Source organism: Kitasatospora sp. NPDC018058, assembly GCF_044327205.1.
Taxonomy (GTDB): Bacteria; Actinomycetota; Actinomycetes; order Streptomycetales; family Streptomycetaceae; genus Kitasatospora.
Genome location: NZ_JBIRFA010000037.1, coordinates 1 through 57,671, shown reverse-complemented (window position 1 = coordinate 57,671; position 57,671 = coordinate 1). Strand labels below are relative to the sequence as shown.

The following is a 57,671-nucleotide window of genomic DNA, read 5'->3' as shown; positions in this document are numbered from 1 at the left end:
GGCGTGGTGGAGCTCGCAGCCGGTGGCCAGCAGCTGTTCGGCCAGCGGTACGGGCAGCGGCTCGGCGCCGATGACCACCCGCCGGCCGTCGAGCTGGTCGGCCACGTGGTCCAGGACCAGCCGCCAGGTGGTCGGGGTGGCCTGGATGATGCCCGGCTGGTGACGCTTGACCAGCTCCAGCAGCACCCGGCCGTCCACCCGGGCCTCGTCCGGCGCGATCACGATCCGGCCGCCCGAGTAGAGCGGGACGTAGTGCTCCAGGTTGGCCATGTCGAACGCGAACGTGGTCATCCAGAGGGTGGCGTCCCCCGGCGTGGCGCCCAGCCGCACGGTGTAGTCGGCGGCGATGTTCGAGACGGCGCGGTGGGGGAGCAGCGCCCCCTTGGGGCGGCCGCTGGAGCCGGAGGTGTAGATGAGGTAGGCGGGCGCCTCGGGATCGATCACGGGCGCCGCGCCGATCGCGTCGGCTGCGGCCTCGGCCTCTGGGACCGCCGCCAGCGGCAGTTCGGTCATGGCGCGGTCCGCCGGCAGGGTCAGCTCCCGGTCGGTGACGATGACCTTCGCGCCGGAGTCCTCCAGCAGGTAGGCCACCCGCTGCGCCGGGTGCTCCGGGTCGACCGGCAGGTAGGCGGCGCCGGCCAGCCAGATACCCAGGACGGTGGCGGTCAGCTCGGGTGACCGGGCCGCGGCGAGGGCGACGATGTCGCCGGCCGCGACGCCGGCCGCGACCAGCCGGTCCCGGGTGTCGAGCGCGGCCGCCCAGAGCCGGCCGTAGCTGACGGTGCGGTCGCCCTGCTCGACCGCGACCGCGTGCGGGTCGGCGCGGACGTTGGCGTGGACGGCGGTCGGTACGTCGGGCGGGTCGAAGCGCATCACGGTGTCGTTGGCGGCCCCGATCACGGCCCGGTCCTGCTCGTTCCAGACCTCCAGCCGGCCGACCGGCCGGGCCGGGTCCTCGGCGCAGGTGACCAGCAGCTCGTCGTAGCGCGCCAGCAGCGCCTCGACGTCCGCCCGGCCCAGCTTGTCGGTGCCGTACCGGGCGATGATCGTGATCTCCGACTCGGCGGAGGCCAGGAAGAACTCCAGGTCGAACTTGCTGTAGCCGTTCTCCAGCACCAGCGGGCGGCCGCGCCGGCCGTTCACCGTCAGTTCGTCGCCCAGGCCCAGTTGCGGGAAGTAGTTGAACAGGTGCCGGCACAGCCGGTTGCGCCAGGACGAACCGGCACGGGGGACCAGGTCCGAGATGCTGTCCACCGGGACGTCGGCGTGGCCCAGCGCGGCGAAGTAGGTGTCGCGGGCGCGGCGGACGAGGTCCCGGAAGCCCTCGGCCGGGTCGACCGCGACCCGCAGCGGGAGCACGTTGGTGTGGTGGCCGACCGTCCCCGGGGCCTCCTTGGGGCGCACGCTCACCGGGGAGCCGACGGTGATGTCGGGACCGGCGCCGTGCGCGGCGAGCAGTACGTAGTAGGCGGTCAGCAGGATCACCGCCTCCGGGGCGCGCGCCTCGCGCTGGAGGGTGGTGACGGCGGCCCGGGCCCGGTCCGAGAGCCGGTGGCCGACCTGGTCGCCGAGCAGGGTCGGCTGGGCCCCGTCCGGTGCGCCGCAGGCGAGGTCGAGCGCCTCCGGGTCGAAGTCCTCCAACTGCTCGCGCCAGAACGCCAGGCTGCGCTCGCTCGGCTCGGGCTCCACGAACGTCGGTACCACGGTGAGCAGTTCGGCGGGCACGGACTGCCCCTGGACGAGGTGCTGGTAGGCGGCCACCAGCTCGTGGAGCAGTGTGGTGCCCGAGATGATGTCGTAGACCAGGTGATGGAAGGCCAGGCAGACCACGCTGCCGTCGGGGTGGTGGAAGAGCCCCGCGCGCACCAGTGGCCGGCCGTCGAAGGCGAACCGCCGGGTGACCCACGGTCGGAGCGCGAGCTCGATGTCCTCGGCGGCCGGGGAGAACTCCTCCACCTCCTCGATCCGGACGTCGAACTCCTGCTCCGGGACGACCGCCTTCATCAGCTCGGCGCCCGAGGTGAAGTAGACGGTCCGGAGCACCTCATGGCGGTTCAGCAGGACGTCCAGGCTCTCCTGCAACGCGACGGGGTCGAGCTCACCCTCGACCTGGAACGCGAGCGAGAGGTTGTTGGCCGCTGACTCCGGAACGAGACGCTCCAGCAGCCACATCGCCTCTTCCTTGCGGGTGGCCGTCGACAGTTCACGTGTGGATCGGCCTGCGGGTGCTGCGCCGGCTTTCGCTGCGGGTCCCATGGGATCCTCCCCTTGACGGACGGCTGTGATCCTGTTGGCATGGGTTGCCATATTTCCAGCGACGATACAAGGGCGGGTGCCGCCGGGTAACCCCTAGCCGGAAATGCCGGGATCGGCAGTGTGCGAATCCCCGGACAGGGGTCGGATAGGGGTGCTAGGGGCTACCGGGGGAATTCCCGGGAATTTAGGGTTCGGGCAGGATCATCGGCATGTGACCGCGGAGACCAAAGGAGTGGTGATGGCGGAGTCCGGCTCGTGGAAGACCCTGGTGGACGGTGACGGATCCGAGGGGATCGTCCTCGCGGTGGATTTCGACACCACCGGCCGCCCGGAGGCGCGTTTCTCGGACCTGGTGGCGAACCTGGGCACCGGCCTGACGGTCTGGGAGACCGTGCCGCCGGCCCACGGCACCGAGCACGCGAGGAGCGGCAAGGGCTACATCGACTACTGGGCCGCGCGCCTGGAGGAGGAGCGGCCGCCGGTGCGGGCGCTGCTCGGCTTCTGCGCCGGCGCGGTCTACGCGGCGGCGCTGGCCGAGCGGATCGCCGGCTGGCAGGAGGGCGAGCCGCGGCTGATCGTCTTCGACCCGGAGATCTCCGTGTCCCAGACGCTGATGTGGCAGTACCACAAGGTCGTGGGCTTCATGTCCTCGGTGATCTCCGAGGCGGACGTCGCCGCGGCCCGCGAGGCCGGGCTGAAGGTCCTGGAGGCCTGCCCGGAGATCGGCGCGCTGCGGGACGGGCTGATCCGGCTGATCCGGGAGATCGGCGAGCCGGCCTTCACCCGGGTGGGCCTGGACGCCGCACGGCGGGAGGAGCTCTTCACCGTCTTCGAGTCCTTCCTGAGCTACCTGGCGGCGGCCAGCGAGCTCGACCCGGTGGACCGCTGGCGGCGGGCGGTGGCGTTCAGCTCGGCGAGCCCGCTCAGCGGGCTGCGCGCGATGCGTTCCTCCGGGGTCGGCGAGGGGGTCACCGTCGCCCGGGAGGTCGAGATGGACGTCGAGCACGGCTCGATGCTGGCCCACCGGGAGCTCGCCGTGGCGGTCGAGGGCCTGCTGCGCGGCTAAGGACCCGCCCGACGGAACGGGCCCCGGCCGGAACTCCGGCCGGGGCCTCTTTTCGTGTCCGGCGGAAACGGGCAGCGGAAAACCGCCGACGGGCCGTGGGATTCGGCTCGCCGACGGTTCTGGAAAATCCGGGAAGGCCCGTCACTCCGCAATTGCGGTACGTGCTGTCCATTCGAAGACTGCGGCCTGGTCACCGTTCAAGGAAACGAACTCTCCGGCGTGCCGGAAATGCTCGTAACCGCCGTAGCTGCTGTATTTGATGGCTTCGGTGAGCGAATCGGTGAGCTGAATCCGGTCCTCGTCGCGGATGGCCTGGGGGCCGCCGACCAGCAACGCCTTGATCTTGCCCATGAGGAACCTCCTGTCAGGGGGAATGGGTTTCCGGCGAAGCCGTCACCGGCCGGCGAAATCGGTCAGCAGCGAGGCCACCAGGGTCGCCTCGACGTTGCCGCCGGAGAGCAGCACGCCGACGTCGAGCCCGCGCCAGCGGGGGGCGACCACGAGCCGCAGCGCGGCGGCCAGCGCGGTCGCGGCGGCCGGTTCCACCAGCAGCCGGGTGTGGGTGAGGGCCACGGCCATCGACTCGGCGATCTCGGCCTCGTCCACGGTGAGCACCTCGGCCAGCGACGCGTGGCAGGTGTCGAAGGGGAGCCGGCCGATCCGGTCGGGGCGCAGGCCGTCCGCGATGGTCGGCCGTACCGGGACGTTCACCGGCCCGCCGTGGCGCAGCGCCTCGGTGAGCGCGGGCACCGACGAGGGCTCGGCCGCGACGACGGCGATGTGCTCGCCCGCGGTGGCGAGGCAGGCGCCGGCCACCGCGCTGCCGCCGCCGACCGGCAGGACCACGGCGTCCAGCCGGCTCCCGGCGGCGCGGACCTGGTCGAGGAGTTCGGCGGTGGCGGTGCCCTGACCCGTCACCACGTCGGGGTCCTGGTACGGGTCGACGACGTCGTAGCCGTGCACCGCCCGGTGCTCCTCCACCACGGCGATCCGGTCGGCCAGGACGGTGCCGGCCTGGATCACCTGGGCGCCGCTCTCCTGGATCCGCCGCACCTTGGTCGGCGCGGCGTCGCACGGCAGGACCAGGGTGGCGGGAAGTCCGCACTCGCGCGCCGCGAGTGCGACGGCGATCGCGTGGTTGCCGGTGCTCTGCGCCACCACGCCCCGGCTGCCCGCAGCGGCCAGGCGCCCGACGGCCAGGAGGGCTCCGCGCAGCTTGAACGAGCCACCGCGCTGGAGGTTTTCGGCCTTGAGCCAGAGTCTGGCGCCGGCTCGGCGGTCGAGGTCGTCGCTGCGGACGACCGGGGTCCGCACCACCCGGCCGGCCAGTCGCCGCTGGGCATCGTGTACGTCACTGCGGGTCAGCGGCCGCTCGGCGACCGCGACTCTCGCGTTGGTCTGGGGCATCGCACCTCACTTACGCTCGCGGGGCGGGGCGCCACGGTGCGCCCTCCGGGAGTCCGGGCACGTCCGGAATGCTGTACTTGCGGAGATGCCGGCGGTACGGCATGAGTATGGGGAGAGGCTCTAAAGTCGGCCCAAGTCGGGCGCGGGGGCGCCCGGAGGGGCCCGCGCGGTTCGCCCGGGCGGCAAAAGGTCGCAGGCGACGCGGCGGTCTTGGGAAAGATTTGACAGTTGACCTTTTTTCAGTATCGGTCATACATTCATGCCGTCGTATCCACCCGCCGAGGAGGCGTGATGCAGTGCGATGGCCACCGGGTCGGCCGTTCCGCCCGGAAGACGGCAAGTGAGCGGGGCGCCAACAGCGCGAGCACACTTCGGGGTTCCAAGGGCCGGGCGACCGGATCGGGTGTTCACTGCTGCCGGGTGTGAGCGGCCATGGTCGTGGGGCCGGCCCGGTACGGCCCGGAGCGCGGAGCTGAAAGCAGAAGTCCGGTACGACGAGGCGGCGTCGATCGATCTGCGGCACAGGGGGAATGATGACGATCGAGCTTGTCGAACGACGCAGAGAACTCGACTCCCTGGAGGAGTTGCTCCGGGCCACCGCGCTCGGCAGATGTCAGGTGGCCCTGGTCGGCGGACCGGTCGGCAGCGGGAAGACCGAGCTGCTGCACGCCCTCGCGGAGAGCGCGATGCGTCAGGACGCGGTGGTGTTCACCGCCCTCGCCGCCTGCTCCGAGCAGGTCGCGCCGATGGCCGTGATCTCCCAACTGCTCTCCCCGTCGACGGCCTCGGAGACCTCCCCGTCGCTGTTGCGGGCGCTCGCCGAGGCCGCCGCGGAGGTGCTCACCCTGTCGCCCGAGGCCCTGCTCGCGGGGGACGGCGTGCTGTCCACGCCCGCCCTGGACGCCCTGTGCGCCGCGCTGGTGGCCGCGGCGGCCGACCGGCCGGTGGTGATCTGCGTCGACGACGTCCAGTTCGCGGACGCGGGATCACTGGACTGCCTGCTGCACCTGATGCACCGGCTGCGCTACGCCCGGGTGCTGTTCGTCCTGAACGAGTCGGACCACCACCACCGCTACAACCCGCTCTTCCGGGTCGAGTTGCTCCGCCAGCCCGGCTTCCGTCGGATCCGGGTGGGCCCACTGTCGCCGGCCGGTGTCGAGCAGATGGCCGGCGCCGAACTGGGCCGTGACTGGGCCGTCGCGCACGGCGCCCGCTGCCACGCCGTCACGGGCGGGAACCCGCTTCTCGTCCGGGCGCTCCTGGACGACCACCGGACCGCCGCGGCCCTGGCCTGCTCCGAACGGCCGGACGACGCCCTGGAGATGGGCGACTCCTACGGCCAGGCGGTGCTGGCCTGCCTGCACCGGGGCAGCGAGCCGATGCTGATGGTCGCCCGTGCCCTCGCCGTGCTGGACGCCTCCGGGGCGCCCGAGTTGGTCGACCGGCTGGTCGGCCTCGCCCCCCAGGAGGTGGGCCAGGCCGTCGAGGAGCTCGCGGTGGCCGGGGTGCTCGCGGACGGCGGCTTCCGCCACCCGGCGGCGCGGGCCGCGGTGCTGGACGACCTGAGCCCCGACCACAAGGTGCGGCTGCACCGCTCGGCGGCCCGGCTGCTGCACAGCACCGGCGCGTCGGCCTTCGAGGTGGCCCACCACCTGCTGGCCGCCGACGAGCCGGACGAGCCGTGGGCGTCGCAGATCCTGCGCGCGGCGGCCGACCTCGCCCTGCACGACGACGAGGCCGAACTGGCCATCCGGCTGCTGAAACTGGCGACCCGCGCGGCCGTCTGCGAGGACGAGCGGCTGGCCGTCACGATCGACCTGGTCCGCGCCGAGTGGCGGGTCAACCCGGCGCTCTCCGCCAGCCGCCTGGACTCGCTGGCCGCAGCCCTGCGGGACGGCCGACTGCTCCCCTTCGAGGCGATCGGCGTGGCCAAGACGATGCTCTGGCACGGCCGGGTCGCCGATGCGGTGGAGGCGCTCTCCCTGCTCGGCCGGCTCGGTGAGCACAGCCGCGAGCTCGCCGCCGAACTCGGCGCGCTGGCCAAGTGGTTGCGCACCTGCTACCCCGAACTCCTGGAGCACCTGCCGACCGTGCCGACCGCCGGCAAGGCCCGTACCCTGCTGATCGGCTTCGAGTCCCGGGCGGCCGGCCTGCTGTCCACCGTGCTGACCGGGGACGCGGACGATGCCACGCTCAGTTCCGCGGAGCAGATCCTGCGGGCCTCCGAGCTGGACGACACCATGCTCGAACCGATCGAGCACGCCCTGCTCACACTCGTCTACGCGGACCAGCCGGCCCGGGCCGCCAGCTGGTGCGACCCGCTGCTCGACGAGGCCGTCAGCCGCAACGTCCCGGCCTGGGTGGCCCGGCTCTCGTCCATCCGGGCCCTGGCCGCGGTCCGCCAGGGCGACATGGCGGCCGCCGAGCGGCACGGCGAGACCGCGCTCGCCCAGCTCACCCCGCGCAGCTGGGGGATGGCGGTCGGTATGCCGCTGGCCGGACTGATCCTGGCCAAGAGCGCGCTGGGCGACCACGACGGCGCGGCGGCCCTGGTGAACAACCCGGTGCCGAAGAGCATGCTGACCACCCGCTACGGCCTGCACTACCTGCACGCGCGCGGAATCCACCACCTGGCCACCGAGCGCCTCGGCGCGGCCCTGTCCGACTTCGTCACCTGCGGCGACCTGATGGACCGCTGGGACATCGACCGGCCGGCCCTCGTCCCCTGGCGGTCCGCCGCCGCGAGCGCGCTGCTGCGCCTCGGGGAGCGGGAGCAGGCGGTCATGCTGGCGGAGGAGCAGCTGGAGAAGACCGGCCCCGGACACTCCCGCAGCCGCGGCATCACCCTGCGCACGCTCGCGCGGGCCGGTGAGGCGGGCCGCCGCCCGATCCTGTTGCGGGAGGCCGTCGCCAATCTGGAGCAGGCCGGGGACCGCTTCGAACTCAACCTGGCCATGGCCGAGTTGGAGGAGTCGCAGGCTGCGCTCGACCGGCCGGACCCGCCCCGGGGGCTGCTGGAACAGACCCTGTGCCTGGCCCCGGAGAGCCGGCCCGAGCCGGCCGAGGACCCAGCGTCCGACGAGCCGGAGGCCTGGGTCCCCGCCCAGCGCGCGCCCGGGCAGGCCGACGTCGCCGCGCTCAGCGACGCCGAGCTGCGGGTGGCCGCGCTGGCCTCGCTGGGCTGCACCAACCGGGAGATCGCGAGGAAGCTCTTCATCACCGTCAGCACCGTGGAGCAGCACCTGACCCGGGTGTACCGCAAGCTGAAGGTCGGCCGCCGCGCCGACCTCCCCGCCGACCTCCAGGTGCCGCTGCCGGAGACGGCCGTGGCGCAGTCCGCGCGCATGCTCGTGGTCGCCTACCGGCGCAAGGTCGCCCTGAACAACCGGCGGGCGGCCGAGGCCGGGTGACGCGTCAGTAAGCCCGCTGGAGCTGTTCGCGGTGGCCGTCGGCCATCACCCGGAAAAGGTCGCTGACCCGGGCGTTGAGCTTGGCGAGGGCGGCGGGGTCGGGCGGGGTGTCGCTCTCCAGCGAGCGCCGCAGCACGTGCGCCAGGAGGTCGGCGCGTGCCTCCAGCGGCAGCCCGTCGTCCTCGCCGAGCTCGTGCGCCGTGTAGAAGCCGCGGCTGACGTTGGCCAGGACGTGGACGGCCTCGGCCGACGACAGTTCGGGGCGCAGGATGCCCTCGTCGGCCAGCATCTGCAGGTAGTCGGGGTTCTCGGCGAGGTCCTGCTGGGCGGCGCGGACGCTCTCGTCCCGGGCGAGGTTGCCGAGGACGGCGGCGTCGGCCAGCAGCAGGGCGCGGACCAGGGGGCGGCGGACGCCCTCAAGGAAGATGACCCGCATCAGCCGGTGCGGCAGGGCGAGGGTCGGTTCCTTGCCGAGTTCGTCCACCAGGTGGTCGAAGAGCCGGAGGGCCTCGCGCTGCAGGACGGCCCAGAAGAGGGCTTCGCGGGTCTTCCAGTGCAGGTAGACGGTGCCCTTGCCGATGCCGGCGCGGGAGGCGACGTCGTCGATGGTGACCCGGCGGTAGCCGTGCTGTTCCAGCAGTTCGGCGGTGATGTCGAGGATCCGCTCGGCCCGTTCCTGGCGAGCGCCGGACCCACTGGGAAGGCGGCTGGAGTGATTCACGGTTCTCATCGTAGAACGATCTTTCAAAGTTCGTCGACTGTCCGGTACGGCTGAAGGAGCGCCACGCACAGGGCCGTCAGCACCAGCAGGAAGCAGCTCAGCCCGGCGGCGCAGCGGATCCCCGAGCAGTACGCGGCCGCGTCGACGGGGAGCCGCAGCGCCCCGTCGACGCCGCCCGACCTGGCCCGGTAGACGAGGTCCAGCGCGCTGCCCGGCAGGGCGGCGCCGAGTGCGCCGCCCAGGTTCTGGAACCAGCGCGAGAGGCGGCTGCCGGCCCGGGCGCGGGCGGTGGGCAGCGTGTCGAGCACGGTGTCGGTGGCGATCGGCGAGGCGACGCCGAGCCCGATGCCGAGCAGTCCCAGTGCCGAGCCGACCGGTTCGTAGCCGCTGGTGGGGCCCAGCCCGGCCAGCGAGGCCTGCCCGGCGGCGGCCAGCAACAGCCCCAGGGTCAGCGCGGACCGCTCGCTCGACCAGGTGGTCAGCCGTTCGCTGACGGCGCCGCCGACGGCCACCCCGACGGCCAGCGGCAGCAGCTTCACCCCCGTGGCCAGCGGGCTCTGGTGCTGGACGAACAGCAGGAACGGCGCGACGACGAGCAGTGTGCCGGTGATGGCGAGGGTGCCCGTCAGTCCGGCGAGGAGGGCCGGGACGATCCGGCGGTCGGTGAGCAGTCGCAGTTCGACCAGGGGTGCCGCCGTGGTCAGTTCGTGCCGGGCGAAGGCCGCCAGCAGGAGGGCGGCGGCGGTGAGGGAGGCCCGTACGCCGGGGGAGGTCCACCCGACGGTGGGTCCGGCGATGACCCCGTAGGTGAGGGCGGTGACGCCGGCGGCGGAGAGGGCCAGACCCGGCCAGTCCATGGGTGGTGCACCGGCCCGGCGGTGGTCGGGCACCGCGAGGGCCGCCGCGACCATGGCGGCGGCGGTGATCGGCAGGTTGAGCAGGAAGATCGAGCTCCAGGAGAAGTGGGTGAGCAGGACCCCGGTGGCGAGCGGTCCCAGCGGCAGGCCGAGCATCGCCGCGACCGAGGCGGCCGCGACCGCCCGTGACCGGTTCTCCCCGGGAGAGGCGGTGGCCAGTGAGGCGAGCGTCTGCGACATGATCACGGCCGCGCTGGCGCCCATCACGGCGCGCAGCCCGATCAGCGGTCCGACGGTGGTGACCAGGGCGGCCGCCAGCGAGGCCGAGCCGAAGAGCGCCAGCCCGGCGAGCAGCAGTCTGCGGTGGCCCAGCAGGTCGCCGAGCCGTTCGGCCGGCAGCAGCGAGCAGAGCCAGGCCAGTGAGTAGGCGGCGATGACCCAGCGCAGGCTCGCGGTGTCGGTTCTGAGGCGGGCGGAGAGTGCGGGCAGGGCGTTCACCAGGACGTAGTTGTCGAGTCCGACCAGCAGGACGCCGAGTGCCACGGTGACGGGTCGGCGCCAAGGGCGGGCGTAAGCGCTTGTGATCACTCTCCACCTCCTCAAAACAACGTATGACTAGATTTGAAAACTAGTCAACAGTGCAGACAGTGGGGGGCGTTCCGTGGTTGACTGATATCGAAAGCTGGTCACGCAAGGGAGGTATCGGTGATCGAGGTTCGTGGACTCAGCAAGCGTTTCGGTGAGGTCGTCGCGGTCGACGACCTCACCTTCACCGTCCGCCCCGGCGAGGTCACCGGCTTCCTCGGGCCCAACGGCGCCGGCAAGACGACCACCCTGCGGATGATCCTGGGGCTCGACTCCCCGACCGCCGGAACGGTCTCCTTCGACGGGCGACGGTTCGCCGACCTGCCCGCGCCACTGCGCCAGGTCGGGGCCCTGCTGGACGCCCGGGCGGTGCACCCGAGCCGCACGGCCTCCCAGCACCTGCTCGTCCTCGCCCACAGCAACGGGATCGACCCGGCGCGGGTGCCCGCGGTCCTGGAGACGGTCGGGCTCGAACGGGCCGCCCACCGCCCCACCTCGGGCTACTCGCTCGGCATGCTCCAGCGCCTCGGCCTGGCCGCCGCCCTGCTCGGCGACCCGCCCGTGCTGATCCTCGACGAGCCGTTGAACGGCCTCGACCCGGAGGGCATCGTCTGGTTCCGCGGTCTCATGCGGGAGCTGGCGGCCGAGGGGCGCACCGTCCTGGTCTCCAGCCACCTGATGGCCGAGATGGCGCTCACCGCGGACCACCTGCTGGTGGTCGGCGGCGGACGGCTGCTCGCCGACATGAGCGTCGAGGCGTTCACGGACGCCAACGCGGCCATCGAGGCCCTGGTGCGCACGCCGAACGCGACGGCCTTCGGCGGCGAACTGGCCGCCGCGGGCGCCGAGGTACGGCCGGTGGACCACGAAACGCTCAAGGTGACCGGCCTGGACAGCGCCAAGATCGGCGCCCTGGCCGCCGGATCCGGCGTCGTCCTGCACGAACTCTCCACCAGCCGAAGGTCGTTGGAGGAGGCGTTCATGGCGCTGACCGGCGCCACCGCCCAGTACAGCGCCACCCCCGCCGCCGTCCCCGAGGAGGACGGCGCGCCCGTCCGCCCCACCCGACGCGAGGCCCCCGAGCCCACGTCGGTCACCCGACGCCCGCCGACCTTCGGGGACCTCGTCCGGTCGGAATGGGTGAAGCTGCGCACCACCAAGTCCGGCCAGTACCTCACCCTCGGCACGGTGGTGGCGGGCGTCGGACTCGCCGTGCTCACCAGCAACTCCGCCGGCGAGCAGTACGCGTCGATCCCCGCGAGCGAGCGGCAGGGCTTCGACCCGACCGAGATCAGCTTGCGCGGCCACCTGCTCGCCCAGCTCACGATCAGCCTGCTGGGCGCCCAGGCGATGACCGCGGAGTACAACACCGGCACCATCACCAGCAGCCTCACCGCCGTGCCGCACCGCGGGCGGCTGCTGGCCGCCAAGGCGGTGGTGGTCGGTGCGGCCGCCCTGCCAGTCGGCCTCGCCGCCACCGTCGGCGGCTTCCTCGGCGGCCAGCGCATGCTCGCCCGCCACGGCGCCCCGCACGCCCGGCTCTCCGACCCGAAGTCGCTGCGCGCCGTGCTCGGCGGCGGCCTCTACCTCGCCAGCGCCGGGCTGCTCGGCCTGGGCGTCGGCGGGCTGCTGCGCAGCACCTCCGGCTCGGCCACCAGTCTGTTCGGGGTGACGCTGATCCTGCCGGCCTTCTCGCCGACGCTGCCGGGCAAGCTCGCCAAGTGGGTGGCCACCTACTGGCCGACCCGGGCCGGCGCGCAGATCATGACGGTCCACCAGGACCCCCGGCTGATGCGCCCGTGGCCGGGACTCGGCGTCATGTGCGCCGTCACCGGCGGTGTCCTCGGCAGCGCCTACCTGGTGTTCCGGCACCGGGATGCCTAGCCGGGACGCCTGGCCGCAATGCCACTGACGTTGCGGCCTTTCAGAACAGGAAGTCGACCGGATAGGGCGGGGCCGTGGACACCACGGCCCCGCCCTCAGGCGTATCGCGCTCACGCCCTTACGCCGAGCGACGTGGGCGCGCACTCGCACCAGACCACCTTGCCGACCCCACCCGGGTGCGGGAAGTGCGGAACATTTTCCGATCTCGGTTTTCAAGTAATTTGGCATCAGTTCCGCCTCGCTCATGTGGAGTTGATCACATGGGCCAACCGCGCCCCTCGGTTCGCCGTCGCCGCGTAGCGAGCTTGCTCATCCGGCACCGTGAGGCGGCGGACAAGACGCCGGATGAGGCCGCGACCCGCATCGACTGTTATCGCTCCAAGATCAGTCGGATGGAGAATGCCTGGCTGCCGATCTCCAGCAGCGAGTTGCGGGACCTGCTCACGTTCTACGGCGTGGACGATCCGGGTTACGTGGAGGAAGTGGCCGCGCTCAACCGGAAGGGTTCAGAGCGCGGTTGGGCCCAGCAGTTCGACATCTCGCCGCCGTCGTACGTCGACTACATCGACTACGAGGAGAGCGCCAGCCACATCCGCTCGTTCCAGCCGATGATGGTCGCGGGCTTGTTGCAGACAGCGGACTACGCACGTGCCGTCTACCGGGCATCGCCGTTCGACATCCCGCCGGAGCGAATCGACGAGCTCGTGGCAGTTCGCCTGCAGCGGCAGAAGGTTCTGGATCGCGCTGAGCCACCGCAGCTCAGCGTGATCCTGGGAGAAGCCGCCCTTCGAGGGCATGTAGGCGGGCTGGACGTCCTGCGGAAGCAGTTGGATCACCTGCGGCAGTTGGGTAACCGGCCGAACATCGAGCTACAGGTGCTGCCCTTCAGCGCGGGAGCCCATGCCGGAATCATGGGCTCATTCGTGCTCTTCAGCTTCTCCACGACGGCCTTCTCCGATGTGGCGTGCGTGGAGCACCAAGCCGGCATGCTCTATATGGAGAAGCCCGAGGAGACGTCTGCCTTTACGCTCACGTTCGACTCGTTGCGTTCGAGTGCGTTGAGTGCATCCCAGAGCCGCGACCTACTCACCCGGGTCATACGAGAGTTGTAGCGGTATCGACCGGAGGTGCTGAAGGTGTCTGCTCCCGATCTCAGCGGTGCGAACTGGCGGAAGAGCTCGTTCAGTGGAGAGACCGGGGCCTGCATCGAGGTCGCGAACGGGTTCCCAGGGGTGCTTCCCGTCCGTGACTCCAAGGATCCGCAAGGGCCTGCTCTCCTCTTCACCGCCGACGCCTGGAACGCTTTCATCGCCGCTGTTCGCGCGGGTGACTTCCCCAGGTAGCGCCGAGTTCGGCCAGTCAGTTGCTGTTTCTCCGCCCCTCCGGATCGGTCCGGAGGGGCGGAGAGACGAAGCTGCATCAGGTGTAGGAAGTCGGCCTGGCCGACTTCCTGCACAGAGGGCCCAGATAGTGCCGCCGCTTCGGCCATGCCGAAGCGGCGACGGGGCGACAGGACGAGGCGGGGAGTGCTGCTCGACTCTGCTTTCGCCAGCACTGTCGACCACGCCCGGGAGCCCCTGGCTGAAGTCACTCCGGGGCACCAAGTACTCGTCTCGCTGAGCCCACCTACGTGGGCTCAGCGCTTGCCCTGAGTCCCTGTGAGAATGTCAGAGAAGCCTGTTCTCGGCCCGCACTCACGAACCCTTCGGAGCTGCCCCAGTGACGAGCAATACCGCACAGCAGGATGCCGCAGTTGCCGACAGGGCGATTCTTGCGAACAACGCGTACGCCGACGGACGCCACCTTGCCGCTCGCCAATCGATCTACCGGTGGCAACAGCCGCAGTACGACCTGCCGGGAATCATTGTTGAGGAACTGGCCGACATCAGCGGCACGGTCGTCGACGTCGGCTGCGGCAACGGCAAGTTCGTCAACCGCCTGCAGTGCGACCGCCCGGACCTTCAGGTCGTCGGCATGGACATCTCGGCGGGCATCCTCGCCGATGTCGCGAAACCGGTTCTGGTGGCCGACGCCCAGGCCCTGCCCTTCGCCGACGACAGCGCCGACGCCGTGCTGGCCCTGCACATGCTGTACCACGTAGGCGACATCGAGGCCACCATCAAGGAACTGGTCCGCGTCCTCCGGCCTGGGGGCCTGCTCATCGTCTCGACCAACAGCGATCTCGACAAGCAGGAGCTGGACAGGTTGTGGGCCAGGGCCGCCGGCGAGGTGCTCGGGATTCCCGAGGGGCCGGCACGGGTCTCCCTCAGCTCCCGGTTCTCGCTGGAGAAGGCCCCCGGTTACCTCGGGACAGCGTTCAAGAACATTCGGGTGCGGCAACTGTCCGGGATCATCGAGATCACCGACCCAGCCCCGGTCATGACACGGGGCGAAGCCCCCGCGCGGCACGCGCGGCCGGAATCCCCGTGCTTTAGCGCGGGGAGGAAGTCAACAATGCTGATCTCCTGAATCGACAGTCCTCGTTCCTCGCTGGCTGGCTCTTGTTTCGCTGCCCCGTCGGACTCGTCCGGCGGGGCAGCGAAACGAAACTGCATCAATCCCAGGAGCGTGCAACATCACCGCAGCCCTTCCCCGTTCTGCGCAGGAAGTCCGGCTGGGCCGCCCCCACGAAGGATGGCGCCGCACCCCTCGGTGGGCGCGGCGCCGTCGGGTGCGGCGGTGGATCAGCCGAAGCGTCCGCGGATCCGGGCCAGTTGCGCGAGCACCGCGAGCGCGGCGCGCTGCGGCACCGCGCCGCCCCGCATGGCCAGCAGCGAGCGCGCGGTGAAGAGCTGGGTCTCGACCACGTGGTCCGGCGCACCGTGCACGTCGTCGTGTTCCAGCATCCGCAGCCGGCGCACGTTCCGGAGCAACAGCCCGGGATCCTCCGGCGGGATGATCTCGTCACGCCGGCTCGCCACATAGGCGACCGGGATGTCGAGGGCGGCCAGCTCCTCGCCGGTCAGTGCCCATCCGCGCAGCTCCGTGAAGAGCCGCTGCTCCTCGACACCGGTCATGTGCACCAGCGTGTCGATCGTGACCCGGGGGATCCGCGGCCGCCAACCGGCGTCGGTGAAGAAGCCGTTGACCGGCGCGCCGACGGTCAGCACGCCCCGGATCCGGGGGTCGGCCGACGCGCAGCGCAGCGCGAGGTGGCCGCTGAAGCTCATGGCGAGCGCGTACGTCTCGCGCACCCGGGCCCGGTCCTCGACGGCGTCGAGCAGGCCCGAGATCATGCCCGGGCTGTCGGCGTCGTACGGCAGCGAGTTCTCCCCGCAGCTCGGCATGTCGGTGACCATCGCCGCGAAGCCCAGCCGGCGGAAGATCCTCAGCGCGGGTGCCCACTGCTCCTTGACGCTGACGTTGCCGCCCATGAGCAGCAGCAGCGGGCGCCGGTCGGTGGGGCTGAGACCGCTCTGCCAGCAGACCACCCGGCCGCCCTTGAGGTCGACCTCCAGCCGGTGGATGTCCTGCCCGGTCTCGCGGCGCCAGCGCTCGAAGGAGGCGAGGCTGAGGTCCAGTGCGGCGAGCCGGGCCGGTCCGTCCACGAAGGGGAACCTCGCCATGATGAAGTGCCGGCAGGCCTCCAGGTGCTGCCCGGCCCGCCCGAGCCGCTCGCCCTCGGCGGCCCACTCGCCGACCCAGGAGCCCGGGCCGTCCTCGTCGTGGCGGATCCGCTCCAGCACCGCGGCGTAGTTCCGGATCCGCTGGCCGCGGGCGTGCGCGCCCACGTACTGCTTGAGTTCCCGCAGGTCGTTCATCGTGCCCCCTGCTGAACGGCGGCGGCCGGGGCGGTCGGCTCCGCGGACGGCTGCTCGAAGGTCTCCAGCGCCGCCTTGATCTCGGCCAGGACGTCCGCGGCCTCCGCGCCGTCGATCACCCGGTGGTCGAAGGTGAGGGTGAGCCGCATGGTCGGGGCGACCGTCACCCGCCCGTCGCGGACCACCGGGCGCTCGGCGACCTGGCCGAGGCCCAGCGTGATCGTGGTGCCGCCGACGGAGGCGAAGCCGTCGACCGGCCGGTGCGACAGCGAGGTAACCGCGAAGGTGCCGAAGGTGGTCGCCCGACGGCTCAGCGGCCGGACGCCGAGCCGGAACAGCCACCCGCCCACCGGCCACGGCAGCCGGTGCAGCAGCCGGGTGCCCGCGTACTCGGGCATCACCTGCGGGTCGCCGTCGCGGTGGTGCTCGATCCGCCGCTGGATCTCGGCCAGTCCGGTGTTCTGCAGGTCGGTCAGGACGGTCGACAGCACGATCCGCTCGCCGCCGACCGTCTTGTCCAGGGTGATCTTGCCGTTGACGGACGGGTAGCGGGCGACCTTGGGCCGGCCGCCGCCGCGGATCGCCGCGTTGGCCTGCGGGTGACGGGCCAGCACCCGCGCCGTCGCGTACAGCACGTAGGTCAGGACCGAGGAGCGCTCACCGCGCTCCCGGGCGTCCGACCGGAGCCGCTGGACGGCCGACATGTCGACCTCGGTGTCGAGGAAGACCGGCGAGAACGCGCGGATCTCGCGCAGGAACTGCAGGGTGTGCCGCCGCTGGGGCGCGATCCGGCTGATCCGGGTACCGCTCCGCTCCGTCACCGGGCCACCCCCTGGGCGGCCGGCGAGCCGTCGACGAGGTCGGCCAACTGCTCGGCCAGGTGCTGGGCGAGCAGCCGCGGGGTGGGGTTGTCGTAGACCATGCCCGGGGTGACCTCGATGCCGTCCTCGCTCATCAGCCGGGTGAGTTCGAGCGCGGTGAAGGAGGTGAGCCCCAGCTGGAGGAAGTCGTCGTCGGGGTCGAGGGTGTCGGCCCGCTCCACCCCGAGGACGGCGGCCGCGTGGCCGAGCACCACCTCGACCAGGAAGTCGGGCCGGTCGGCCGGCAGCACCAGGGCCAGCCGCGCCAGTGCCGGCACCGCCAGCTCCTCCTCGTCCGCCGCCTCGGCCGCGTCCGCCGTCCCGGCCGGTGCCGGCGCGGTGGCCGCCGGTTCGACGGCCGCCGCGGTCAGCGGGAGCGGGTCCAGCCAGTACCGTTCGCGCTGGAACGCGTACGTCGGCAGGGTGACCGGCGCGGCCCCGGTGGAGCCGAGCAGGACGGGCCAGTCGACGGCGGTCCCCGCCACCTCCAGGGCCGCCGCCGCGTGCAGCAGGGTGAGCGCCTCCGGCCGGTCGGCCCGCAGCACCGGGGTGCCGCCGACCAGCCCCGAGAGGGTGGCGTCGGGCCCGAGCTCGACGAAGGTGGTCACGTTCTCGGCGCGCAGGGTCTCGGTGCCGCGGTGGAAGCGGACGGCGGCCCGGATGTGCCGGGCCCAGTAGCCGGGGTCGGTCAGCTGTTCGGCGGTGGCGAGCTCGCCGGTGACGTTGGAGACCACCGGGATCGTCGGCGGGTGGTACTCGGCCTTCTCGGCGAGGGCGCGGAACTCGTCCAGGACGGTGTCCGCGTGCGGGGAGTGGAAGGCGTGGCTGACGGTGAGCCGCTTGGCCTTGCGCCCGCGGTCACGCCACTGCTGGGCGATCGCCAGGACGGTCGCGCGGCCGCCCGAGACCACCAGTGAGTCCGGGCCGTTGACCGCGGCGACGTCCACGTCCCGGTGCCCCTCCAGCAGCGGGCGGATCTCCTCCTCGGTCGCCTGGAGGGCGACCATCGCGCCGTCCCCGGACATCCCCTGCAACAGCCGGCCGCGGGCGGCGACCAGCGCGGCGGCGTCCGGCAGCGCGAGCACCCCGGCCAGGTGGGCGGCCGTCAACTCGCCGATGGAGTGGCCGATCAGGTAGTCGGGCTCGGCGCCGCAGGAGCGCAGCAGCCGGTAGAGGGCGGTCTCCACGGCGAAGAGTGCCGGCTGGGTGTACTCGGTGGTGTCCAGCAGGGCGGCCTCGGGGCTGCCCGCGGGGGCGAACACCAGGTCGCGCAGCGGCCGCTCCAGGTGCCGGTCCAGTTCGGCGCAGACCTCGTCGAAGGCCGCCGCGTAGACCGCGAAGCGCTCGTACAACGCGCGGCCCATGCCCGGCCGTTGGCTGCCCTGACCGCTGAGGACGAACGCGGTCCGGCCGGACGCGCGGACCCGCCCGCGCACCACGGAGGCGGCGGCGCGGCCCTCGGCGAGCGCCGTCAGCCCGGCCCGCGCGGCCTCCGGCCCGTCGGCCACCACGACCGCGCGGTGCTGGAACCGGGTGCGGGTGGTGGCCAGCGCGTGGCCGATCGCGGCGGGCTCGGCCTCGGGGTGGTCGGCGGTGACGTCGAGCAGCCGGGCCGCCTGCTCGCGCAGCGCCTGGGCGGTGCGGCCGGAGAGCAGCCAGGCGGTCAGTCCGGTTTCGGCCGGGACCGCCTCGGTCGGTTCCGCGTCCGTCGGTTCCGCGGCGGGCTCGGCCGGCGGCGCGCCCTCCACGATGACGTGGGCGTTGGTGCCGCTGATGCCGAAGGAGGACACGGCGGCCCGGCGGGGGCGGTCGGTCTGCGGCCAGGGCACCGTCTCGGTCAGCAGCCGCACCGCCCCGTCACCCCAGTCGACGTGCGGGGTGGGCGCGTCGACGTGCAGGGTCTTCGGCAGCAGGCCGTGCCGCATCGCGAGCACCATCTTGATGATCCCGGCGATGCCGGCGGCCGCCTGGGTGTGGCCCAGGTTGGACTTGAGCGAGCCGAGCCAGAGCGGCCGGTCGATCGGCCGGCCCTTGCCGTAGGTGTTGAGCAGGGCCTGCGCCTCGATCGGGTCGCCGAGCACGGTGCCGGTGCCGTGGCCCTCCACCGCGTCGACGTCCTCCGGCACCAGACGGGCGGCGGCCAGCGCCGCGTGCACCAGCCGCTCCTGGGACGGTCCGTTGGGCGCGGTGAGCCCGTTGCTGCCGCCGTCCTGGTTGACCGCCGAACCGCGGATCACGGCCAGCACCTGGTGCCCGTTGGCGTGGGCGTCGGAGAGCCGCTCCAGCAGCACCACCCCGGCGCCCTCGCCCCAGCCGGTGCCGTCGGCGGCGGCCGCGAAGGACTTGCAGCGGCCGTCGGCGGCCAACCCGCGCTGCCGGCTGAACTCGACGAACACCCCGGGGGTGGCCATCACGGTGACCCCGCCGGCCAGCGCCAGCGTGCACTCGCCGCGGCGCAGTGCCTGGCAGGCCAGGTGCACGGCGACCAGCGAGGACGAGCAGGCGGTGTCGACGGTCACCGCCGGGCCCTCCAGCCCGAAGGTGTACGACACCCGGCCGGAGGCGACGCTGCCCGCGCTGCCGGTGCCGACCATGCCCTCGACCTCCGGGGGAGTGCGGCCGATCAGCCGGGACCCGTAGTCGCCGTACATCACGCCCGCGAACACGCCCACCTGTTCACCGCGCAGCGCCGCCGGCACCAGGCCTGCCCGCTCGAAGGTCTCCCAGACGACCTCCAGCAGCAGCCGCTGCTGCGGGTCGATGGCCGCCGCCTCGCGCGGGCTGATGCCGAAGAAGGCGGCGTCGAAGCGGTCGGCGTCGTGGACGAAGCCGCCCTCCCGGGTGGTGATCCGGCCGGTCCGGGCGGGGTCGGGGTCGTACAGGTCCTCCGGCCAGCCGCGCCCCTCGGGCAGGGCGCCGACGGCGTCCCGGCCCTCGTCGACCAGCCGCCACAGGTCCTCGGGGGAGCGCACGCCCCCCGGGTAGCGGCAGCCCATGGCCACCACCGCGATCGGCTCGGACTCCAGGTCCTGCAGCCGCTGCTTGGTCCGGGCCAGATCCGCCGTCACCCACTTGAGGTACTCGACGAGTTTCTCCTCGTTCGCCATCGCTGTTCGCTCCTCCGTCACGTCGTGGCCCTGCCGAGTTCCCGGTCGATGAAGTCGAAGACCTCGTCCACGCTGGCGTCGCCGATGCGTTCGGCGACCGCCTGGGCGGGGTCGTCCGCGGTCCCGTGCCAGCGGTCCAGCAGCCGCTGGAGCCGGGCGGTGACCCTGCCCCGCTCGCGGTCCCGGTCCGGCAGCGCCAGCAGGGCGGCCTCCAGCCGCGCCAGCTCCGTCAGCACCTGCTCGGCCGGGTCGGCCGCGTCCACCAGGTTCCGCAGCAGGTATTCGGCGACCGCGGCGGCGTTCGGGCGGTCGAAGACCAGCGCGGCGGGCAGCCGCAGACCGGTCGCCGCCGCCAGCCGGTTGCGGAACTCCACGCCGGTCAGCGAGTCGAAGCCCAGCTCCAGGAAGGACCGGTCCGGGGCGATCGCGTCCGGCTTGGCGTGGCCGAGTACGGCGGCCATGGTGGTGCGCACCGTGTCCAGCAGCAGCTTCTGCTGCCCCGCGGCCTCCAGCCCGGCCAGCCGGGCCCGCAGGGCGGCGCTGTCCACGGCGCCGGCCCGTCGGGCGGGCACCCGTACCAGGCCGCGCAGCACCGGCGGCAGCGTGCCGTCGGTCGCCCGGCGGCGCAGCGCCGGCAGGTTGAGCCGGGCGGCGACGGGCGCGGGCAGGGGGCCCGCCAGCGCGGCGTCGAGCAGCTCCAGCGCCGCGGCGGTGGTCATCGCGCTCAGACCGCCGCGCTCCACCCGCGCCGACTCGACGCCGGTGGTCAGCCCGCTGGCCTCCGCCCACAGGCCCCAGGCCACCGAGGTGGCGGGCAGCCCGAGGGCGTGCCGGTGTTCGGCCAGGGCGTCCAGGAAGGCGTTGGCCGCCGCGTAGTTGGCCTGTCCGGGGGCGCCCAGCACCCCGGCGGCCGAGGAGTAGAGCACGAACGCGGTCAGCGGCAGGTCGGCCGTCAACTCGTGCAGGTGCCAGGCCGCGTCGGCCTTCGGCCGCAGTACGGCCGTCAGGTGCTCCGGGGTGAGCGAGGGGACGGTCGCGTCCCGCAGCACCCCGGCCGCGTGGAAGACGGCGGACAGCGGCCGGTCGGGCGCGATGCCCCCGAGCAGGGCGGCGAGCGCCGCGCGGTCGGCGGTGTCGCAGGACTCGACGGTCACCTCGGCGCCCAGCGCGGTGAGTTCGGCGACCAGCTCTTCGGCCCCGGCGGCCGTCCGGCCCTGCCGGCTGGTGAGCAGCAGGTGCCGCACCCCGTACGCGCTGACCAGATGCCGGGCGAGGACACCGCCCAGCACGCCGGTGCCGCCGGTGACGAGCACCGTGCCGTCGGCCGGGAGGACCGGCCGACCGCCGGCGGTGGCCGGCTCGGCGGCCAGCCGGGGGACGGTCACCGTGCCCGCGCGCAGGGCGAGTTGGGGCTCGCCGGTGGCCAGGGCGGCCGGGGCGGCGCGCAGTGAGCGCGGGTCGTCGTCCAGGTCGAGCAGGGCCAGCCGGTCGGGGTTCTCCGACTGGGCCGAGCGCAGCAGGCCCCAGAGCGTGGCGGCGGCCGGGTCGGGCCGCTCGCCGGCGGCGGCGGCCACGGCTCCGCGGGTGGCCAGCACCAGGCGCCGCTCGGCCGCCTCCGGGTCGGCCAGGAACTCCTGGACCACCGTGAGCGCCCAGGCCGGCAGGGCCCGTGCCCGCTCGGCCGGGCCGCCCTCGGCGGCGGGCGCCGGGGCGCAGTCCGCGGCCTCGACCCCGGCGGCGAGCAGGGCCTCGGTCAGCACCGGGGAGCCGGCCACCAGCCAGGGCCCGGACACCGGGCGGGCGGTCGCGGCCGACGGCGCGGCCCATTCCAGCCGCATCAGCGGCTGTCCGGCGCCCGCGCGCAGGGTGCCCAGCACCTCGGCGGAGACCGGGCGCAGCGCCAGTTCGCCGACCTCGGCGACCGGGGTTCCGTGCTCGTCGGCGAGCCGCAGTGCCACGGTCTCCGGTCCGCTCGCCGTCAGCCGCACCCGCAGCCGCCGGGGTTCGGCGGCCCAGGTGCGCACGCCGCTCCAGGCGAACGGCAGCCGCACCTCGCCCGGCCCCTCGGACCAGACGGTGGCCGGATGGAGCGCCGCGTCCAGCAGTGCCGGGTGCAGGACGAAGCCGCTCACCGCGAGCCCCTCCTCCACCGCGACCTCCGCGTAGACACCGGCCTCGTCCCGCCAGACGGCCTGGACGCCCTGGAAGGCGGGGCCGTAGCCGAGGCCGGTGTCGGCCAGCGCGGGGTAGAAGGCCGACAGGTCCAGCGCGGTGGCGCCGGCCGGCGGCCAGGCCCCGCCCGGCTCGGCCGACGCCGCCAACTCGGCCGGCTCCGCCGGCACGGGCGTCTCGGCGCGGGCCAGGACGCCGGTGGCGTGGCGCACCCACTCGCCGTCCGGCTCCTCCTCCGCCGGGCGCGAGTGCAGCGTGAACGAGCGGCGGCCGTCCGGGTCGGGCTCGCCGACCATGGCCTGGAGCAGGACGGCGCCGCGCTCCGGCAGCACCACGGGGGCGTGCAGGGTCAGCTCCTCGACGGTGTCGCAGTCGCTCTGGGCGGCCGCGTGCAGCGCGAGGTCGACGAAGGCCGTACCGGGCAGCAGGACCGTCTCGTGCACCGCGTGGTCCGCGAGCCAGGGGTGGTCGGCGAGCGACACCCGTGCGGTCAGCAGCCGGGCGCCGCCGGGCAGCGTGGTGCCCGAGCCGAGCAGCGGGTGCCCGGTGGCGGCCAGCCCGACGCCCGCGGCACTGCTCCGGGTCTGCGGGCGCAGCCAGTACGACCGGTGCTGGAACGGGTAGGCCGGCAGCTCGATCCGGCGCGGCCGGGCCGCCTCGAACGACCGCTCCCAGGCCACCGCGACCCCGGCCGTGTGGGCGCCGGCGAGCGAGGTGAGGAAGCGCCGCAGCCCGCCGTCGTCCCGCCGCAGGGTGGGGATGACGGTGCCGGTGCCGTCCAGGATCGCCTCCGTCGCGACGGTGAGCACCGGGTGCGGGCTCGTCTCGACGAAGGAGCGGAACTGCGCGCCGGCCAGCGCGGACACGGCCTGGTCGAAGCGGACGGGCCGGCGCAGGTTCTCGTACCAGTAGTCGGCCGTCATCCGGGTGGTGTCCAGCGGCTCACCGGTGAGGGTGGAGTAGAGCGGGATGTCCGCGGCCCGGGGCGACAGCCCGTCGAGCTCGGCGAGCAGCCGCTCCCGGATCGCCTCGACGTGCGGGGTGTGCGAGGCGTAGTCGACCGGGATGGTGCGGGCCCGCAGGTCCTCGTCCCGGCATTGCTGGACGAAGCGCTCGACGTCCTGCGGGGCGCCGGCCACGACGGTGGCCGCCGGGCCGTTGCACACGGCCACCGTCAGGTCGCCGCCGAAGGCCGCCAGCCGCGCGCTCACCTCGTCGGCCGGCAGCGGGATGCTGGCCATCGCCCCGGTGCCGGCCAGCTCGGTCAGGGCCCGGCTGCGCAGTGCGACCACCCGGGCGGCGTCGTCCAGGTCGAGCGCGCCGGCGATGTGCGCGGCCGCGATCTCCCCCTGGGAGTGGCCGACCACGGCGTCCGGGCGCACGCCGGCGGCCTGCCAGAGCCGCGCCAGCGAGACCATCACCGCGAACAGCGCCGGCTGCACCGCGTCGACGCGGTCCAGCGGCGGCGCGTCGGGCCGTCCGAGCAGGACGTCCAGCAGCGACCAGTCGGTGTGGCGGCCCAGCGCGTCGGCGCAGGCCCGGATGCTCTCCCGGAAGACCGGCGAGGTCTCCAGCAACTCGCGGGCCATGCCCTCCCACTGGGCGCCCTGCCCGGGGAAGACGAAGGCCACCTTGCCGGGCGTGCCGGCCACGCCCTCGACCAGCCCGGGGGCCTGCTCCCCGCGCGCCAGCGCGGACAGGCCGTCGCGCAGTTCGGCCGGGTCGGCGCCGATCACCACGGCCCGGTGCGGGTGCTGGTCGCGCGTGGTGACCAGCGAGAAGCCCAGGTCGGCCGGGGCGGGTGCGGGCTCGGCGGCCAGCAGCTCGGCGAGCCCGGCGGCCTGCTCGCGCAGGGCCAGGCCGTCCCGGGCGGACAGTACCAGCGGCAGCACCGCGGGCGCGTGGTCGGCGGTCCCGGGTTCGGGAGCCGCAGCCGGTGCGGGGGCGGCCTCCAGGATCAGGTGGGCGTTGGTGCCGCTGATACCGAAGGAGGAGACGCCGGCCCGCCGGGGGCGGCCGGTCTCCGGCCACGGCGTGTTCTCGCTCAGCAGTCGGACGGCGCCGGCCGACCAGCTGACGTGCGGGCTGGGTTCGTCGATGTGCAGGGTGCGCGGCAGTTCGCCGTGGCGCAGCGCCTGCACCATCTTGATGATCCCGGCGATGCCGGCGGCGGCCTGGGTGTGCCCGATGTTGGACTTGATCGAGCCGAGCAGCAGCGGCCGGTCGGCCGGGCGGTCCTGTCCGTAGGTGGCGAGCAGGGCCTGGGCCTCGATCGGGTCGCCCAGCACGGTGCCGGTGCCGTGCGCCTCGACCGCGTCCACGTCCGCCGGGGTCAGCCCGGCGGAGGCCAGCGCGGCCCGGATGACCCGCTGCTGGGAGGGGCCGTTGGGCGCGGTGAGGCCGTTGCTGGCACCGTCCTGGTTGACCGCCGAACCGCGGATCACTGCCAGGACCTCGTGCCCGTTGGCCCGGGCGTCGGAGAGCCGCTCCAGCAGCATCATGCCGACGCCCTCACCCCAGCCGGTGCCGTCCGCGGCGCCCGCGAAGGGCTTGCACCGGCCGTCGGGCGCCATCCCGCGCTGCCGGCTGAACTCCAGGAAGATCCCCGGGGTGGCCATGATGGTCGTGCCGCCGGCGAGCGCCATGGTGCACTCGCCGCTGCGCAGCGACTGCACCGCCAGGTGCGCCGCGACCAGCGAGGACGAGCACGCGGTGTCCACGGTGACGGCCGGGCCCTCCAGCCCGAGGGTGTACGCGATCCGGCCCGAGGCGACGCTGGTGGTCGAGCCGGTCAGCACGTAGCCGGCCACCGCCTCCTGGGTGGTGGCGGACCCGGCCCCGTACTCCTGGGCGGCCACGCCGGCGAACACGCCGACCTGGCTGCCGCGCAGGGTGCTGGGCCGGATCCCGGCGTGCTCCAGGGTCTCCCAGGACACCTCCAGCAGCAGCCGCTGCTGCGGGTCCATGGCCTCCGCCTCGCGCGGGCTGATCCCGAAGAAGTCGGCGTCGAAGCCGGCCGCGTCGAGCAGGAAGCCGCCCTGGCGCACGTAGGCGCGCCCGGCCTTGCCCGGCTCCGGGTCGTACAGCTCGTCCAGGTTCCAGCCCCGGCCGCCCGGGTAGTCGGCGATCGTGTCGATCCCCTCGGCGGCCACCCGCCAGAGCCCCTCGGGCGAGTCCGCCCCACCGGGGAAGCGGCAGCCCATCCCGACGATGGCGATCGGCTCGTCCGGCACGGCCGCCGGCCCGGTCGGCGCGGTGGCGGGGGCGGCCTGCGGGGCGCCGCGCAGCCGGGAGAGCAGCTCGGCGGCCAGCTCGGCCGGGGTGGGGTAGTCGAACAGCAGGGTCGCCGGCAGCCGCAGGCCGCTGGCGCGGCCGAGCACGTTGCGCAGTTCGACGGCGGTCAGCGAGTCGAAGCCGAGGTCCTTGAACGGCTGCGCCGGGTCGACCGGTTCGGACGGGTCGTTGCCGAGGACGGCCGCGATCTGACGGTGCAGCAGGTCCAGCAGCACGCCGGTGGCGTCCGCGTCGTCGAGGCCCGCGACCTTGCGCGCCACCTGGGAGGCGCCGGGCGCCGGCGCGGAGGCGCGCGGCCGGGCCGGGCCGAGCACCGGGCCCAGCACGGCGGGCAGCGGCGCCGTGTCGGCGGCCATCCGACGCAGGACCGGCAGGTCGAGCAGAGCCGGGACCACCGTCGGGCGGCCGGCGCCGAGCGCACGGTCGAACAGCTCCATCCCGGTGGCCGCGTCCAGTGCGAGCAGGCCGGAGCGTTCGATCCGCTTGCGCTCCTGGCCGTCGAGGGTGCCGGCCATCCCGGCGGACGGGTCCCACAGACCCCAGGCGAGCGAGACGGCGGGCAGCCCGAGGGCGCGCCGGTGTTCGGCGAGGGCGTCCAGGAAGGTGTTGCCCGCGGCGTAGTTGGCCTGGCCCGGGTTCCCGAGCACACCGGCCACCGAGGAATAGAGCACGAACGCGGCCAGGTCCAGGTCGGCCGTCCGATGGTGCAGGTTCCAGGCGGCGTCCACCTTGGGGCGCAGCACCGTCGACAGCCGCTCGGCGGTCAGCGCGGGCACGGTGGCGTCGTCCAGGGTGCCCGCGCAGTGCACGACGGCGGTCACCGGGTGCTCCGCGGGCACCGCGGCGAGCAGTTCGGCCAGCGCCGCCGGGTCGGCCGCGTCGCAGGCGGCAAGGGTCACCGTCGCGCCCAGCGCGGTGAGTTCGGCGGCCAGGTCGGCCGCACCGGGAGCGGCCGCGCCGCTGCGCCCGGCGAGCACCAGGTGACGCGCGCCGTGGACGGTCACCAGGTGCCGGGCGGCGAGCGCGCCGAGGGTTCCGGTGCCACCGGTGACCAGGACGGTCCCGTCCCGGTCGAGCGGCTGCGGGACGGTCAGCGCCACCTTGCCGATGTGGCGGGCCTGTTGAAGGTGCCGGAAGGCCTCGGGGGCGTGCCGGACGTCGAAGGCGGTGACCGGCAGGGGGGTGAGCACCCCGCGCTCGAAGAGCTCCTGCAGGTCGCCGAGCATCTCCTGGATCCGGTCCGGTCCGGCCTCGGTCATGTCGAAGGCGCGGTAGGCGACCCCCGGGTGCGCCTCGGCGACCCGGTCGGCGTCGCGGATGTCGGTCTTGCCCATCTCCAGGAACCGGCCGCCGCGCGGCAGCAGCCGCAGCGAGGCGTCGACGAACTCGCGGGCCAGCGAGTCCAGGACGACGTCGACGCCGGCGCCGTCGGTCGCGGCGGTGAAGTGCGCCTCGAAGTCGAGGGTCCGGGAGGAGGCCAGGTGGTCGTCGTCCAGGCCGAGTTCGCGCAGCGCGTGCCACTTGCCCGGGCTCGCGGTGCCGAACACCTCGGCCCGCCAGTGCCTGGCCAGCTGGAGTGCGGCCAGGCCGACGCCACCGGCCGCGGAGTGCACCAGCAGCCGTTCGCCCGGGCGCAGGTCGGCGAGGTCGCGCAGCCCGTAGTAGGCGGTCAGGAACACCACCGGGGTGGTGGCGGCCTGGGCGAAGGACCAGCCGGCCGGGACGCGCGCCAGCAGCCGCTGGTCGGTCACCGCGCGGGAGGCGATCGCGCCGTCGAAGAGGCCCATCACCCGGTCGCCGACCCGCAGCCCGGTGACCCCGGGCCCGGTCGCGGTGACGACGCCGGCGGCCTCGCCGCCGATGGACGCCCGGCCCGGGTACATGCCGAGCGCGACCAGCACGTCGCGGAAGTTCATCCCGGCCGCCCGGACGGCGACCCGGACCTGGCCGGGGCCGAGCGGCTCGTCCGGCGCGGTGTCGGTGACCGCCGTCAGCCCGTCCAGCGTGCCGCCCTCGGCGACCTCCAGCCGCCAGGGCGTGCCCGGGTCGTCCGGCAGCCGGACCGGGGCGTCCGGCTCGGCGGCCAGCCGGGGGACGTACCGGGCGCCGGCCCGCAGGGCCAGCTGGTTCTCGCCGCCCGCGAGCGCGGCCGGGAGCGCGGTCTCGACCGGCTCGCGGCCGTCGTGGTCGGCCAGCAGGACGCGGCCGGGGTTCTCCGACTGCGCCACCCGCGCCAGGCCCCAGAGCGCGGCGCCGGCCGGATCGACGGCCGGGTCCTCGGGCAGCGCGGCGACCGCCCGGCGGGTGGCCACCGCGAGGCGGCTGCCTTCCAGCGCGGAGTCGCCGAGGAAGTCCTGCAGGACGGCGAGCAGTTCGGCGGTGGCCCGGTGGGTGCGGGCCGGGACGGACTCGGCGGGGTCGGCCGAGCCGGTGGTGTCGAGGACGATCAGCTCGGGGGCGTCGGCGCCGGAGCGGACGGTCTCGGCGAGCTCGGCCAGTCCGGCCGCCCCGGTGACCACCGGGGCCGGTGCGGGCTCGGTCTCGGAGGCCGTCGCGGAGGCCGCCGCAGAGGCCGCTCCGGAGGTCGGGAGCTGGGTCCAGCCGAGCCGGTACAGCGGGTCCCGGCGGGCGGGGGCGGCGGCGAGCGCCGCGGGGTCGAGGGCCCGCAGGGTGAGCGCCGCGACGGCGCCGACCGGTTCGCCGTCCCGGTCGAACAGGTCCAGGGCGAAGGTGCCGCTCCCCGCGTCCGCCCGGGGGCTGAGCCGCACGCGGAGCACGTCGGCGCCGGTGGCCCGCAGGGCGATGCCGCTCCAGGAGAACGGCAGCCGGACCCGGTCGAGTTCGACCCGGCCGTCCGGGCCGCTGAACAGCAGCGCGTGCAGGGCGGCGTCCAGCAGGGCCGGGTGCAGCCGGTACGGCGCGCCGGCCGTGCCCTCGGGGAGCGCGACCTCGGCGAGGAGGTCGGCGCCGGAGCGCCAGACCGCGTGCAGGCCCCGGAACACCGGGCCGTAGCCGAGACCGAGCGCGTCGAGGTCCTCGTAGAGGCCTTCGACCGGGACGGCGGTGGCGTCGGCCGGGGGCCATTCGGCGGGTGCCGGCGACTGCGGGCCGCCGTCCTCGGCGGTGAGCGAGCCGGTGGCGTGGTGGGTCCACTCGCCGTCGGGCGCGGTCGCCTCGGGGCGTGAGTGGACGGTCAGCGCCCGCGTTCCGCCCTCGCCCTCGGGGGCCACCTGGAGGCGCAGCTGGACCGCGTCGTGGCCGGTCAGCGGCAGCGGGCTGTGCAGGGTGAGCTCCTCGACGCCGGCCAGGCCGCAGCGCGCGGTGGCCTCCAGGGCCAGCTCCAGGAAGCCCGTCCCGGGCAGCAGGACCGTGCCGACCACCCGGTGGTCGGCCAGCCACGGCTGCCCGGCGAGGGTCAGCCGGGCGGTGAACAGCTGCCCGCCGTCCGGGAGTTGGACGGCGGCGTCGAGCAACGGGTGCCCGACCGGGCTCTGCCCGAGGGCCCCGGCGTCGCCGGCCCCGGCGCTGTCCAGCCAGAAGCGGCGGCGCTGGAACGGGTAGGTGGGCAGGTCGAGTTCGGGTGCGGGGGTGCCGGCCAGCACCGCCGACCAGTCGAGGTCGCGGCCCAGCAGGTGCGCCTCGGCGGCCGCCGCGAGGACGCTCCGCGGCTCCGGACGCCCGCGCCGCAGCGGGGCGATGAACACGGCGTCGCCGTCGGCCCCGTCGCCGTCCTCGGCCAGGCACTGCTCGGCCATCGCGGTCAGCGTGCTGTCCGGCCCGATCTCCAGGAAGGCGGTCACGCCGAGGTCGCGCAACTGCCGTACGCCGTCCCGGAAGCGGACCGCCTGCCGGACGTGCTCGGTCCAGTACCCGGCCGAGCGCAGCTCCTCGTCGGCCGGGCGGCCGGTGAGGTTGGAGATCACCGGGATGCGCGGCGACCGGTACTCCAGGCCCTCGGCGACCTGGCGGAAGTCCGCCAGCACCTCGTCCATGTGGGGGGAGTGGAAGGCGTGGCTGACCGTCAGCCGGCGGGTCTTGCGCCCGAGCGAGGCGAAGTGCGCGGCGATCCGCTCCACCGCGGCCCCGTCGCCCGAGACGACGACGGCACGCGGGCCGTTGACGGCGGCGATCGCCACCTCGGCCGGATGCTCGGCGACCAGCGGGGCGACCTCGTCCTCGGCGGCCTGGACGGCGGTCATCGCACCACCCGGCCGGGCCGCCTGCATCAGCCGGCCGCGGGCCTGCACCAGGGTGCAGGCGTCCTCGACCGACAACACGCCGGCGACGTGGGCCGCGGCGAGCTCGCCGATCGAGTGCCCGATCACATGGTCGGGCGCCAGCCCCCAGGACTCCAACAGGCGGTAGAGGGCGACCTCGACGGTGAACAGGGCGGTCTGGGTGTGCTCGGTGCGGTCGAGCAGGGCGGCCTGCGCCGTCCCCTCGGCGGCGAACACGATGTCCTTCAGCGGCTGGTCCAGGCGGCCGCAGATCTCGTCGAAGGCCGCCCGGAAGGCCGGGTAGCGCTCGTACAACTCCCTTCCCATGCCCGGGCGTTGCGCACCCTGGCCGGTGAACAGGAAGGCCAGCCGGCCGCGCCGCCCGCCCGGGGCGAGCAGCCCGGCCGCGGACTCGCCGCGGGCGAGCGCGTCCAGCGCCTCCAGCAGCCCGTCCCGGTCCGGTGCGGTGACCGCGGCCCGGACCGGGTGGTGGCTGCGGGTGAGCGCCAGTGCGTGGGCGACCGCGACCGGGTCCGGCTCCGGGACGGCCGTCAGGAAGGCGTGCAGCTGCGCGGCCTGGGCGCGCAGCGCGGGCTCGCTGCGCGCGGACACCAGCAGCGGCAGCCCGTCGGCGGGCGGGACGGAGTCGGCCGAGGCGGGGGAGTCGGCCGGGACGGTGGAGCTGGTGGCCTGGCCGGACGGGTGGGACGGGTCGGACGGGTCGGACGGGTCGGACGGGTCGGACGGGTCGACGGCGGTCGCGGTCGGCGGCTCCTGGACGATCAGGTGCGCGTTGGTCCCGCTGATCCCGAACGAGGACACGCCGGCGCTGCGCGGCCGGTCGCCGGCCGGCCACGGTTCGGGCCGGCTCAGCAGGGTGACCGCGCCCGCCGTCCAGTCCACGTGCGGGGACGGCTCGTCGACGTGCAGGGTGGCCGGCAGCTGCTCGTGCCGCAGCGCCATCACCATCTTGATCAGCCCGGCGATGCCCGCGGCGGCCTGGGTGTGCCCGATGTTGGACTTGATCGAGCCCAGCCGCAGCGGCCGGTCCGCCGGCCGGTTCTGCCCGTACGCGGCGATCAGCGCCTGGGCCTCGATGGGGTCGCCGAGCGAGGTGCCGGTGCCGTGCGCCTCGACCGCGTCGACGTCCACCGGCGAGAGCCGGGCGGCGCGCAGGGCCTGGCGGATCACCCGCTGCTGGGCGAGGCCGTTCGGGGCGGTGAGGCCGTTGCTGGCGCCGTCCTGGTTGACGGCGGAGCCCGGGATCACGGCCAGGATCCGCCGGCCGCCGCGCACCGCGTCGGAGAGCCGCTCCAGCACCACCAGTCCGGCGCCCTCGCCCCAGCCCGTCCCGTCCGCCGCGGCGGCGAAGGACTTGCAGCGGCCGTCCGGGGCGAGCCCGCGCTGGCGGCTGAACTCCACGAACACCCGGGGGCTGGCCATCACGGTCGCCCCGCCGGCCAGCGCGAGCGCGCACTCGCCGCGCCGCAGCGACTGGACGGCCAGGTGGATCGCCACCAGGGAGGACGAGCAGGCGGTGTCGAGGGTCACCGCGGGGCCCTCCAGGCCCAGGGTGTAGGCGATCCGGCCGGAGGCGACGCTAGTGGTGTTGCCGGTGAGGAAGAAGCCCTCCAGCTCGGGGGCGTCGGCGTGGGCGCCGTACTCCTGCCCGATCACCCCGGTGAACACCCCGGTGTCACTGCCGTGCAGCGACTCCGGCTGGATCGCCGCCCGCTCCAGCGCCTCCCAGGCGACCTCCAGCAGCACACGCTGCTGGGGGTCGGTCGCGCCGGCCTCCCGGCCGCTCATCCCGTGGAAGCCGGCGTCGAAGTCGGGAGCGTCGTACAGGAAGGCGCCCTTGGTCACGTAGCTCTTGCCGTGCGCCTCGGGGTCGGGGTCGTAGAGGGAGTCCTGGTGCCAGCCCCGGTCCTCGGGGAAGTCGCCGACCGCGTCGGTGCCGGAGCTGACCAGTCGCCAGAGGTCCTCGGGCGACCGGACGCCGCCGGGGTAGCGGCAGGCCATGCCGACGACGGCGATCGGCTCGTGCTCGCGCGACTCCAGGTCGTGCAGGCGCTGGCGGGTCTGGCGCAGGCTGGTGGTCGCGCGCTTGAGGTAGTCGCGGAGCCTCTCCTGGCTGCCGGCGTCGTCGGCCTGCGGCCCGGTCTCGTTCACGGCGTCGTCCACGGTGCGGAGTTGACCTTTCTGCTCGATGGGATGCTCCGGCACCGGTCAGGCCGTGCCGAGTTCGATGTCGAGTGCCTCGAACAGCTCGCGGTCGGAGGCCGCGTCGAGGTCGTCGGCCCCCTGGACCGGAAGCCGGTCGTCGTCCCACCGCCACTGCAGGTCCCGGATCCGCTGGGCGATGTCCTCGCGCAGCGCGGGGCCCACGGCCGCCTCGGCGATCCGCTGGTTCAGCCGTTCGATCTCCGCCAGCGCGGAGCGGACGGCGGCGTCGGGATCCGGGGTGAGCCGGGTCAGCAGCTGCTGGGCGAGCGCACTCGGGGTGGGGTGGTCGAAGACCAGGGTCGGGGCGAGCTTGAGGCCGGTGGCCGCGTTGAGCCGGTTGCGCAGCTCCAGGGCGGAGAGCGAGTCGAAGCCCAGCTCCTTGAGCGCCCGGTGGGCCGCGATCCGTTCGCGCGAGCCGTGCCCGAGCACCGCCGCCACCTGGTCCAGCACCAGGTCCAGGACCAGCTGCTCCCGTTCGCCCTCGGCCACGGCGGCCAGCCGGCGGACGAGGTCCGCGGCGCCGCCCGCCGCGCCGCCGCCGCGCCCGCTCGGGGTACGGCGGCGCAGCGCCGCCGGCACGAGGTCGGCCAGCACCGGCGGCAGGCCGCCGCCCGCGATGCCGCGCATGGCCGCGGTGTCCAGCGGGGCGGCCACCAGGACCGGCAGGTCGGCGCCGAGCGCGGTGTCGAGGAGGGTGAGGCCCTGGGCGGAGCCCAGCGGGATGAGACCGCTGCGGGTCATCCGCTGGATGTCCTGGGCGTCGAGGTGGCCGGTCATGCCGCTGGCCTGGTCCCAGTAGCCCCACGGCACCGAGACCGCCGCCAGCCCCCGGGCCCGGCGGTGCCGGGCGAGCGCGTCGAGGTAGGCGTTGGCGGCGGCGTAGCCGGCCTGGCCGGCCCCGCCCACCGTGCCCGCGATCGAGGAGAACAGGACGAAGGCGTGCAGCCCGGTGTCGCGGGTCAGCTCGTGCAGGTTCCAGGCCGCGTCGGTCTTGGGCCGCAGGACCTTGTCCAGGCGCTCCGGGGTGAGCGACTGGACGACGCCGTCGTCGAGTACGCCGGCGGCGTGCACCACGGCGGTCAGCGGGTGCGCGGCGGGGACGTCGGCCAGCACCGCTTCGAGCGCCGCGCGGTCGGCGGTGTCACAGGCGGTGACGGTGACCTCGGCGCCCAGCCGGCTCAGTTCGGCGGCCAGTTCGCCGGCGCCCTCGGCGGCCGGGCCGCTGCGGCTGAGCAGCACCAGGTGGCGTACGCCGTGGACGGTGACCAGATGACGGGCGACCAGCCCGCCGAGCAGCCCGGTGCCGCCGGTGATCAGCGCGGTGCCGTCCGGGTCGAGGCCGGGTCGCAGGTCGAGCACGACCTTGCCGACGTGCCGGGCCTGGCTGAGATGGCGGAACGCCTCGGGCGCCCGGTGGACGTCCCAGGAGGTGATCGGCAGCGGGCTCAGCACGCCGCGTTCGCACAGGGCGGTCAGCTCTTCGAGGATCTCCTGGACCCGGTCGGCGCCGGCGGTGTCGAGGACGTCGAACGCCCGGTACCAGACGCCGGGGTGGGCCGCGGCGACCTCCTCCGGGTCGCGGATGTCGGTCTTGCCCATCTCGATGAACCGGCCGCCGTCGGCCAGCAGCCGCAGCGAGGCGTCCACGAACTCGCGGGCCAGCGAGTTGAGGACGACGTCGACGCCCTTCCCGCCGGTGGCGGTCCGGAAGTGCTCCTCGAAGTCGAGGTCGCGGGAGGAGGCGAGGTGCGCCTCGTCCAGCCCCTGCTCGCGCAGGACCGGCCACTTGCCGGAGCTGGCCGTGCCGTACACCTCGACGCCCCAGTGGCGGGCGAGTTGGAGGGCCGCCATGCCGACCCCGCCGGAGGCGGCGTGCACCAGCAGGCTCTCGCCCGCGGTGACCCGGGCGAGGTCGCGAAGGCCGTAGTAGGCGGTGGCGAAGGCGACCGGTACGGTCGCGGCCTCGGCGAAGGACCAGCCCTGCGGTACGAGGGTGAGCAGCCGTCGGTCGGTGACCACGGTCGGCCCGGTGCCGGCGGTCAGGCCCATCACCCGGTCGCCCGGCGCCAGCCCGGTGACGTCCGGGCCGACGGCCAGCACGATCCCGGCGATCTCGCCCCCGAGCCGGCGCACGTCGGTGGTCACCAGGCCCAGCGAGAGCATGATGTCGCGGAAGTTCAGACCGGCGCAGTGCACCTCGACCCGGACCTCGCCCGGCCCGAGCGGGCGGTCCGCCTCCGGGTCGGCCAGCAGGGCCAGGTCGGCCAGGGTGCCGGTGCCGGTGGTGCCCAGGTACCAGGCGCCGGTGTCGGTGCGCGGGGTGAGCACGGTGTCCGGCCGGGCGAGTCGGGGTGCCGCCAACTCGCCATTGCGGATGGCGAGTTGAGCTTCGCCGCTGGCGACGGCGGCGGGCAGGGCGCGGAGCGATTCGGGCCGGCCGTCGGTGTCGATCAGCAGGAACCGGCCGGGGTTCTCGGTCTGCGCCGAGCGGATCAGACCCCAGACCGCCGCGCCGCCGAGGTCCGTGACGTCGCCGTCCGGTTCGGTGGTGACCGCGCCGCGGGTGAGCACGGTGAACCGGGTGTCGGACGGCAGGTCGCGGTCCAGGAAGTCGCGCACCAGGGCGAGGACCGGTTCGACGGCGCCGCGGACCTCGCCGCCGGCCGAGGGCGGGACGGGCACCGTCAGGACGTCGGCCCCGGTCACCTCGTCGAGGGTCGCCGACCGGGCCGTCAGGCCCGCGTCGGCCAGCTCGCCGGCCACCGGGTCGGCCGCCGGACCGCCCAGCACCAGCCAGGTCCGGGCCGGCGGGTCGGCCGGCGCCGTGATCGCGGGCCACTCGACGGTGAACAGCGCGTCGACGCCGCCGTCCCGGCGGGCGCCGGCGAGCTGGTCGGCGGCGATCCGGCGCAGCGTCAGCTCGGCGAGGTCGAGCACCGGGGCGCCCTCCTCGTCCGTGACGGTGAGCCGGGCGGTCTGCTCCCCGGTCGACTCGACGCTGACCCGCAGCCGGTGCGCGCCGGCCCGGTGCAGCGTCAACCCCTGCCAGGAGAACGGCAGATGGGGCTCGCCGGGCGCGCCGAGCAGGGCGATCGGGTGCAGGCAGGCGTCCAGCAGGGCCGGGTGGACGCCGTAGCCGGTGACGTCGGCGTCGTCGGGGAGCGTCACCTCGGCGTGGACGGCGTCACCCGCCCGCCAGGCGGCCTGGACCCCCTGGAACAGCGGGCCGTACTCCAGACCGGCGGCGGCCAGTTGCTCGTAGAGGCCGGCCGCGTCCAGCTCGGCGGCGCCGGCCGGCGGCCAGGCGGCGGGCGCGGCGGGCCGGTCGGGGTCGGACGCGGCGGTCAGCCGTCCGGTGGCGTGCGGGGTCCAGGAGGGCTCGTCCTCCTCCTCGTCCTTGTCGGCGGCGGCCGGGCGGGAGTACAGGCTCAGTGCGCGCGCCCCGGTGTCGTCCGGGCCGTCGACGATCGCCTGGAGCCAGAGCCCGTCCTCCTCGGGGAGGACGACCGGCGCGCTCAGCACCAGTTCCGTGACCTCCGCGCAGCCGGCCTCGGCGGCGATCCGCAGCGCGAGGTCGGCGATCGCCGCGCCGGGCAGGACGACGGAGCCCAGCACCCGGTGCTCGGCCAGCCAGGGCTGCTCGCCGAGACCGACGCGGCCGGTCCAGACCCGGCCCCCGCCGGACGCCAGGTGCACCGCGCCGCCGAGCAGCGGGTGGCCGGTGGCCCGCAGGCCGTCGGTGCGCGGATCGCCGCCGGCGGCGGGGAGCAGCCACAGGTGGCTGCGCTGGAAGGCGTAGGTCGGCAGATCGGCGGGCTCGGCCGGGGCGCCGGCCAGGCGGGCCGACCAGTCCACCGGGTGGCCGTGGGTGTGCAGCCGGGCGAGCGAGGTGAGCAGCTGGGTCCAGCCGTCCTCGTCGCGCCGGAGCGTGCCGGTCACCAGGGCGCCGGTCGCGTCGGCGCCGAGGGCGTCCTCCAGCGTCTCCTGGATGCCGGGGAGCAGTACGGCGTGCGGGCTCACCTCGATGAAGGTGGTGTGGCCGGTCCCGGCGAGGTGGCGCACGGCCGCCTCGAAGCGGACGGTCTCGCGCAGGTTGGTGTACCAGTAGTCGGCGTCCAGAGCGCCGGTGTCCAGCGGCCCGGCGGTGACCGTGGAGCAGAACACGGTCGCGGCGGAGCGCGGCGCGATGCCGCGGAGCTCGGCGAGAAGTTCGGCGCGGATCCCCTCGACCTGGGGGGAGTGCGAGGAGTAGTCGACCGGGATCAGCCGGGCCCGGTCGCCGCGCGCGGTGCACTCGGCCACCAGCTCGTCGAGCGCCGCCGGGTCGCCCGAGACGACGGTGTGGCGGGGCCCGTTGACGGCGGCGACCGAGACGCGGTCGGCGCGCCCGCCGATCAGCTCGGTCACCTCCTGGGCCGGCAGCGCGATGGAGGCCATGCCGCCCCTGCCCGCCAGTGCGGTGATCGCCCTGCTGCGCAGGGCCACGACGCGGGCCGCGTCCTCCAGGGTGAGCGCGCCCGCGATGTGTGCGGCGGCGATCTCGCCCTGCGAGTGCCCGAGCACGGCGTCGGCCCGCACGCCCAGCGACTCCCAGAGCCGGGCCAGCGAGACCATGACGGCGAAGAGCACCGGCTGGACGACGTCCACCCGCTCCAGCCCGGGGGCGTCCGGGGCGCCGCGCAGGACCTCGATGAGCGACCAGTCGGTGTGCTCGGCCAGCGCCTTGGCGCAGGCCTCCATGGCCTCACGGAAGACCTCGGAGGAGTCCAGCAGGTCGACGGCCATCCGCTCCCACTGGGAGCCCTGGCCGGGGAAGACCAGGACGGTCCGGCCGGGCTCGGCGGCCTCGCCCTGGACCAGGCCCGCGACGGCCCGGCCGTCGGCCAGCGCGTCCAGTCCGGCGCGGAGCCCGGCGGTGTCCGTGCCGACGACCACCGCGCGGTGCGGGTGCTGGTCACGGGTGGTGGCGAGCGCGAGGGCGATGTCGGCGGGGTCGGCGGGCCGGCGGTCCAGCTGGGCGGCGAGCCGGGCGGCCTGGTCGCGCAGGGCCGGCTCGGTCCGGGCGGAGAGCACCCAGGGCAGGGCCGGCGCGGCGGCCGCGGGGCGCGGCTCGACGGCGCGCTCCGGGGCGGCTTCGAGGATGACGTGGGCGTTGGTGCCGTTGATCGCGAAGGAGGAGACGGCGGCCCGGCGGGGGCGGTCGGTCTCGGGCCACGGCCGGGCCTCGGTGAGCAGTTCGACGGCGCCGGACTCCCAGTCGACGTGTGGGGTGGGCTCGTCCACGTGGAGGGTGCGGGGCAGCACGCCGTGGCGCATCGCCTGGACCATCTTGATGACACCGCCGACGCCGGCTGCGGCCTGGGTGTGGCCGATGTTGGACTTCAACGAGCCGAGCCAGAGCGGCTGTTCGGTGTTGTGCGCCTGACCGTAGGTGGCCAGCAGGGCCTGGGCCTCGATCGGGTCGCCGAGCGTGGTCCCGGTGCCGTGCGCCTCGACGGCGTCGACGTCCGCCGCGGTGAGCCGGGCGGCCGCGAGGGCGGCCCGGATCACGCGCTGCTGGGCCGGCCCGTTGGGCGCGGTGAGCTGGCTGCTGCGGCCGTCCTGGTTGACGGCGCTGCCGCGGATGACCGCGAGCACCGGGTGGCCGTTGCGCTCGGCGTCGGAGAGCCGCTCCAGCAGCAGCATGCCGACGCCCTCGCCCCAGCCGACCCCGTCGGCGGCGGCGGCGAAGGCCTTGCAGCGCCCGTCGGGGGCCAGGCCGCGCTGGCGGCTGAACTCGATGAAGGTGCTCGGGGTGGCCATCACGCTCGCACCGCCGGCCAGTGCCAGGGTGCACTCGCCCTCACGCAGCGACTGGCAGGCCAGGTGCAGCGTCACCAGGGAGGAGGAGCAGGCGGTGTCGACGGTCACCGCCGGGCCCTCCAGCCCGAAGGTGTAGGCGACCCGGCCGGAGGCGATGCTGAAGGCGCTGCCGGTGCCGATGTACCCCTCGAAGCCGTCGGGGGTGCGGTGGAACAGCTGCGCGCCGTAGTCGCCGTACATGATCCCGGTGAAGACGCCGGTGCGGCTGCCGCGCAGGGTGGACGGCCGGATGCGGGCGCGTTCGAAGCTCTCCCAGGCGGTCTCCAGCAGCAGCCGCTGCTGCGGGTCCATCGCCAGCGCCTCGCGCGGCGAGATGCCGAAGAACTCGGGGTCGAACCGGGCCGCGTCGTAGAGGAAACCGCCTTCGCGGGCGTAGGTCCGGCCGGTCTGCTCCGGGTCCGGGTCGTACAGCGCGGCCGCGTCCCAGCCACGGTCGGCGGGGAAGCCGGCGACCGCGTCGACGCCGCCGTGCACCAGGGCCCACAGCTCCTCCGGTGAGCTCACCGCCCCGGGGTAGCGGCAGGCCATGCCGACGATGGCGACCGGCTCGGCCCTGGCCTCGGTGAGCTGCTGGTTGTCCCGCCGGAGGCGTTCGTTCTCCAGCAGCGACGCACGGAGGGCTTCAACGAGTTTCTCGGAAGACGGAGCCATGGATTCAGTCCCCACTGGTCGCGACGGCGATCACGGCGATCCGCGCGCACAAGGGCGCGGAGCCAACCGGATCAATGTCGGAGGGGCGGCTAACGGCGGCCTTGGCGGGGCCTAAAGCCTCGGCGCCGCACGGGGGTCGGCGGCCCGGAGCCGGCAGCGGGTGGTCGGGAGTCGGTGGTGGGCGGTCGGGATTCGGGGTGGGCGGGACACGGCGACTTTGTTGTTGACCAACTTTGAAATCTGGTCATACACTCGTGCCGTGAACAGATCCCAACGCCTGCCAGTGGGGTCCGGCGCTCGCCAGGAACGGGCCGAGCGGATCCTCGACATCACCGCCGAACTGCTGGAACAGCACGGCTACCGCCGGGTCACCATCGACGACGTCGCCTCCCGCGCCGGCATCGGCAAGGGCACCGTCTACCTGCACTGGAAGACCCGCGAAGCCCTCTTCTGGGCCGTCCTGCAGCGCGAGGCCCTCCGGCTCTTCGACCACCTGGTGGACGAACTCGGCAAGGAACCGACCCTCGCCCTGCCACACCGGCTGATGCGGGTGATCTTCCTCAACGGTGTCCGCCGCCCCCTGGTCCGCGCCCTGCTGCTCGCCGACGCCGCCGTCCTCGGCAACCTCGCCCAGGACGAGAGCGTCCGCGCCGCCCAGCAGGACCTCGCCGAGAACCCCGACTACCTGCAGATGCTGGCCGACGAGGGCATCCTGCGCCCCGAACTGTCCGGGGCCACCGCGCAGCACATCCTCGCGAACGTCGCCCGCGGCTTCTCCAACGCCGACGAACTCGGTGAGGACGACGGGCTGCCGCTGGAGGCACGCGCCGACCTCCTGGCGTACGTGCTGCGGCGCTCGCTGGAGAACGACACCCCGCCCGACTCCGCCGACCTGGCCAAGCTCAACGCCCGGGTCACCGAAATGTTCCAGGCGATGGCCGACGGCCACCGCGAACAACTCCAGCGCGCCTACTGAAACACCGAACAGGAGAAACTCCGATGGCAATCACCGGCTCTGCGACCTCCCGGTCCGGGGCGAACGAGGTGCGGGGCACCCTTCGCTGGTGGGCGCTGGGCGCGCTCACCCTGAGCATCCTCGTGATCGGCCTGGACACCTACGTCCTGGCCACCGCCCTGCCCACCCTCTCGGACGAGCTCGGCGCCTCCAACAGCCAGCTCCAGTGGATCTCCGCGTCCTACACGCTCGCCTGGTCCGGCCTGCTGCTGCCGGCCGGCAAACTCGGCGACCGGATCGGCCGGCGCAAGGTCCTGGTGACCGGCCTGGTGGTCTTCGGCATCGCCTCGGTGATCGCCAGTCAGGTCACGTCGGCCACCGCCCTGATCGCCACCCGCGCGCTGATGGGCGCCGGCGCCGCGATGATCATGACGCTCGCGCTGGCCCTGGTGCCGGTCATCTTCCCGGACGAGGAGGAGCGCAAGCGCGCGATCACGGTGACCACGATCGGCACCATGCTCGGCATGCCGCTCGGCCCGCTGCTCGGCGGCTGGATGCTCAGCCACTTCGCCTGGGGCTGGGTCTTCCTGATCAACGGTCCGGTGGTCCTGCTCAGCCTGCTCGGCGTCGCGCTCTGGGTCCCCGAGAGCCGCGACCCGGCCGCGCCCACGCTGGACTGGCCCGGCGCCGTGATGGTCACGATCGGCGTCACCGGCATGGCGTACGGCATCATCGAGCAGCCGCTCGAGGGCTGGTCCGACTCGAAGGTCCTGCTCGGGCTCATCGGCGGCCTCGTCTTCCTGATCCTGTTCGTCCTCTGGCAGCGCCGGGCCTCCTCCCCGCTGATCGACCTGAAGCTGTTCCTCAACCGGCACTTCACCTGGGGCTCGATCACCTTCGGCATGGTCAGCTTCGCCATGATGGGCGGGCTGTTCGTGCTCACGCCCTACATGCAGCTGGTGCAGGGCGCGTCCGCCGAGTCGACGGGCGTGCGGCTGCTGCCGCTGATCGGCGCGATGCTGGCCGGCGCGGCGGCGGGGGAGAAGCCCGCGAGCAAGATCGGCGCCAAGCCGATCATCCTGGTCGGCATGGTGGTCAGCGCGGTCGGCCTGGTGCTGCTCTCCCAGCTGCACGCCGACAGCGGCTACGGCAGCGTCGCACTCGGGCTGGTGGTGTTCGGCCTCGGTCTCGGCCTGAGCATCCCGCTCTCGGTGGACGTGGTCCTCTCCGCGCTGCCGCTCTCCCAGGCCGGCACCGGCAACGGAATGTCCCGCACCATGCAGAACATCGCGGTCTCGTTCAGCTCCGCCATCATCGGCAGCATGCTCAACAACGGCTACCGGGACAAGATCGTCGACGCGGTGCGCGACCTGCCCGGCGCGGCCCGCGACGCGGCCTCGGCCAGTGTGGCCGGCGCCCACGGGGTGGCCGGCGGCCTGCCGGCCGACGCCGGCGGGCGGCTGACCCAGGCGGCGAACACCGCCTACGCCCACGGCATGACCCAGTCGCTGGTGGCCAGCGCCGCCATCCTCGGAGTCTTCGCGGTCCTCACCCTGCTCTTCCTGCCGAAGCGCAAGCCCCGCCCGGCGGAGGTCGAGCTGGAGCTCGTCGACCCGGCGGACGACGCGGTGAAGTCCAACTAGCGGGCCCCGGTCCGGCGGCCCGCCCGACGGCCGGCCACCGGGCCCACCGAACGCCCTCCCCCTCTCCGCGGGACACCCCCGGCCCGCGGAGAGAGGGAGGGTTCCGTCGTTTCCGGGGGCTGGTCCCGGGACTGCTCGAGAGGCCGTCGACCGCGAACTCCGCATGCCAAGAAGGGCTTTAGACCAGCTTCAGTCGCCTTCGCGAAGGTACAGGGAACAAGGCCGCGACACCTGCGAGAGGAGACGTCACGACATGGGAGCACCCGTCGCCATCCCCGTCACGGCGCTGACCCCCCTGATCCCGGTCGGCACCGACCGCTCGGCCGCGGTCGAGGACCCCGCCGCCACCGAGGAGATCGTCCTCGCCGATCTCACCGACGTCGTCGTGCAGCGCGAGATCGTCATCAGCGGGGCCGGCATCGGGGTCGGGGACGGCGCGACGTTCACCAACGAGATCACCACCGCCGACGGCGAACACCTCGCCGAACTGACCGGCGCGGTGACCATCGTCCACGTCCGCCCCGGGGACCACCGGATCTTCGGCTTCTACCGGGAGTTCCTCACCTTCGCCGACGGCACCGCCCGGACCATGGGCATCGTCGACATCACGGCCACCATGGCCGGTCAGGGCCAGAGCATCGACGCCTACGGCCTCAGCGGCCGCTACCGGGGAACGGCCGGCAGCCGCTCCTACCTGCAGACCGACAAGCCCGACACGTTCCACGCCGAGATCGTCCTCCGCGCGCCGGCCGCCAAGCCGCAGTAGCACCCCGGCCGCCGAGCCGCAGCAGTACCCGCCGGCCGCCGCCCGCCGAGCGCCGGTAGTCCCGCCGGCCGGCCGCCGGCCGCGCAACACCCCCAAGCCGCTGAAGTCTCCAGGGAGAGCATTGATGGACACCACCACCGTTCTGATCGCCGGCGCCGGTCCGGTGGGCCTGATGCTCGCCGGCGAGCTCGCCGCGGCCGGCGTGCAGGCCGTCGTCGTCGACCGCAGGACGCAGGCCGACGAGGACTGGCGGATCTCCACCTTCCACCAGCGCTCGGTCGAGCTCTTCGAGCAGCGCGGGCTCGCCGAGCAGCTGCGCGGCGAGGGCTTCTACCAGTGGCCCACGCTCCACTTCGGCCTGCTCTGGCTGGACCTCACCAAGGTCACCGACCAGGAGAACTACCTGGTCGAGATGAGCCGCGTCGAGGCGCTGCTCCAGCAGCGCGCGATGGACCTGGGTGCCAAGGTCCTCACCGACCGCGAGGTCGTCGGCCTCGACGCCGACGAGGAGGGCGTGACCGTCCGGCTGCGCTCCGCCGACGGCGAGAGCCCGATCCGCTGCGGCTACCTGGTCGGCGCCGACGGCTCGGACAGCACCGTGCGCCGCCTGGCCGGCTTCGAGACCGTCACCGGCGGCCCGTCCTGGTACGGCGTCCTCGCCGACCTGGAGACCTACGAGGGCCAGATCGAGGCCCAGCTCTACCCGGGCGGCGTCTTCGGCGCCATGCCCGACCCGCAGCGCGGCCTCTACCGGCTGCAGACCATCGAGTTCGACGTCCCCGCGCCCTCGGCCGACACCCCGGTGACGATCGAGGAGCTCGACGCCAACATCGAGCGCCTCACCGGCAGCAAGCGCCCCATCGCCAACGCCCGCTGGCTGCGCCGCTACTCGGGCCGCAGCGAGTACGTCACCCAGTACCGGCTCGGCCGCGTGCTGCTCGCCGGTGACGCCGCGCACCACCACCTCTTCACCGCCGGGCACGGCCTCAACACCGGCCTCAACGACGCCGTCAACCTCGGCTGGAAGCTGGCCGCCGAGGTCCGCGGGACGGCGCCCGAGGGCCTGCTCGACAGCTACTCCGCCGAGCGCCAGCCGGTCGGCGCGCGGGCCTGCGAGGCGCTGCGCGCCCAGACCGCCCTGATGTACCCGCTGGAGTCCGTCGCCCCGCTCCGGGCGCTGCTCACCGACCTGATCACCTACGACGACGTCAACCGGCACCTGGTCACCATGGTCAGCGACGTGCGCTACCCCTTCCCGGCGCCGGAGGGCACCGGGACGCCCGCGATCCTCGGCCGGCCGGTGCCGAACGTGAGCCTCAAGACCGCCGACGGGACGGTCACCGGTACCGCCGAGGCCCTCGGCGCCGGCCGCGGTGCGCTGCTGGACCTGTCCGGCGGCGCGGCCGACCTCTCCGCCCTGGCGCCGATCGCCGACCGGGTGACCGTCGTCGACGCCGAGCCCGACCAGGCCCTCGACGCCGAGCTCGTCCTGGTCCGCCCCGACGGGTTCGTGGCCTGGGCCGGCGGTGCGGACGCCGCGGGCCTGGACGCCGCGCTCGCCACCTGGTTCGGCACCGCCGCGAACTGACCGACGTCGCGAACTGACCGACGTCGCGAACCGACCGACGTCGCGAACCGACCGACGTCGCGAACTGACCGAGCGTCAACGGGGCGCGTGACCGCCGAAGCCGCGGCGCGCGCCCCCGCCCCGGATCCCGACTCCGGCCGCACACGCCGGTGTCCGCCCCTCCGCCCGCCCTGCCCGTGAGACGCCTTCCCAGCCCAGGAGCCTGCCCATGACCCAGCCGACGCCCACCGCGTCCTTCCCGCTGTCCCGCAGCTGCCCCTACCAGCCGCCCACCGGATACAACGACTTCAAGGGCAAGGGCCCGCTGCAGAAGGTCCAGCTGTTCGACGGCCGCAGTGCCTGGCTGGTCAGTAGCCACGCCGTCGCCCACAAGCTGCTCGGCGACCCCCGGCTCTCCAACGACCGTACCCGGCCCGACTTCCCGGCGCTGTCCGCCGCCGAGCGCACCCCGCGTCCGTTCCGGATGCTGCCCGAGATGGACTCGCCCGAACACGACATCCAGCGCCGGATGCTGCTGCCCTCCTTCACCCTCAAGCGCGCCCGCGAGGCCCGCCCGAGGATCGAGGAGATCACCAACGAGCTCATCGACGCCATGCAGGCCAAGGGCGGCCCGCTGGACCTGGTCTCCGAGTTCGCGATCCACCTGCCCTCCAAGATCGTCTGCGAGCTGCTCGGCATCCCCTTCGAGGACCACGAGTTCTTCCAGGACCGCGGCTACCGCCTGGAGAAGGTGGAGAGCGTCGAGTCCGTCCAGCAGATGATCGGCGAGCTGTTCGGCTACCTGGACCGCCTGATCACCGCCATGGAGAACGCCGACGAACCGCAGCCCGGCCTGCTCGGCGACCTGGTCGCCGGACCGATCGCCAACGGGGAGATGAGCCACCAGGAACTCGTCGTCCTGGCCCTGGTCATGCTCAACTCCGGTCACGTGACCACCTCGTCGATGATCGCCCTGGGCATCTTCACGCTGCTGGAGCACCCCGACCAGCTCGCCCTGCTGCGCGCCAAGCCCGAACTGATGCCCTCGGCGGTCGACGAGCTGCTGCGCTACCTGTCCATCGCCGACACCGTCACCCGGCGGATCGCGGTCGCCGACATCGAGATCGCCGGGCAGACCATCGCCGCCGGCGAGGGCGTCCTGATGCCCAACGCCCTGCTCAACCGCGACCCGGAGGCCTTCGAGGAGCCGGACACCTTCGACATCACCCGCAGCTCCGAGAGCCGCCACCTGGCCCTCGGCTTCGGCGTGCACCAGTGCATCGGCCAGCACCTGGCCAAGGCGGAGATCGAGGTGGCGCTGACCGCCCTGCTCACCCGCTTCCCCACGCTGCGCCTCGCGGTGCCCGCGGACCAGGTTCCGCTGCGCGACACCGGCGGCCTGGAGGGCGTCTCCGCCCTGCCCGTGACCTGGTGACCCCTGCGGACCGAGCAGGAGAGCGAGAAGGAGAGAACATGCGAGTCTCAGCCGACGAGGGCACCTGTATCGGCGGCGGCCTCTGCGCCCTGAACGCGCCGACCGTCTTCGACCAGGACGAGCGGACCGGGCTGGTCGTCGTGCTCGACGCGGACCCCGCGGAGGAGCGGCGGTCCGAGGTCGAGGCCGCCGTCCGCAACTGCCCGTCCGGCGCCGTGCGCCTGCAGGGCCAGGGGCGGTAGGACGCCACACCGCCACCGTGCGCCTCCCCCCGGACCGTCAGGGGGGAGGCGCACGGCCGATCGGAGGAGGATACGGATGCGTCCCACCGCCCGACGCCTACTGGCCTCGCTGGCCGCCGGCCTCTGGCAGACGCTGGCCTGCCTCGGCGGGCTCTGGGTGGACGTCCCCGGCCTGACGCCGAACCAGGCGCGCCCCGCCGCGCCCCGTCACCCCGAACGGCTCTGCCCGGAGGTCCCGCCAACCCCCACCGAACGCGCCCTCTGGGCCCAGCTCGACCACACCGTCTGAGCCGCCGCCCCCGGTGTTCCGGTGTCGCGTCACTAACATGAGCACTTCTCATGTTTTTGCCACGGCCTCCGGTCTCCTCTCGCACGCCCGCCGGGCCGGGCGGACAGTGGAGAAGGAGAGGGAGGCTGGATGATCATGGACCGGTACCCACCCATCGCAGACCACGGCCTGGTCGGCGACCTGCAGACCGCTGCTCTGGTCTCCTCCCAGGGCGTCGTCGACTGGTTCGCGGCTCCCCGGTTCGACTCGCCGAGTGTCTTCGCCGCGCTGTTGGACCACGATCGCGGCGGCTACTTCCTGCTCGCACCCGAGGACCGGGGCGCCACCTGCAAGCAGCTCTACTATCCGGACACCGCGGTCCTGGTGACACGGTTCATGTCGGCGGACGGGGTGGGCGAGGTCTTCGACTTCATGCCGCCGGAGCAGGGGACCACCCCGAGCGACCGGCACGTCCTGATCCGCGGAGTGCGGGCGGTGCGCGGTACGGTGCGCTTCGCCCTGGAGTGCCGACCGCGGTTCGACTACGGCCGGGCCGCTCACGAACTCGACCCGCAGGGCGACACCGCCACGTTCCGCGCGCCGGGCTTCGTCGCGCACCTGCAGGCCACCTTCCCGCTCCACCCGGACGCCCGGGACGTGCGGGGCGAGGTGACGCTGAACGCGGGGGAGGTGGCCGCCGCCGTGTTCACCGTGGACGGACCGGACGGTGAGGCGCCGGCGCCTCCGACCGTGGAGGGCGTGGTCGAGCAGCTGTGGCACGCGGTGGACTTCTGGCAGCACTGGGTGCACCGTTCGCGGTACCGGGGTCGGTGGCCGAGCATGGTCAACCGCTCCGCCATCACGCTCAAGCTGCTCACCTACGCGCCGACCGGCGCCCCCGTCGCCGCGGCCACCATGGGCCTGCCCGAACAGGTCGGCGGTGAGCGGAACTGGGACTACCGCTACACCTGGGTGCGGGACGGCTCACTGTCGGTGCGCGCGCTGCTCGACCTCGGGTTCACCGACGAGGCGGCGCAGTTCACCGGCTGGCTGGGCGAGCGCATCGGCGAGCGGCTGCGGGGTCAGCGGGAGGTCGTCGGCGAGCCGCTCCAGATCATGTACCGGGTCGACGGCGACCCCGAGCTGACCGAGGAGGTCCTCGAACACTTCGAGGGCTACCGGGGCTCGTACCCGGTGCGGGCCGGGAACGCGGCCGCCGACCAGCTGCAGCTCGACATCTACGGGGAGGCGCTCTACGCCCTGGCCGAGGGCCGCGAGGTCAGCATGCGGGCCGGCTACCACGGCTGGAAGAACCTCGCCCGGACGCTGGACTGGCTGGCCGACTCCTGGGACCGGCCCGACGAGGGCGTCTGGGAGACCCGCGGCGGACGCAACGACTTCACCTTCAGCCGGGTGATGTCCTGGACCGCCTTCGACCGCGGTCTGCGCCTGGCTGCCGAGTACAGCCGTCCCGCCGACACCGCCCGCTGGACGGCCGCCCGCGACGCCATCCTCGAACAGGTGATGGAACGAGGCTGGAACGAGAGGGAGCAGGCGCTCGTCCAGTACTACGGCGGCGACGTCCTCGACGCCTCACTGCTGCTGATCCCCCGGGTCGGGTTCCTGGCTCCGCGGACGGAGAGCTGGCTGTCGACGCTGGACGCGATGGACCGCACCCTGGTGTCCGACAGCCTCGTCTACCGCTACGACCCGGCGGCCTCGCCGGACGGTCTGCGGGGCTCGGAGGGAACGTTCAGCCTCTGCACCTTCCTCTACGTGGACGCCCTCGCCCGGGCGGATCGGCTCCGCCCCGCGCGCTACGCGTTCGAGAAGATGCTGACCTACGCCAACCATGTCGGACTCTTCGCCGAGGAGATCGGACCGACCGGCGAGCAGCTGGGCAACTTCCCGCAGGCCTTCACCCATCTCTCGCTGATCATGGCGGCCAGGACGCTCGACGAAGCCCTCGACCGGCAGGACGACTGACTGCCGGGCCCGGACCACCGCCGCTGCGCCGATGGTCTGACGGGCGTCCCCCTGACGGACCAGCGCGGCGAGCCGAACCGCGACCCGGGTCGGCGGTGCTGCTTGTGTTCGGAGTGCCGCCGCACGGACACATGGGGAGACAGCAGTGGGCACCAGCGACAACGAGGGCCGTCGGACCACCTCCTACCCGCTCCTGAAGGGCCAGAAGGCGCTGGTGACCGGGGCGAACTCCGGAATCGGCAGGGCCACCGCCATTGGCCTGGGGCGGGTCGGGGCCGATGTCGTGGTCAACTACGTGGCCGGTCGCGAAGCCGCCGAGGAGGTGGTCCGGGAGATCGAGGGCTTCGGCGTGCGCGCCTACGCGCACGAGGCCGACGTCTCCCAGGAGGACCAGGTGACCGGGATGATCTCCCGGATGGTCGACGAGTTCGGCACGATCGACGTCCTGGTGGCCAACGCGGGCCTGCAGCGGGACGCCGCCGCCACCGAGATGACCCTGGCTCAGTGGCAGAAGGTCCTCGACGTCAACCTGACGGGTCAGTTCCTGTGCGCCCGGGAGGCGGCCAAGGAGTTCATGCGCCGTGGCGTCGTCCCCGAGGTGTCCTGCGCAGCAGGGAAGATCATCTGCATGAGCTCGGTCCACCAGATCATCCCCTGGGCCGGGCATGTGAACTACGCGGCTTCCAAGGGCGGCGTGCTGATGATGATGCAGACCCTGGCCCAGGAGCTCGCGCCCCACCGGATCAGGGTCAATGCGGTGGCGCCCGGCGCGATCCGCACCCCCATCAACCGCAGCGCCTGGGAGTCGGCGGAGGCGGAAGCCGACCTGCTTCGCCTCATCCCCTATAACCGGGTCGGTGATCCGGAGGACATCGCCACCGCCGTGGCCGCGCTCGCGTCCGACCTGTTCGACTACGTCGTGGGCGCCACGCTCTACGTCGACGGCGGCATGACGCTGTTCCCCGGCTTCGAAACCGGCGGGTGACCACAGGGCCGGCGTCGACCGGAGAACGTACAGAGGACGTGCATGGGAAAGGTTCTCGGTGATGTGCTGGGCTTCGCGGCCGCTGTCGCGGTCAGCCCGCTGCCGATCATCGCCATCATTCTGATTCTCGCCACGCCGCGTGGCCGTCTCAACGGATTGCTCTTCACGGCAGGCTGGGTCGTGGGACTCGCGGGGCTGGCCGGCGTGATGCTGGCGGTCGGCGGGTCTGCCGGATCCTCCGGCCACGGCCACCCGGCCACCTGGGTGGGAGTTCTCAAGCTCGCCCTCGGGGTCCTGCTCGTCCTGTTCGGCGCTCGGCAGTGGCGCCGGCGTCCCAAGGACCCCGCCCAGGCGCACCTGCCGAAGTGGATGTCCGTGATCGACGGCCTCAGCCCGGGCAAGACCCTCGGGTTGGGGCTGGCGCTGGCGGCGGCGAATGCGAAGAACGCCCCGCTGGCCATCGCCGCGGGGGCCACGATCAGTTCGGCCGGGCTCCCGGTCGGGCAGCAGATCGCGTCGGTGGCGGTGTTCGTGGTCGTCGGCTCGCTCGGACTGCTGACGCCGCTGGGCGTCTTCCTGATCATGGGCGAGCGGGCGAGGAGCATCCTCGCCGACTGGCGGGACTGGGCCGCGCGGAACAACACGGCCGTCATGGCGGTGTTGTTCCTCGTTCTCGGGGCGAAGCTGGTCGGCGACGGTGTCTCCGTGCTGACCTGACGGGATCGCCCGCCCGGTGGCCGGCCACCGGGCGGGCGATCCCGTCAGGAGCGGGCAGCGGAACGTACTGTCATTCGACGGCCGCACCCAATCGCGGTCCTCCGAGGATCCGGCCCGTGCCCGGGTACCACCACGCACCACCGATCAAGAGCCCCTCACCGGACCTGGCCGACCGGCCCGGGGCCGAACCCCGTCTCCGCGTGTCATGGTGATGCCCTCGTCCAGGTGATGCCCCGTCCAATCGGCCGTGGTTCAGGAGCCGTGGCCCGTGCCGACGCAGCGCTCCGGCTCGGCGACCTTCAGGTACTCGTGCTTGAGGAGGTTGGCGACGTTGTAGCGCTCGGCGTCCGTGAAGTCGGACGGCTTGAACTGGGGGTCGAGCCACTGCTGGTAGCCGAACCCCGGCTGGTTGAAACCGGCCGCGATCCGGCCCGCCTGCACGCGGAAGGGGCGGTTCACCTCGTAGCAGTGGTAGCCGTTCCCGGTGCCGTTGAGCGAGTCCGGCGGCAGGGCGCGCTTGGCGTAGGGAGTTCCGCCGGTCGCCAGGAATCCGCCGGTCTCGGCCCCGAACCGGTCCAGGGCCTGACCCACGTCCATCGCCTGCTCGTGCATGTCGAGGGTGCCGTTGGTTTCCGCGAAGCCTCGGTTGCCGGGGTACTTCCACTGGGTGCCGTCGCGGTACCAATCGAGGAACTGGGTCGGCTGCAGGCCCCCGAGGCGCCGGTAGTGGTTCAGCAGCGTCGCCACCGGTCCGGTCTTCGGCAGTTCGGCCGGGCCCAGCTCGGACCGGCCGCAGTAGTAGACGGTCGGGTCGTCCGGCGGGAGGAGGTCCGGACAGTCGGACGGCAGAGGGGCGCGGTGGGACGCCGACCGGTCCGGCGCGGCGGCGACGGCGGTGCCGGCCGAGGCCATCACGGTGAGCGGAAGGGCAGCGGCCAGCGGCAGGACGATGAGCCTGAGCGAACGCATGGGTGGGCTCCAGGGGGCGCGGACGGAGGGGTGTGCGGCGTGCGACGCCGCGACAGCGGGCGCACGTGGCACGGTCATTGCACCTGCGTACTGATCGGTAGGCGGGCAACCTGGGGACTTGCTGCGCGCACAGCATTCGGACGGAGCAGTCGACGGGACCGTGAGGCCCTGTCTGCCCTGCTCCACGCAGCGGTGGGAGCAGGAGCTCCCGCGGCCTCCGTTGCCGGATGCAGCTCCTGGGGTACGGGACAGCGCCGTTGTGATGACGGCCGGTTGCCTCTGGCGTTTCCCGGGCGCGGGGCTAACATGAGTTTCCCTCACATTTTGAAGGGGGAGCACAATGGTGAACCGCCTTGACCTGCCGGCGGGGTTCCGCTGGGGTGCCGCCACCGCCGCCTACCAGATCGAGGGGGCGGTGGACGAGGACGGGCGCGGGCCCTCCGTGTGGGACGCCTTCTCGGCCCGCCCTGGAGCCGTCCGGGACGGGCACACAGGGGCGGTGGCCTGCGACCACTACCACCGGTACCCCGAGGACATCGCGCTGATGAAGGACCTCGGACTGGACGGCTACCGGTTCTCGATCGCCTGGCCCCGGGTGCTGCCCACCGGCGCGGGCGCGGTCAATCCCGCCGGTCTCGCCTTCTACGACCGGCTGGTGGACGCCCTGGTGGAGGCGGGCATCACCCCGCTGCCCACCCTCTTCCACTGGGACCTCCCGCAGGGCCTGGAGGACAACGGCGGCTGGCTCAACCGCGACACCGCCTACCGCTTCGCCGAGTACGCGAGCGTGGTGGCGGACCGGCTGGGCGACCGCGTCCCCGCCTGGATCACCCTCAACGAACCCTTCGTGCATACGGTATTCGGCTACGGCCTCGGCACCCACGCCCCCGGCCACACCCTGATGTTCGAGGCCCTCCCGGCCGCCCACCACCAGCTCCTCGCCCACGGCCTGGCGGCCTCCCTGCTCCACGAGCGCGGCCTGGAGGTGATGCTCTCCAACAACCTCACCCCCGTCTGGCCGGCCTCTTCCTCACCCGAGGACACGGCCGCGGCCGAGGCCTACGACGCCCTGCACAACCGGCTGTTCACCGACCCGGTCCTGCTCGGCCGCTACCCCGACCTCTCCGCTCTCGGCGTCCCTGACGACATCTTCGGCGCCGTCCGCCCTGGCGACGTGGACCTCATCCACACCCCCCGCCTCGACGGCCTCGGCCTCAACTACTACAACCCCACCCGCATCGCCGCCTCCACCGAACCGGGCCTCCCCTTCGACCTCGTCGACATCCCCGACGTCCCCCACACCGCCTTCGGCTGGCCCGTCGTCCCCGACGGCCTGCGCCAACTCCTCCTGCACCTGCGGGACGTGTACGGCAAGGCCCTCCCACCCATCACCATCACCGAAAACGGCTGCTCCGTCGAGGAGTCCACCGACCCCGACCAGCCCCGCATCGACTTCCTCGCCACCCACCTCGACGCCCTCGCCGCCGCCGTCGCCGAAGGTGTCGACGTCCGCGGCTACTACACCTGGTCACTGATCGACAACTTCGAGTGGGCGGAAGGGTTCCATCAAAGGTTCGGCTTGGTCCACGTTGACTTCGAGACCCAGCAGCGTGCCCCCAAGGCCTCGTATGGCTGGTACCGAGACCTGATTGCCACTCATCGACTTTACCGGGCCAGGTAGTTGAGCTCGATGGCGCCCGTGGCACATGTCGGGACCGGTCCAGGTTGATGAGTGCGCTGGTCGAGCGCGGGCAGGTGGCAGCGCTCGGCCATAGGGTGTGAAGACAGGGTGTTCGATGGTTGAGAAGGCCGTCACCAGCGGTTTGAGCTGAATCGGATTTTGTAGAGGCCTTGAAGCCAGGCGTGATCGCCGTGTTGGCCCAGTTGTGGGCCTGTTTCTGCTCGACGCTGCTGGCATCGCGTGGTACAGGTCGATTAGGTCCGGATCGAGGCCCAGCGGGTCGGGGCTGAGGTAGTGGGCGGTGGCCGGGTCGTAGTACCGGAAGACGTTGTAGTGCCGGCCGGTCTCGGCGTCGTGGAACTGCCCGGGGAAGCACAGCGGGCAGTCGACGCTCTCGACCGCGTCAGGCAGCGGGCGGCCCCACAGCGTGGTGCGCTGCTGCCAGGCCACGGCGCCGTGCTCGTCGACCAGTTCGGTCGGGGCGCCGACTCTGTCGGTGACGATGGCGTGGAAGCGGCGGTCGATCTCGTGCTGCGGGGCGTCGGCAACGGGCAGCAGCCAGGCGGTCTGGGTGAGCGGGCGCTGCCGCGTGAGGGTCCACTCGGCCCCGGCGGCGTGCTGGTGCGCGCACGATCGTCGAGTCGATCGCGACCACGCGGTCCAAGTCGCCCTCGGCTTCGGCCTGCGCGAGCAGCGCGGTGAGCGCGCGCTCCCACGTACCGTCCAGTGCCGACCTCCACGGCCGGTTGTGGATGCCCTTCCACGACCCCGAACCGCTCCGGCAGGTCCGTTTACGGCGTCCCGGTCCGGTACTTGAACACGATCGCGTCGATCACCTCCCGATGATCACGCCACCGTCCGCCGCCGCCGCCGAGGCGCCGGGTACGGCAACAACGGCTCTCCCCGCGCCCACTGCGCATCAACCAACAATCAGATGATCCGCAGGAAACGGCCTACCTCGGAGCCCCTGGCTTCAAGGGGACCCACCTCGTCATCGAGTCCCAGGCCTGCAGGACATCCGCCAGGACGTCCGCCGAGGCCTCGGCCTCGGGCCCGACCGTGCTCGCCGTGATGAGTAGCATTCCGCCGTACTGCTCCACCAGTGCGATGAACGCCTCGGTCGCCGGAGCGCTCCAGACCTGCCCGAGCACTGCCACCGCGGCCTCGCCGGGGCCGGTGAGTGCCCAGGCGCGCCCGTCGGAGGATCTGGGCGGCAGCCCGGACCACACCGGTCGCAGGTGGAGCACCTCGGCGTTGGACGACCGGGGCCCGCACGCCGCCGTCGCCGTCCAGCGGTCCCCGCTGCGGACCAACTGCGCGACCTCGAAAGACGGGTTGACCACGAGGGCGGGAACGCAGAGCGGGCCGAATCCCTCCCCCGTAGGCACTCCGGCGGTGAAGGCCTTCCAGCTGATGCCCGCGTCTTTGGCCACCTGGGTCAGGGCCGACTCGTTCCAGTGCGGATACCGGCACAGTCCGAAGTGGAAGAGCCGCGCGTCGGCCCCCATGAAGGTGTCGTCCACGTGGAGCGCCGGAACGCCGTCACCCAGGGGGTATCCGCAGTCCTGGCAGTCACCGGCCCAGAGCAACTGCATGAGCGAACGGGCTTCCTCAGGTCCGAGTCTGTCCAGGCAGACCTGACTGAAGGCCAGGTGCCGCAGTCCGGGCGAGCCCTCCTCTGCCTCCAAGACCACCCAGTCCGAGGGACGGCCACGCTCCCGCGCCCGGCGCCACCATTTCTTCCCCAGCCGGACGTCGCCGAAGGAATACGCCGTCACACCGGCCATCAGATAGCCGATCGGATCACCCAGCTCCCCCTGCTCGACCGCTGCGGCGTAGGCACGCGACACGTAGGCATTCGCCGTCTCGTGGTCCTTTCTGTGCAGGAGGACGCCGGCGTACGAGAGGGCGGCGAGCGGGATCTCGCCGTCGGCAGCAACCCTCAGGGCTTCGACGGCTTCGTCAGACTGCCACTTCGACCTCAGCCAGTCCGAGTAGTGCAGCGCACTCGCGGGATCTCCGGCCTCGGTACCGCGCTTCCAGAGCGCCACCGCCTCGTTCTGGTCGCCCAGTTTCTCGTGGACCAGGCCGAGGGCTCCGATCGACATCCGCTCCCCGCCCTGGATCGCGCGCCCGTACCACTCCCGGGCCGCTTCCAGATCCCCCCGCACGAAGGAGACGGCACCCATGTTGTGTGCCCCTAGGGAGTCGCCCTGAGCGGCAGCACGCTCGAAACAGCGGGCGGCGCCGTCATAGTCCTCCTCCTCTGCCAGCAGCGCCCCGAGAGCGATCAGGCCGTCGGAATCGTCCGCCTCTGCGAGGGGGCGGAGCACCTCCTTGGCCACCTCCGGCCGGCCCGCCACTTTGGCGACGGTCGACACCAGCGCCCGACGCGTGTCGTCGACGACGCGCAGCGCCTCCTCCCACACCTGCTCCGGGAGTTCGCTCGGACGGGCCCGGCGCGCAGCATAGGACACCAGGTAGTCGAACGGCTTCCACTTTCCGCCCCGGCCCGGCACCAGGGGACTGGTCACGCCCAGCACGATCCGGGACGCCCACTCCCAGGCCTCCGCCATGCCCTCTGGACGTAGCGCCGGACCGCCCGCCAGGTCGAGGAAGTACTCGTGGAGGCGTTCCAGGGAATCCGGCGCCAGCGCACTGTCCACGCCCGTGCGAGCAAGGGCGACCGCAGCCTCGACGAGCGCGGCCCCCCGGGGGTTGCCCCGCACCCGGTAGGCGGCCTTCCACCGCTTGAGGACCTGCGGCCCCGCTGCCAGGTACTCCGCCACCCCGTGCGCCCGGTCGGCGCTCAAGGCCGCGACGACGCGCGGGTCCTGGCGCGCCGACGCGGCCCGCCGCTCGTCGTCGGTCCAGAGCCGGTCCAGCGTGAGGTGGTGCGCAGCGCGGATCACCCTGCCTGGCGAGGACGGCAGACGCGGCCCGGTGCCCTGCGAGAGTGACGGACCGTCCTCCTCATCTGTGTAGTGCTCGTGGAACTCGGTGCGCAGCGTCGCGAGCACGACCGTGCCCCGGCGGACGAGCCGGTCGAGCAGGGACGGCGTCAGCCCGTCGGACCGCAGGTAGGTGTGCAGGTCGTCGAGCCACACGACACTCTCGCAGTCGCTTCCGGAGGGGGAGTGCAGGAAGGCCAGGTCGGCGTCGGGATCCGGCTTGCAGACCGACCGGTCCGGGAGATTGCGGACCATGCCTTCGAACAGGGCCCGCGACTTGCCCGCCGCCGAATCCCCGGTCAGGAGTAGCATGCCGCCGGTCTCCGCCAGCGCTTCGAGCTGGGCGTCAAGTCGGGCGTCGACGTCGCGCGGCACGTACTGCACCGCTTCCGGATGGCCGGCGGCGTCCGGCGCGCGATGGACGCCGAAGGAGATCGGGTCGGCGTCGGCGACCCGGAGCCAGTCGCCTTCGCGGGAGATGGCGGCCTCGTGCACCGTGTGCGGTGCCGGCCTGCCGATCTCCACCACTTCCGGCCGCAGCCCTGCGGCTGCCTGCACCGCCCGCTGGAACCCGGGGTCGGCCACCACGACCGAGACCGGAACGGCTTCCACCCGTGCGTGTGCCCACTGTCCCGGGTCCCCGGAGACCACGCCGATCAGGAATTCTCCGGCGAAGAGCGCGGCGCCCGACATTCCCTGCCAGGGCGAACCGCCGGGAGTGCCGGCCGCCGACGGTGGCGGTGTGTGGGAGCTGTCCAGGATGTAGCGGCCGCGCAGGATCGACGACCCCGGCTTCAGCGTGCCGACGATCTGCTCGGTGTCCGGTCTCGTCCCGTCCCGCAGCGAGATGAGCGGGTACCCCACGGCTTCGCAGTTCTCCCACGCGGCCAGGCCCACCGTCCGGCCCCAGCGGACGTCGGAGATCCGGCACGTCGTGGCGTCCCTGACCAGGTCGTCGTCCGCTTCGAGCAGGGCCGCGTCGCACGCCGCGTCGTAACGGCGCCACCTGAGGCGGCAGTTGCGCGTCCCCGCCCCCCCGGGGACAGCGACGCGAGCGGCCCCGCCATCCCCGTCGAACAGGTGCGCCGAGGTGAGCACCAGGCGGGAGTTCAACAGGAAGCCGCTGCCCTGCCGCGCTCCCTGGACGATGGCGACGCGTTCGACGGACCGGACGCTCATCCGCCGCGCAGTCCGGACGGATGCTCGAAGTCACCCAGGTCGACCGCGGCCCGGCTGCCGATCTCGATCGGCCCGCCGAGGGCCGAGTCCTTCGGCTTCAACTTCACGGACACCTTGTGGACGGTGTTCTGCGCGACCCCCACCTGGGCGTCGCCGGAGACCACCCAGGCCTTGAACCCCGCCTTGGCCGTCGCGTCGCGTCGCAGCTCGACCGAGAAGTCCAGCGTGATCTCGTTGACCTCGAACCTGATGCGCTGGCTGTCCGCAGCGTCCGCGGCGGCCATCAATTGGTCCCGCAGACCTTGTACGGCCTCGGTGAGTTCCACGTTCTCCAACGGATCGCGCATGTCTCCGACTCCCCCCGTTCGGCCCGCCGTCAACCGCTATCCTTATCACATCGCCCCTGGCGCGAACGGGTGATCCGGACAACGCCGCCGAACGCACCGGAGCGCGGTGGGGGCGTGTCGAGCACCATCGATGCACCCATGACACGGCCCGCCGCACAGCTACCGGCGCCAGCTCAGCGCTCGTGGCCCTGCGGCTTCAGTGGCGTCAGCGGCAGCTCCGGGGCGGGGCAGGCGGGCGCGGGCGTAGCCATGGACTTCGCCGAAGCGGGTGCCGGACTGCCAGTCGGCGCGGGCCTGGGCGATCTCCTCGTTGGTGTGGCCGATGAAGTTCCACCACATGGCGATCTGATGATCGTGGCTCTGGTTCTGGGGTTGCGATGGCGCGCCTGTGGCCGGCGTGGCCGGTTGGGGTGATCGGTGCGGCGGCCGCTGAGGGCCAGGCCCTTGCGGGCTATATGGCGCTCGGCTCTGGATTTAGGCCGCCGGCTCTCCTTGACATGAGCCCTGCTCGCATTTGTGGCTCGTGTTGTTTGGAGGGATTCATCCATGACGGACCATCGCGACCCGCCGCCCGGATTCCGCTGGGGCGTGTCCACCGCCGCCTACCAGATCGAGGGCGGGATGGACTAGGACAGCCGGGGCCGGTCGGTGTGGGACACCTTCTGCGACCGGGCCGGCGCAGTAAGGGGCGGCGACACCGGCCGGGTGGCGTGCGACCCCTATCACCGGGGGCCCGAGGACGTGGGGTTGATGCGCGGCCTGGGGCTCGACGGGTACCGGTTCTCGATCGCCTGGTCGCGCGTGCAGCCGACCGGCCGGGGCGAGGTCAACGGTGCCGGGATCGACTTCTGCGAGCGGCTGGTGGACGGGCTGTTGGAGGCCGGCGTCACTCCGCTGCCCGCGCTCTTCCACTGGGACCTGCCGCAGGCGCGACCGCCTGTCTTCGCCGTGGTCGTGCACTGGTTCACGCGTTTCCCGCCTCCCTGCAGCCAGCCGTTCAACTTTGGCGGCGGTGATCCTATACGCCTGGGTTGCCACCATCAGAGGACGGCCCTGACGGCGAGCCGCGAGGAGCCACTGATGGTTACCAGGCCACTGCTGAAGCGCAGGCCGGCAGGCACGGCGACCACGATCTTCGCCGAGTCTTCGACCAATGGCTGCCGCGGCGCGAGGTCGGGCCGTACCAGCTTGTTGCGGGCCGCTGACCTGGCAGACCACCGCCATGGATAGAATGACAGGGTGTCCGACGGGCCGAGGGCTACCACCAGCGCTTCGGCCTGGTGCACGTCGACTTCGAGACGCAGAGGCGCACGCCGAGGGCCTCCTACGCCTGGTACCGCGACCTGATTGCTGCCCACAATGCTTGCTGATCAAGGTAGTTGACCTTCGATTTCCGTGGGATGTGTGGCCCCTGGCGTCGACCGACGTGCTATCGGGATGATGCGCCTCGCAGCGGCTACGCCCCAGAAGATGCACAGAAGACAGGGTGTCCAACAAGTCCGCAGCCCGCCGCCAGTGGTTCAGCGTGGGGACGGGCGGTCTTGCGGCTCGGAAGTTGTCAAGTCAAATGAGACGGTTTGACACTATATGGACTGTTGTGCGGGCACTGTCTCCGGCTTGGGCTGGTTGATCCAGACCTTCTGG

The 57,671-nt window shown here is 73.3% G+C and carries 30 protein-coding genes and 4 pseudogenes (1 of these 34 running past the window's edge); 19 read left to right on the top strand and 15 right to left on the bottom strand.

What is annotated here, in order from left to right:
* On the bottom strand, positions 1 to 2,172 hold the 5' portion of the coding sequence (locus tag ACH4E7_RS35360) for an amino acid adenylation domain-containing protein (RefSeq protein WP_396253270.1). It extends 885 nt beyond the left edge of the window; only the first 2,172 of its 3,057 coding nucleotides appear in the window; the start codon lies at positions 2,170 to 2,172; its stop codon lies beyond the left edge, outside the window.
* Between the two features lie 295 nt (positions 2,173 to 2,467).
* On the opposite strand from ACH4E7_RS35360, the gene ACH4E7_RS35355 reads away from it, so the two are divergent.
* A complete protein-coding gene (locus ACH4E7_RS35355) occupies positions 2,468 to 3,322 on the top strand; it encodes a hypothetical protein (protein ID WP_396253269.1) in 855 nt (284 codons plus the stop codon).
* 141 nt (positions 3,323 to 3,463) lie between these two features.
* Here ACH4E7_RS35355 and ACH4E7_RS35350 read toward each other — a convergent pair whose 3' ends face one another.
* Both ACH4E7_RS35350 and ACH4E7_RS35345 read right to left on the bottom strand, forming a co-directional pair.
* Positions 3,464 to 3,673 (bottom strand): DUF5988 family protein, encoded by a 210-nt coding sequence (locus tag ACH4E7_RS35350; protein WP_396253268.1) that lies wholly within the window; start codon positions 3,671 to 3,673, stop codon positions 3,464 to 3,466.
* A gap of 42 nt (positions 3,674 to 3,715) precedes the next feature.
* Positions 3,716 to 4,729, bottom strand: a complete 1,014-nt coding sequence (locus tag ACH4E7_RS35345) for a threonine/serine dehydratase (RefSeq protein ID WP_396253267.1) — start codon at positions 4,727 to 4,729, stop codon at positions 3,716 to 3,718.
* 533 nt (positions 4,730 to 5,262) lie between these two features.
* Between ACH4E7_RS35345 and ACH4E7_RS35340 the strand changes: the two genes are divergently transcribed.
* Entirely contained in the window at positions 5,263 to 8,139 is a 2,877-nt protein-coding gene (locus tag ACH4E7_RS35340) for an ATP-binding protein (protein WP_396253266.1), read from the top strand.
* Positions 8,140 to 8,143: 4 nt separating this feature from the next.
* Here ACH4E7_RS35340 and ACH4E7_RS35335 read toward each other — a convergent pair whose 3' ends face one another.
* Both ACH4E7_RS35335 and ACH4E7_RS35330 read right to left on the bottom strand, forming a co-directional pair.
* The gene (locus tag ACH4E7_RS35335) at positions 8,144 to 8,860 is read right to left on the bottom strand and encodes a TetR/AcrR family transcriptional regulator (RefSeq protein WP_396253265.1); all 717 of its coding nucleotides are present in this window, start codon (positions 8,858 to 8,860) and stop codon (positions 8,144 to 8,146) included.
* A gap of 23 nt (positions 8,861 to 8,883) precedes the next feature.
* Complete coding sequence (locus tag ACH4E7_RS35330; protein ID WP_396253264.1) at positions 8,884 to 10,305, bottom strand: MFS transporter; 1,422 nt, start codon at positions 10,303 to 10,305, stop codon at positions 8,884 to 8,886.
* Between the two features lie 117 nt (positions 10,306 to 10,422).
* Between ACH4E7_RS35330 and ACH4E7_RS35325 the strand changes: the two genes are divergently transcribed.
* The 4 genes from ACH4E7_RS35325 (at position 10,423) to ACH4E7_RS35310 (ending at position 14,655) form a co-directional block, all read left to right on the top strand.
* Positions 10,423 to 12,186, top strand: a complete 1,764-nt coding sequence (locus ACH4E7_RS35325) for an ABC transporter ATP-binding protein (protein ID WP_396253263.1) — start codon at positions 10,423 to 10,425, stop codon at positions 12,184 to 12,186.
* A gap of 260 nt (positions 12,187 to 12,446) precedes the next feature.
* A complete protein-coding gene (locus tag ACH4E7_RS35320; protein WP_396253262.1) occupies positions 12,447 to 13,298 on the top strand; it encodes a helix-turn-helix domain-containing protein in 852 nt (283 codons plus the stop codon).
* Between the two features lie 15 nt (positions 13,299 to 13,313).
* A complete protein-coding gene (locus tag ACH4E7_RS35315) occupies positions 13,314 to 13,529 on the top strand; it encodes a DUF397 domain-containing protein (RefSeq protein WP_396253261.1) in 216 nt (71 codons plus the stop codon).
* A 376-nt stretch (positions 13,530 to 13,905) separates the two neighbouring features.
* Complete coding sequence (locus ACH4E7_RS35310; protein WP_396253260.1) at positions 13,906 to 14,655, top strand: class I SAM-dependent methyltransferase; 750 nt, start codon at positions 13,906 to 13,908, stop codon at positions 14,653 to 14,655.
* A gap of 215 nt (positions 14,656 to 14,870) precedes the next feature.
* Here the strand turns inward: ACH4E7_RS35310 and ACH4E7_RS35305 are convergent, their stop codons facing one another.
* From ACH4E7_RS35305 to ACH4E7_RS35285, 5 genes are read right to left on the bottom strand one after another with little or no spacing between them, the layout of a single operon-like run.
* On the bottom strand, positions 14,871 to 15,947 hold the full coding sequence (locus tag ACH4E7_RS35305) for an alpha/beta hydrolase (RefSeq protein WP_396253259.1): 1,077 nt from the start codon (positions 15,945 to 15,947) through the stop codon (positions 14,871 to 14,873).
* On the bottom strand, positions 15,944 to 16,768 hold the full coding sequence (locus tag ACH4E7_RS35300) for a 2-oxo acid dehydrogenase subunit E2 (protein WP_396253258.1): 825 nt from the start codon (positions 16,766 to 16,768) through the stop codon (positions 15,944 to 15,946). The genes ACH4E7_RS35305 and ACH4E7_RS35300 overlap by 4 nt, the downstream gene beginning before the upstream one ends.
* Positions 16,765 to 19,875 carry a type I polyketide synthase gene (locus ACH4E7_RS35295; RefSeq protein WP_396253276.1) on the bottom strand — a complete coding sequence of 1,037 codons (3,111 nt, stop codon included), beginning with the start codon at positions 19,873 to 19,875 and terminating at the stop codon, positions 16,765 to 16,767. The genes ACH4E7_RS35300 and ACH4E7_RS35295 overlap by 4 nt, the downstream gene beginning before the upstream one ends.
* A 56-nt stretch (positions 19,876 to 19,931) precedes the next feature.
* Complete coding sequence (locus ACH4E7_RS35290) at positions 19,932 to 31,823, bottom strand: SDR family NAD(P)-dependent oxidoreductase (RefSeq protein ID WP_396253257.1); 11,892 nt, start codon at positions 31,821 to 31,823, stop codon at positions 19,932 to 19,934.
* Between the two features lie 3 nt (positions 31,824 to 31,826).
* Positions 31,827 to 38,351: an SDR family NAD(P)-dependent oxidoreductase gene (locus ACH4E7_RS35285; RefSeq protein ID WP_396253256.1), complete on the bottom strand. Its 6,525-nt coding sequence runs from the start codon at positions 38,349 to 38,351 to the stop codon at positions 31,827 to 31,829.
* 244 nt (positions 38,352 to 38,595) lie between these two features.
* Here ACH4E7_RS35285 and ACH4E7_RS35280 point away from each other — a divergent pair, with 244 nt between their 5' ends.
* The 10 genes from ACH4E7_RS35280 (at position 38,596) to ACH4E7_RS35235 (ending at position 48,900) form a co-directional block, all read left to right on the top strand.
* A complete protein-coding gene (locus ACH4E7_RS35280; RefSeq protein ID WP_396253255.1) occupies positions 38,596 to 39,312 on the top strand; it encodes a TetR/AcrR family transcriptional regulator in 717 nt (238 codons plus the stop codon).
* A 23-nt stretch (positions 39,313 to 39,335) separates the two neighbouring features.
* On the top strand, positions 39,336 to 40,934 hold the full coding sequence (locus ACH4E7_RS35275) for an MFS transporter (RefSeq protein ID WP_396253254.1): 1,599 nt from the start codon (positions 39,336 to 39,338) through the stop codon (positions 40,932 to 40,934).
* Positions 40,935 to 41,187: 253 nt separating this feature from the next.
* Positions 41,188 to 41,700: a hypothetical protein gene (locus tag ACH4E7_RS35270; protein ID WP_396253253.1), complete on the top strand. Its 513-nt coding sequence runs from the start codon at positions 41,188 to 41,190 to the stop codon at positions 41,698 to 41,700.
* 124 nt (positions 41,701 to 41,824) lie between these two features.
* A complete protein-coding gene (locus ACH4E7_RS35265) occupies positions 41,825 to 43,288 on the top strand; it encodes an FAD-dependent monooxygenase (RefSeq protein WP_396253252.1) in 1,464 nt (487 codons plus the stop codon).
* A 208-nt stretch (positions 43,289 to 43,496) separates the two neighbouring features.
* Positions 43,497 to 44,702 (top strand): cytochrome P450, encoded by a 1,206-nt coding sequence (locus ACH4E7_RS35260; RefSeq protein WP_396253251.1) that lies wholly within the window; start codon positions 43,497 to 43,499, stop codon positions 44,700 to 44,702.
* Positions 44,703 to 44,740: 38 nt separating this feature from the next.
* Positions 44,741 to 44,944 carry a ferredoxin gene (locus ACH4E7_RS35255; protein WP_396253250.1) on the top strand — a complete coding sequence of 68 codons (204 nt, stop codon included), beginning with the start codon at positions 44,741 to 44,743 and terminating at the stop codon, positions 44,942 to 44,944.
* 76 nt (positions 44,945 to 45,020) lie between these two features.
* Positions 45,021 to 45,233, top strand: coding sequence for a DUF6059 family protein (locus ACH4E7_RS35250; protein ID WP_396253248.1), 213 nt, complete (start codon positions 45,021 to 45,023; stop codon positions 45,231 to 45,233).
* 135 nt (positions 45,234 to 45,368) lie between these two features.
* On the top strand, positions 45,369 to 47,198 hold the full coding sequence (locus tag ACH4E7_RS35245; RefSeq protein ID WP_396253275.1) for a glycoside hydrolase family 15 protein: 1,830 nt from the start codon (positions 45,369 to 45,371) through the stop codon (positions 47,196 to 47,198).
* A gap of 145 nt (positions 47,199 to 47,343) precedes the next feature.
* Complete coding sequence (locus ACH4E7_RS35240; protein ID WP_396253246.1) at positions 47,344 to 48,183, top strand: SDR family oxidoreductase; 840 nt, start codon at positions 47,344 to 47,346, stop codon at positions 48,181 to 48,183.
* A gap of 42 nt (positions 48,184 to 48,225) precedes the next feature.
* Positions 48,226 to 48,900, top strand: coding sequence for a GAP family protein (locus ACH4E7_RS35235; RefSeq protein ID WP_396253245.1), 675 nt, complete (start codon positions 48,226 to 48,228; stop codon positions 48,898 to 48,900).
* A 252-nt stretch (positions 48,901 to 49,152) separates the two neighbouring features.
* Here ACH4E7_RS35235 and ACH4E7_RS35230 read toward each other — a convergent pair whose 3' ends face one another.
* Entirely contained in the window at positions 49,153 to 49,869 is a 717-nt protein-coding gene (locus ACH4E7_RS35230) for a TNT domain-containing protein (protein WP_396253244.1), read from the bottom strand.
* 340 nt (positions 49,870 to 50,209) lie between these two features.
* Between ACH4E7_RS35230 and ACH4E7_RS35225 the strand changes: the two genes are divergently transcribed.
* Entirely contained in the window at positions 50,210 to 51,550 is a 1,341-nt protein-coding gene (locus tag ACH4E7_RS35225) for a GH1 family beta-glucosidase (protein WP_396253243.1), read from the top strand.
* Positions 51,551 to 51,802: 252 nt separating this feature from the next.
* On the opposite strand, the pseudogene ACH4E7_RS35220 reads toward ACH4E7_RS35225, so the two are convergent.
* The 4 genes and pseudogenes from ACH4E7_RS35220 to ACH4E7_RS35205 all read right to left on the bottom strand — a co-directional run.
* A pseudogene (locus ACH4E7_RS35220) lies at positions 51,803 to 52,000 on the bottom strand (RHS repeat domain-containing protein); the annotation flags it as partial.
* A 503-nt stretch (positions 52,001 to 52,503) separates the two neighbouring features.
* Positions 52,504 to 55,680 (bottom strand): trypsin-like peptidase domain-containing protein, encoded by a 3,177-nt coding sequence (locus ACH4E7_RS35215; RefSeq protein WP_396253242.1) that lies wholly within the window; start codon positions 55,678 to 55,680, stop codon positions 52,504 to 52,506.
* Positions 55,677 to 56,027 carry a trypco2 family protein gene (locus tag ACH4E7_RS35210; protein ID WP_396253241.1) on the bottom strand — a complete coding sequence of 117 codons (351 nt, stop codon included), beginning with the start codon at positions 56,025 to 56,027 and terminating at the stop codon, positions 55,677 to 55,679. Before ACH4E7_RS35210 ends, ACH4E7_RS35215 begins: the two co-directional genes overlap by 4 nt.
* 173 nt (positions 56,028 to 56,200) lie before the next feature.
* Positions 56,201 to 56,366 (bottom strand): annotated as a pseudogene (locus tag ACH4E7_RS35205) (pirin-like C-terminal cupin domain-containing protein); the annotation flags it as partial.
* Positions 56,367 to 56,573: 207 nt separating this feature from the next.
* Between ACH4E7_RS35205 and ACH4E7_RS35200 the strand changes: the two are divergent.
* Positions 56,574 to 56,957, top strand: a pseudogene (locus tag ACH4E7_RS35200) (family 1 glycosylhydrolase); the annotation flags it as partial.
* 329 nt (positions 56,958 to 57,286) lie between these two features.
* Positions 57,287 to 57,397: pseudogene (locus tag ACH4E7_RS35195) on the top strand (family 1 glycosylhydrolase); the annotation flags it as partial.
* Positions 57,398 to 57,671 lie beyond the last annotated feature (274 nt).

Coding starts and splice junctions, on each gene's coding strand:
- ACH4E7_RS35350 (WP_396253268.1), bottom strand. CDS start 3,673: ATGGGCAAGATCAAGGCGTTGCTGGTCGGCGGCCCCCAGGCCATCCGC.
- ACH4E7_RS35345 (WP_396253267.1), bottom strand. CDS start 4,729: ATGCCCCAGACCAACGCGAGAGTCGCGGTCGCCGAGCGGCCGCTGACC.
- ACH4E7_RS35340 (WP_396253266.1), top strand. CDS start 5,263: ATGACGATCGAGCTTGTCGAACGACGCAGAGAACTCGACTCCCTGGAG.
- ACH4E7_RS35320 (WP_396253262.1), top strand. CDS start 12,447: ATGGGCCAACCGCGCCCCTCGGTTCGCCGTCGCCGCGTAGCGAGCTTG.
- ACH4E7_RS35305 (WP_396253259.1), bottom strand. CDS start 15,947: ATGAACGACCTGCGGGAACTCAAGCAGTACGTGGGCGCGCACGCCCGC.
- ACH4E7_RS35275 (WP_396253254.1), top strand. CDS start 39,336: ATGGCAATCACCGGCTCTGCGACCTCCCGGTCCGGGGCGAACGAGGTG.
- ACH4E7_RS35270 (WP_396253253.1), top strand. CDS start 41,188: ATGGGAGCACCCGTCGCCATCCCCGTCACGGCGCTGACCCCCCTGATC.
- ACH4E7_RS35265 (WP_396253252.1), top strand. CDS start 41,825: ATGGACACCACCACCGTTCTGATCGCCGGCGCCGGTCCGGTGGGCCTG.
- ACH4E7_RS35260 (WP_396253251.1), top strand. CDS start 43,497: ATGACCCAGCCGACGCCCACCGCGTCCTTCCCGCTGTCCCGCAGCTGC.
- ACH4E7_RS35255 (WP_396253250.1), top strand. CDS start 44,741: ATGCGAGTCTCAGCCGACGAGGGCACCTGTATCGGCGGCGGCCTCTGC.
- ACH4E7_RS35250 (WP_396253248.1), top strand. CDS start 45,021: ATGCGTCCCACCGCCCGACGCCTACTGGCCTCGCTGGCCGCCGGCCTC.
- ACH4E7_RS35245 (WP_396253275.1), top strand. CDS start 45,369: ATGGACCGGTACCCACCCATCGCAGACCACGGCCTGGTCGGCGACCTG.
- ACH4E7_RS35235 (WP_396253245.1), top strand. CDS start 48,226: ATGGGAAAGGTTCTCGGTGATGTGCTGGGCTTCGCGGCCGCTGTCGCG.
- ACH4E7_RS35230 (WP_396253244.1), bottom strand. CDS start 49,869: ATGCGTTCGCTCAGGCTCATCGTCCTGCCGCTGGCCGCTGCCCTTCCG.
- ACH4E7_RS35225 (WP_396253243.1), top strand. CDS start 50,210: ATGGTGAACCGCCTTGACCTGCCGGCGGGGTTCCGCTGGGGTGCCGCC.
- ACH4E7_RS35215 (WP_396253242.1), bottom strand. CDS start 55,680: ATGAGCGTCCGGTCCGTCGAACGCGTCGCCATCGTCCAGGGAGCGCGG.
- ACH4E7_RS35210 (WP_396253241.1), bottom strand. CDS start 56,027: ATGCGCGATCCGTTGGAGAACGTGGAACTCACCGAGGCCGTACAAGGT.